The sequence below is a fragment of the Gordonia sp. NPDC003424 genome (genome assembly GCF_053588655.1).
This window is the reverse complement of the sequence record NZ_JBSFQJ010000005.1, coordinates 114949-172455: the sequence shown is the minus strand read 5'-3', so window position 1 is coordinate 172455 and position 57507 is coordinate 114949. Positions and strand designations below refer to the sequence as shown.

At 67.2% G+C, this 57507-nt stretch carries 53 protein-coding genes (1 of these 53 only partly in view); 37 read left to right on the top strand and 16 right to left on the bottom strand.

Translation table 11 applies throughout. From position 1 onward, the window contains the following. Nucleotides 1-131: 131 nt before the first annotated feature. On the bottom strand, nucleotides 132-980 hold the full coding sequence (locus ACWDTI_RS09870) for a PaaX family transcriptional regulator (protein WP_449737890.1): 849 nt from the start codon (nucleotides 978-980) through the stop codon (nucleotides 132-134). Between the two features lie 140 nt (nucleotides 981-1120). On the opposite strand from ACWDTI_RS09870, the gene ACWDTI_RS09865 reads away from it, so the two are divergent. The 3 genes from ACWDTI_RS09865 (at nucleotide 1121) to ACWDTI_RS09855 (ending at nucleotide 5116) form a co-directional block, all read left to right on the top strand. Then, on the top strand, nucleotides 1121-1912 hold the full coding sequence (locus tag ACWDTI_RS09865; protein WP_449737889.1) for an SDR family NAD(P)-dependent oxidoreductase: 792 nt from the start codon (nucleotides 1121-1123) through the stop codon (nucleotides 1910-1912). A gap of 157 nt (nucleotides 1913-2069) precedes the next feature. Then, complete coding sequence (locus tag ACWDTI_RS09860) at nucleotides 2070-3230, top strand: acyl-CoA dehydrogenase family protein (RefSeq protein ID WP_449737888.1); 1161 nt, start codon at nucleotides 2070-2072, stop codon at nucleotides 3228-3230. 245 nt (nucleotides 3231-3475) lie between these two features. Further along, a complete protein-coding gene (locus ACWDTI_RS09855) occupies nucleotides 3476-5116 on the top strand; it encodes an AMP-binding protein (RefSeq protein ID WP_449737887.1) in 1641 nt (546 codons plus the stop codon). Between the two features lie 612 nt (nucleotides 5117-5728). On the opposite strand, the gene ACWDTI_RS09850 is transcribed toward ACWDTI_RS09855, so the two are convergent. Further along, nucleotides 5729-6058 carry a hypothetical protein gene (locus ACWDTI_RS09850; RefSeq protein ID WP_449737886.1) on the bottom strand — a complete coding sequence of 110 codons (330 nt, stop codon included), beginning with the start codon at nucleotides 6056-6058 and terminating at the stop codon, nucleotides 5729-5731. A 138-nt stretch (nucleotides 6059-6196) separates the two neighbouring features. Between ACWDTI_RS09850 and ACWDTI_RS09845 the strand changes: the two genes are divergently transcribed. Next, nucleotides 6197-9010 (top strand): ATP-binding protein, encoded by a 2814-nt coding sequence (locus ACWDTI_RS09845; RefSeq protein ID WP_449737885.1) that lies wholly within the window; start codon nucleotides 6197-6199, stop codon nucleotides 9008-9010. Between the two features lie 136 nt (nucleotides 9011-9146). Here the strand turns inward: ACWDTI_RS09845 and ACWDTI_RS09840 are convergent, their stop codons facing one another. After that, nucleotides 9147-9641: a nuclear transport factor 2 family protein gene (locus tag ACWDTI_RS09840; protein ID WP_449737884.1), complete on the bottom strand. Its 495-nt coding sequence runs from the start codon at nucleotides 9639-9641 to the stop codon at nucleotides 9147-9149. Between the two features lie 130 nt (nucleotides 9642-9771). Between ACWDTI_RS09840 and ACWDTI_RS09835 the strand changes: the two genes are divergently transcribed. From ACWDTI_RS09835 to ACWDTI_RS09810, 6 genes are all read left to right on the top strand, one after another. Beyond that, the gene (locus ACWDTI_RS09835; RefSeq protein ID WP_449737883.1) at nucleotides 9772-10389 is read left to right on the top strand and encodes a TetR/AcrR family transcriptional regulator; all 618 of its coding nucleotides are present in this window, start codon (nucleotides 9772-9774) and stop codon (nucleotides 10387-10389) included. A gap of 95 nt (nucleotides 10390-10484) precedes the next feature. After that, nucleotides 10485-11681 (top strand): acyl-CoA dehydrogenase family protein, encoded by a 1197-nt coding sequence (locus ACWDTI_RS09830; RefSeq protein ID WP_449737882.1) that lies wholly within the window; start codon nucleotides 10485-10487, stop codon nucleotides 11679-11681. Continuing rightward, nucleotides 11678-12412, top strand: coding sequence for a hypothetical protein (locus tag ACWDTI_RS09825; protein ID WP_449737881.1), 735 nt, complete (start codon nucleotides 11678-11680; stop codon nucleotides 12410-12412). The genes ACWDTI_RS09830 and ACWDTI_RS09825 overlap by 4 nt, the downstream gene beginning before the upstream one ends. Beyond that, nucleotides 12409-13272: an alpha/beta fold hydrolase gene (locus ACWDTI_RS09820; RefSeq protein WP_449737880.1), complete on the top strand. Its 864-nt coding sequence runs from the start codon at nucleotides 12409-12411 to the stop codon at nucleotides 13270-13272. The genes ACWDTI_RS09825 and ACWDTI_RS09820 overlap by 4 nt, the downstream gene beginning before the upstream one ends. A 4-nt stretch (nucleotides 13273-13276) precedes the next feature. Beyond that, nucleotides 13277-14971 (top strand): AMP-binding protein, encoded by a 1695-nt coding sequence (locus tag ACWDTI_RS09815; RefSeq protein WP_449737879.1) that lies wholly within the window; start codon nucleotides 13277-13279, stop codon nucleotides 14969-14971. Then, on the top strand, nucleotides 14964-16196 hold the full coding sequence (locus tag ACWDTI_RS09810) for an acetyl-CoA C-acetyltransferase (RefSeq protein WP_449737878.1): 1233 nt from the start codon (nucleotides 14964-14966) through the stop codon (nucleotides 16194-16196). The genes ACWDTI_RS09815 and ACWDTI_RS09810 overlap by 8 nt, the downstream gene beginning before the upstream one ends. A gap of 90 nt (nucleotides 16197-16286) precedes the next feature. Here ACWDTI_RS09810 and ACWDTI_RS09805 read toward each other — a convergent pair whose 3' ends face one another. After that, on the bottom strand, nucleotides 16287-16535 hold the full coding sequence (locus ACWDTI_RS09805) for a DUF2530 domain-containing protein (RefSeq protein WP_449737877.1): 249 nt from the start codon (nucleotides 16533-16535) through the stop codon (nucleotides 16287-16289). 22 nt (nucleotides 16536-16557) lie between these two features. Between ACWDTI_RS09805 and ACWDTI_RS09800 the strand changes: the two genes are divergently transcribed. Both ACWDTI_RS09800 and ACWDTI_RS09795 read left to right on the top strand, forming a co-directional pair. Further along, the gene (locus ACWDTI_RS09800; protein WP_449737876.1) at nucleotides 16558-18165 is read left to right on the top strand and encodes a solute carrier family 23 protein; all 1608 of its coding nucleotides are present in this window, start codon (nucleotides 16558-16560) and stop codon (nucleotides 18163-18165) included. Between the two features lie 215 nt (nucleotides 18166-18380). Beyond that, nucleotides 18381-18767 (top strand): MarR family transcriptional regulator, encoded by a 387-nt coding sequence (locus ACWDTI_RS09795; protein WP_449738047.1) that lies wholly within the window; start codon nucleotides 18381-18383, stop codon nucleotides 18765-18767. A 129-nt stretch (nucleotides 18768-18896) separates the two neighbouring features. Here ACWDTI_RS09795 and ACWDTI_RS09790 read toward each other — a convergent pair whose 3' ends face one another. Further along, nucleotides 18897-20141, bottom strand: a complete 1245-nt coding sequence (locus ACWDTI_RS09790; protein WP_449737875.1) for a GNAT family N-acetyltransferase — start codon at nucleotides 20139-20141, stop codon at nucleotides 18897-18899. A 41-nt stretch (nucleotides 20142-20182) separates the two neighbouring features. Here ACWDTI_RS09790 and ACWDTI_RS09785 point away from each other — a divergent pair, with 41 nt between their 5' ends. After that, on the top strand, nucleotides 20183-21037 hold the full coding sequence (locus ACWDTI_RS09785; RefSeq protein WP_449737874.1) for a TrmH family RNA methyltransferase: 855 nt from the start codon (nucleotides 20183-20185) through the stop codon (nucleotides 21035-21037). A 32-nt stretch (nucleotides 21038-21069) separates the two neighbouring features. Further along, nucleotides 21070-21369 (top strand): DUF2537 domain-containing protein, encoded by a 300-nt coding sequence (locus ACWDTI_RS09780; RefSeq protein WP_449738046.1) that lies wholly within the window; start codon nucleotides 21070-21072, stop codon nucleotides 21367-21369. A 540-nt stretch (nucleotides 21370-21909) separates the two neighbouring features. Here ACWDTI_RS09780 and ACWDTI_RS09775 read toward each other — a convergent pair. From ACWDTI_RS09775 to serC, 3 genes are all read right to left on the bottom strand, one after another. Further along, a complete protein-coding gene (locus tag ACWDTI_RS09775) occupies nucleotides 21910-22659 on the bottom strand; it encodes a DUF6928 family protein (RefSeq protein ID WP_449737873.1) in 750 nt (249 codons plus the stop codon). Between the two features lie 2 nt (nucleotides 22660-22661). Then, complete coding sequence (gene sepH / locus ACWDTI_RS09770) at nucleotides 22662-23672, bottom strand: septation protein SepH (RefSeq protein ID WP_449737872.1); 1011 nt, start codon at nucleotides 23670-23672, stop codon at nucleotides 22662-22664. Nucleotides 23673-23828: 156 nt separating this feature from the next. Continuing rightward, nucleotides 23829-24974, bottom strand: a complete 1146-nt coding sequence (serC, locus tag ACWDTI_RS09765; RefSeq protein ID WP_449737871.1) for a phosphoserine transaminase — start codon at nucleotides 24972-24974, stop codon at nucleotides 23829-23831. A gap of 109 nt (nucleotides 24975-25083) precedes the next feature. Here serC and ACWDTI_RS09760 point away from each other — a divergent pair, with 109 nt between their 5' ends. The 3 genes from ACWDTI_RS09760 to ACWDTI_RS09750 are packed head-to-tail and all read left to right on the top strand — an operon-like array spanning nucleotide 25084 to nucleotide 28293. Beyond that, complete coding sequence (locus tag ACWDTI_RS09760) at nucleotides 25084-25746, top strand: TetR family transcriptional regulator (RefSeq protein ID WP_449737870.1); 663 nt, start codon at nucleotides 25084-25086, stop codon at nucleotides 25744-25746. Next, on the top strand, nucleotides 25730-26647 hold the full coding sequence (locus tag ACWDTI_RS09755) for an ABC transporter ATP-binding protein (protein ID WP_449737869.1): 918 nt from the start codon (nucleotides 25730-25732) through the stop codon (nucleotides 26645-26647). The genes ACWDTI_RS09760 and ACWDTI_RS09755 overlap by 17 nt, the downstream gene beginning before the upstream one ends. Beyond that, nucleotides 26644-28293, top strand: a complete 1650-nt coding sequence (locus ACWDTI_RS09750; RefSeq protein WP_449737868.1) for an ABC transporter permease — start codon at nucleotides 26644-26646, stop codon at nucleotides 28291-28293. The genes ACWDTI_RS09755 and ACWDTI_RS09750 overlap by 4 nt, the downstream gene beginning before the upstream one ends. 17 nt (nucleotides 28294-28310) lie before the next feature. Here the strand turns inward: ACWDTI_RS09750 and ACWDTI_RS09745 are convergent, their stop codons facing one another. Beyond that, nucleotides 28311-29441 carry a citrate synthase 2 gene (locus ACWDTI_RS09745; RefSeq protein ID WP_449737867.1) on the bottom strand — a complete coding sequence of 377 codons (1131 nt, stop codon included), beginning with the start codon at nucleotides 29439-29441 and terminating at the stop codon, nucleotides 28311-28313. A 165-nt stretch (nucleotides 29442-29606) separates the two neighbouring features. Here ACWDTI_RS09745 and pdxH point away from each other — a divergent pair, with 165 nt between their 5' ends. From pdxH to ACWDTI_RS09730, 3 genes are all read left to right on the top strand, one after another. Then, nucleotides 29607-30302 (top strand): pyridoxamine 5'-phosphate oxidase, encoded by a 696-nt coding sequence (pdxH, locus tag ACWDTI_RS09740; RefSeq protein ID WP_449738045.1) that lies wholly within the window; start codon nucleotides 29607-29609, stop codon nucleotides 30300-30302. A 67-nt stretch (nucleotides 30303-30369) separates the two neighbouring features. Beyond that, on the top strand, nucleotides 30370-31638 hold the full coding sequence (locus ACWDTI_RS09735; protein WP_449737866.1) for an MFS transporter: 1269 nt from the start codon (nucleotides 30370-30372) through the stop codon (nucleotides 31636-31638). 55 nt (nucleotides 31639-31693) lie between these two features. Next, nucleotides 31694-32779 (top strand): isopenicillin N synthase family dioxygenase, encoded by a 1086-nt coding sequence (locus tag ACWDTI_RS09730; protein ID WP_449738044.1) that lies wholly within the window; start codon nucleotides 31694-31696, stop codon nucleotides 32777-32779. A 356-nt stretch (nucleotides 32780-33135) separates the two neighbouring features. On the opposite strand, the gene ACWDTI_RS09725 is transcribed toward ACWDTI_RS09730, so the two are convergent. The 3 genes from ACWDTI_RS09725 to ACWDTI_RS09715 are packed head-to-tail and all read right to left on the bottom strand — an operon-like array spanning nucleotide 33136 to nucleotide 35790. Next, complete coding sequence (locus ACWDTI_RS09725) at nucleotides 33136-34209, bottom strand: oxygenase MpaB family protein (RefSeq protein ID WP_449737865.1); 1074 nt, start codon at nucleotides 34207-34209, stop codon at nucleotides 33136-33138. 43 nt (nucleotides 34210-34252) lie between these two features. Next, complete coding sequence (locus tag ACWDTI_RS09720) at nucleotides 34253-35125, bottom strand: 5-oxoprolinase subunit C family protein (protein ID WP_449737864.1); 873 nt, start codon at nucleotides 35123-35125, stop codon at nucleotides 34253-34255. Next, the gene (locus ACWDTI_RS09715; protein WP_449737863.1) at nucleotides 35122-35790 is read right to left on the bottom strand and encodes a 5-oxoprolinase subunit B family protein; all 669 of its coding nucleotides are present in this window, start codon (nucleotides 35788-35790) and stop codon (nucleotides 35122-35124) included. Before ACWDTI_RS09715 ends, ACWDTI_RS09720 begins: the two co-directional genes overlap by 4 nt. 55 nt (nucleotides 35791-35845) lie before the next feature. On the opposite strand from ACWDTI_RS09715, the gene ACWDTI_RS09710 reads away from it, so the two are divergent. From ACWDTI_RS09710 to ACWDTI_RS09695, 4 genes are all read left to right on the top strand, one after another. Next, nucleotides 35846-36790: a carbohydrate kinase family protein gene (locus ACWDTI_RS09710; RefSeq protein WP_449737862.1), complete on the top strand. Its 945-nt coding sequence runs from the start codon at nucleotides 35846-35848 to the stop codon at nucleotides 36788-36790. A gap of 69 nt (nucleotides 36791-36859) precedes the next feature. Continuing rightward, nucleotides 36860-38182, top strand: coding sequence for a citrate synthase (locus ACWDTI_RS09705; RefSeq protein WP_449737861.1), 1323 nt, complete (start codon nucleotides 36860-36862; stop codon nucleotides 38180-38182). Between the two features lie 45 nt (nucleotides 38183-38227). Continuing rightward, the gene (locus ACWDTI_RS09700; protein WP_449737860.1) at nucleotides 38228-38596 is read left to right on the top strand and encodes an FKBP-type peptidyl-prolyl cis-trans isomerase; all 369 of its coding nucleotides are present in this window, start codon (nucleotides 38228-38230) and stop codon (nucleotides 38594-38596) included. Nucleotides 38597-38657: 61 nt separating this feature from the next. Then, nucleotides 38658-39932, top strand: a complete 1275-nt coding sequence (locus tag ACWDTI_RS09695) for a cryptochrome/photolyase family protein (RefSeq protein WP_449738043.1) — start codon at nucleotides 38658-38660, stop codon at nucleotides 39930-39932. A 183-nt stretch (nucleotides 39933-40115) separates the two neighbouring features. Here ACWDTI_RS09695 and ACWDTI_RS09690 read toward each other — a convergent pair whose 3' ends face one another. Then, a complete protein-coding gene (locus tag ACWDTI_RS09690; RefSeq protein WP_449737859.1) occupies nucleotides 40116-41252 on the bottom strand; it encodes an NAD(P)-binding domain-containing protein in 1137 nt (378 codons plus the stop codon). Here ACWDTI_RS09690 and ACWDTI_RS09685 point away from each other — a divergent pair. Further along, nucleotides 41251-41982 (top strand): enoyl-CoA hydratase, encoded by a 732-nt coding sequence (locus ACWDTI_RS09685; RefSeq protein WP_449737858.1) that lies wholly within the window; start codon nucleotides 41251-41253, stop codon nucleotides 41980-41982. The two genes, ACWDTI_RS09690 and ACWDTI_RS09685, sit on opposite strands and share 2 nt — an antisense overlap. A 193-nt stretch (nucleotides 41983-42175) precedes the next feature. Further along, the gene (locus ACWDTI_RS09680; protein WP_449737857.1) at nucleotides 42176-43897 is read left to right on the top strand and encodes a purine-cytosine permease family protein; all 1722 of its coding nucleotides are present in this window, start codon (nucleotides 42176-42178) and stop codon (nucleotides 43895-43897) included. A gap of 315 nt (nucleotides 43898-44212) precedes the next feature. Here ACWDTI_RS09680 and ACWDTI_RS09675 read toward each other — a convergent pair whose 3' ends face one another. After that, nucleotides 44213-44824 carry a TetR/AcrR family transcriptional regulator gene (locus tag ACWDTI_RS09675; protein WP_449737856.1) on the bottom strand — a complete coding sequence of 204 codons (612 nt, stop codon included), beginning with the start codon at nucleotides 44822-44824 and terminating at the stop codon, nucleotides 44213-44215. A gap of 168 nt (nucleotides 44825-44992) precedes the next feature. On the opposite strand from ACWDTI_RS09675, the gene ACWDTI_RS09670 reads away from it, so the two are divergent. The 3 genes from ACWDTI_RS09670 to ACWDTI_RS09660 all read left to right on the top strand — a co-directional run bounded on the left by ACWDTI_RS09670 (nucleotide 44993) and on the right by ACWDTI_RS09660 (nucleotide 49035). Next, a complete protein-coding gene (locus ACWDTI_RS09670; protein ID WP_449737855.1) occupies nucleotides 44993-46177 on the top strand; it encodes an MBL fold metallo-hydrolase in 1185 nt (394 codons plus the stop codon). Continuing rightward, the gene (locus tag ACWDTI_RS09665; protein WP_449737854.1) at nucleotides 46174-48636 is read left to right on the top strand and encodes an HAD-IC family P-type ATPase; all 2463 of its coding nucleotides are present in this window, start codon (nucleotides 46174-46176) and stop codon (nucleotides 48634-48636) included. Before ACWDTI_RS09670 ends, ACWDTI_RS09665 begins: the two co-directional genes overlap by 4 nt. Nucleotides 48637-48807: 171 nt before the next feature. Further along, nucleotides 48808-49035 carry an antitoxin gene (locus tag ACWDTI_RS09660; RefSeq protein ID WP_449737853.1) on the top strand — a complete coding sequence of 76 codons (228 nt, stop codon included), beginning with the start codon at nucleotides 48808-48810 and terminating at the stop codon, nucleotides 49033-49035. 15 nt (nucleotides 49036-49050) lie between these two features. On the opposite strand, the gene ACWDTI_RS09655 is transcribed toward ACWDTI_RS09660, so the two are convergent. Beyond that, complete coding sequence (locus ACWDTI_RS09655) at nucleotides 49051-49659, bottom strand: DNA-3-methyladenine glycosylase (RefSeq protein WP_449737852.1); 609 nt, start codon at nucleotides 49657-49659, stop codon at nucleotides 49051-49053. Here ACWDTI_RS09655 and ACWDTI_RS09650 point away from each other — a divergent pair. The 6 genes from ACWDTI_RS09650 to ACWDTI_RS09625 all read left to right on the top strand — a co-directional run bounded on the left by ACWDTI_RS09650 (nucleotide 49637) and on the right by ACWDTI_RS09625 (nucleotide 54861). Then, nucleotides 49637-50074 (top strand): type II toxin-antitoxin system Rv0910 family toxin, encoded by a 438-nt coding sequence (locus ACWDTI_RS09650; RefSeq protein WP_449737851.1) that lies wholly within the window; start codon nucleotides 49637-49639, stop codon nucleotides 50072-50074. The genes ACWDTI_RS09655 and ACWDTI_RS09650 overlap by 23 nt on opposite strands. A 36-nt stretch (nucleotides 50075-50110) precedes the next feature. Continuing rightward, nucleotides 50111-51778, top strand: coding sequence for a substrate-binding domain-containing protein (locus ACWDTI_RS09645; RefSeq protein ID WP_449737850.1), 1668 nt, complete (start codon nucleotides 50111-50113; stop codon nucleotides 51776-51778). Between the two features lie 81 nt (nucleotides 51779-51859). Then, nucleotides 51860-52312: an FMN-binding protein gene (locus ACWDTI_RS09640; protein ID WP_449737849.1), complete on the top strand. Its 453-nt coding sequence runs from the start codon at nucleotides 51860-51862 to the stop codon at nucleotides 52310-52312. Between the two features lie 8 nt (nucleotides 52313-52320). Beyond that, complete coding sequence (locus ACWDTI_RS09635) at nucleotides 52321-53199, top strand: FAD:protein FMN transferase (protein WP_449737848.1); 879 nt, start codon at nucleotides 52321-52323, stop codon at nucleotides 53197-53199. After that, nucleotides 53196-54437 carry a hypothetical protein gene (locus ACWDTI_RS09630; RefSeq protein WP_449737847.1) on the top strand — a complete coding sequence of 414 codons (1242 nt, stop codon included), beginning with the start codon at nucleotides 53196-53198 and terminating at the stop codon, nucleotides 54435-54437. Before ACWDTI_RS09635 ends, ACWDTI_RS09630 begins: the two co-directional genes overlap by 4 nt. 7 nt (nucleotides 54438-54444) lie before the next feature. Beyond that, the gene (locus tag ACWDTI_RS09625; protein ID WP_449737846.1) at nucleotides 54445-54861 is read left to right on the top strand and encodes a hypothetical protein; all 417 of its coding nucleotides are present in this window, start codon (nucleotides 54445-54447) and stop codon (nucleotides 54859-54861) included. A gap of 25 nt (nucleotides 54862-54886) precedes the next feature. On the opposite strand, the gene ACWDTI_RS09620 is transcribed toward ACWDTI_RS09625, so the two are convergent. Then, complete coding sequence (locus tag ACWDTI_RS09620) at nucleotides 54887-55777, bottom strand: LysR substrate-binding domain-containing protein (protein ID WP_449737845.1); 891 nt, start codon at nucleotides 55775-55777, stop codon at nucleotides 54887-54889. A gap of 76 nt (nucleotides 55778-55853) precedes the next feature. Between ACWDTI_RS09620 and ACWDTI_RS09615 the strand changes: the two genes are divergently transcribed. Then, nucleotides 55854-57077, top strand: coding sequence for an acetyl-CoA C-acetyltransferase (locus ACWDTI_RS09615; protein WP_449737844.1), 1224 nt, complete (start codon nucleotides 55854-55856; stop codon nucleotides 57075-57077). Next, nucleotides 57074-57507, top strand: the 5' portion of a protein-coding gene (gene pcaD / locus ACWDTI_RS09610) for a 3-oxoadipate enol-lactonase (protein ID WP_449737843.1). The gene runs 337 nt beyond the window's last position; the window shows 434 of its 771 coding nt (coding positions 1-434); it begins with the start codon at nucleotides 57074-57076; its stop codon lies off the right edge, out of view. The genes ACWDTI_RS09615 and pcaD overlap by 4 nt, the downstream gene beginning before the upstream one ends.

Here is a 57507-nt window from a genome sequence, read left to right as displayed (position 1 = left end):
CAGTGGCTGTGGATGAGGCAACGTCATCGCGCGTCAGAGGAAAATAATACATTTGAAGAGTTGTTATGTCTATATATGTAGAACGTTGTGGGGACACGGCAGGGCCACCTGGCCACGACGGGTGGCGATGGTCAGTCCAGGCCGGCGATCGCCAACCAGTGCGCGTGGGCTTCGGGTGCCCGCTCAGCGCGTAGGGCCTGGAGCCGGCTGATGACGGCCAATCCGGGCCAGTCGGGCAACAGCTCGTGCGGTAGCTGGGGATCCATATACGGGGTGTGGCGGAGGGCATCGATGAGCTCGATGTGCGCGATGAACGCGGCCTTGCCGGTGAGGTGCTCGTCGTCGGCGAATCGCTCACGCAATTCTTCGTACGCGGCCGACACCTTGTCGAGGTCCCACGACCGCTGGACGAGTTCGGCCTCGGGTATCCCGACGGCGGCGGGCGACCCGATGAAGGAGATGGTGTTCGCGCTCAAGCCGAGTTCGTCGATCGCGGTCTGGGCCTCGGGGAGTCGATCGACGTGCGGGGTTACCCAGATACCGGCGCTGGGATTGCCGAACCCCGCCCATTGCAGTGCCGCATACAGCTTCTTCCTGGTCGCGCGATGGGACTCGGGGATGGGTGCGATGAGCACCAGCCACCTGCCATCCCACCGGCCGGCGGTCGAGTCCCGGAACACGCGGTGGGCACCCTCCCGGAAGACCTCATAGGTCCGGTCGGTCAACGCCCACTTCGTCTCTCGGCCTTCGCGCTCGGCGGTGAGGAGTCCGGATGCGCCGGCCCGCGCGATCGCCTGCCGGCTTGCTGATTCGCCGAATCCAAGCCCGGTGAGCGCGTACAAGAGCGCGGCGGTGCGAATCGGCTGTCGATACGGCTCGACGAACTCCCCGAGAATCGAGATCAAGGCCGATCGAGCGCTGCCGACCGAGGTCGCGGAGTCTCCCGGAAGGTCGTCGGCGCGATCGGTCATGAGCGACATCGTAGCCAGTGGCGGCGTCCTCGTAGCTGTCGACATGACACCAAAACTACTACAACTATGGATAGATAGTCATCAATAGTGTAGAACTTTAAGCAGTCGGGTCCCGACCATTCGGCACTCGTTCACGAGAGGTGAAACTGATGTCACAGCCCCCACTGGTGCGCACCTACGACGACTCCGGCGCCATCATCGTCGGCGGCACCTCGGGTGTCGGACTCGCGTCGGCGCTCGGCTTCGTCGACGCCGGCGTCCGCCGACTGGTGCTCGTGGGTCGCGACAAGGAGCGTGGTGACGCGGCACGCGAGTCGGTACGCGATCGGTGCCCCGACGCCGACGTGGTGTTCATCTCCGCGGATGCGACGGACAACGCCGACGTCGAACGGGTCGTGTCCGCCGCGCACGATGCCCTGGGTTCGGTGGACATCCTCGTCAACTCGACGACGACCGCCTACAAGCCGGAGCTGCTGCATCGCACGCCCGCCACGGTGTTCTCCGACATCCTCACCGGACAGGCACTACCGCCGATGTTCTTCACCCGTGCCGTCCTGCCGCTGATGGGCGAGCAGGGCGGCGGCAGCATCATCAACATCGCCTCCGACGCAGCGAAGGTGCCCACCCCGGGTGAAAGCGTCCTCGGCGCCGCGATGGCGGCGATCTGCATGTTCTCCCGGGTGGCGGCCGTCGAGGCGAAGCGAAATGGTGTGCGTGTCAACGCCGTCACCCCGTCGCTCATCGCCGGCACCCGTACCGCCGACAATGTGCTCAGTGACGGGTTCAGCCGATCACTGTTCGAAAAAGCCTCCACCCAAGCACATCTGGGGGTCGCGGAACCCGACGACCTCGCGTCCTTGATCGTCTTCCTCGGCGGACCGGCCGCGGCACGCCTGACCGGTCAGACCATCAGTGTCAACGGCGGCATCTCCGCTTTCTGATCTGATCTCACCACGGGTGGGCGGTGGCACGGCCGATGCGGCGGGATCATGTTGGTGCGCTGAAAACTCTCGCCGCATCAAGCGATAACCGCCGCGTCGACCGGGGCACGGGCGACGGTGAGCACGCCAGCTCTTCTGGCCTCGAAAGGAATTCGCAATGGCGCCACTACTCACGCCCGAACAAGAGAGCATCCGTGACACGGTCCGCGACTTCGCGCATCGGCGCCTTGCCCCTGGCTACCTCGAGCGGGCGAAGAACACCGACTTTCCGTGGGGCCTGCACAGGGAGGTCGCCGGGTTGGGCGCGTTGGGTCTCCTGGCCGGCGAACGATACAACCCGCTCGACACCGAGGATTACGTCGCCGCCGGGTTGGTGATCGAAGAGATTGCCGCCGCCGATTTCAACATGGCCAACGCGGTGATCCCGGTGATGCTGATGAGTTCGCTGCTTGCCCGCCACGGGGCGCCGGAGTTGCAGGACGCATGGTTGCCGAGACTCGTTGCGGGGGAGACCTATCTGGCATTCGGGCTGACCGAACCCGAGGTCGGATCCGACGCCGCGCATATCCGCACGACCGCGACCCGGGTCGACGGCGGATACCGTATCAGCGGTGAAAAGACCTCCGTGACAATGCTTCCGAATGCCGAAGCAATCCTGTTGGCCGCTCGTACGGTGATCGACGAGATCGAGGTGGGGGTGTCGACTATTCTCGTCCCGCTCGACGCCGATGGGATCGCCACCTCGGTCGTGGGTGATACGGGATGGCAGCCGCTGGGTCGAGGAGTGCTACACCTCGACGATGTGTTCGTCCCCGACGTGAACCTTGTCGGGCCGGAAGGGCGAGCCTTCTCCAAGGTGCTCAACGGATTCGACTTCACCCGACCGCTGCTGGCGCTCGCCGGTATCGGAGTGGCGCAGCGCTCCATCGACGAGACCGCCGAGTATGTGCGGCAGCGGGAAGCTTTCGGCAGCCCGCTGGCCAAGTTCGAGGGCGTGTCATTCCCGTTGGCCGAACACCTCACCAAGCTCGAAGCCGCTCGACTGGTGTGCTATTCGGCGCTGGAGAGACGAACCCGCGGCCTACCACACACCGCCGAGGCGGCGATGGCCAAGTGGTTCGGACCCGTCGTCGCCAGCGCGGCGATCAAGGATTGTCTTCTGCTGCACGGTAACTACGGCTACTCGAGCGAACTACCGTTCGAGCAGCGGCTGCGCGATGCGATGTCGGTGGAAATCGCCGACGGCACAGCGCAGATCCAGAAGATCATCATCATGCGGGAGAAGTACGGCACGGATTTCATTCCGTACACGAAATAGATGCGGCAGGTGACATCCCACCGCTGGTCGAGTAAGCGACCGAGCGTGAGGTAGGGAGCACATCGAGATCACTCGCCCAAACGGCGATACTCACATGTTCGAAAAATACTGTGGTGCATGCCAACTCTGACCACCCAACCCTTGCGGACCAATGGTCCGACCGTTTAAGATGTGAGGTAAGCCACTACCGTGCGGTAGCCACGCTCAGACCATGACAGCCCATATTGCGATTGGAACCGAATCCCATGGCACTCACCACCTCCCACTGGCCCGCCGTCGCCAGCTCCGGTGTCCGAGACATCACCCTGCCGCAGCTTATTCGCGAGGGTGCGCAGACCAATCCCGACCGTGTTGCGCTGGTCGACGCCGTGCCCGATATCGAGGCGCGCCGTGAATGGACCTATACCGAGTTGGTCGACGACGTCGAGCGGTACGCGCGGGCGTTGCTGGCGGAGTTTGCGCCAGGGGATCGGATCGCGATCTTCGCGCCCAACAGCGCCGATTGGGTGATCCTGCAGCAGGCCATCGCGATGGCGGGAATGATCGTCGTCGCCGCCAATCCGGCCTACCGATCCGACGAGCTGGAATACGTGCTGCGCCAATCCCAGGCGTCTGGAATTCTCTATCAGGCCGAGTACCGCGGTGCCGATCTCGGCGCGATCGTCGCGACGGCGGCCGGCGCGGTGCCCTCGGTGCGGGTCTCGATCCCCAATGACCAGTGGTCGGAGTTCGCCGGACGGGCCAACCCGGACACCGAACTCCCTGAGATCGCGCCAACCGACCCGGTGCAGATCCAATACACCTCGGGCACCACCGGATTCCCGAAAGGTGCACTGCTGCATCATAAGGGCATCGTGAACGAGGCGACCTTCGTCTTCGAACGCGCCGGCATGCAGGACGGTGGTGTGTGCATCAACGCGATGCCGATGTATCACATCGGCGGCGGGGCGGTTACCGAGCTGGGTACGTTCGCGGCGCACGGAACCTATGTGGTGCTACCGGGATTCGATCCGGCGGCGGTCCTGGAGGCCTACGAGACCTACCGTGGCACCCATGGATTGCTGGTGCCCACCATGCTGCTGGCACTGCTCGATCACCCCGATGCGGTGACCCGCGACCTCTCGAGTATCCAGACCGTCATGTCCGGCGCGGCCGCGGTGCCGGAAGCATTGGTCGCGCGAGTCACCAGCGAATGGAACTGCGACTTCTCGATCTTGTTCGGGCAGACGGAAATGCACGGTGTCATCAGCCAGACCAAGGTCACCGACACTCACGAGGACCAGGCCACCACCGTCGGTCAGCCGCTGCCCGAACTCGAGGTGCGCCTGGTCGATCCCGTCACCGGTGATGTGGTGGCGATCGGGGAGCAGGGCGAGATCTGTTGCCGCGGTTATCAGAACATGCTCGCCTATTACGACATGCCGGAGGCGACCGCGGCCACCATCGACGCCGACGGGTGGCTACACATGGGCGACCTGGCCACCATGGACGAGCGTGGCTTCCTCAAGATCACCGGCCGCCTCAAGGAGATGATCATCCGCGGTGGTGTGAACCTGTATCCCCGGGAGATCGAGGAACTGCTTTTCGGTCATCCGGCCATCGCCGACGTCATCGTCCTCGGCATTCCCGACGAGTACTGGGGTGAACAGGTCGCGGCGGTCATCCGGCCCGCGGACCCGGCCGTGCGTCCCGATCCGCAGCAGCTCAAAGAGTGGTGCCGCGAACGGATTTCGGCACACAAAGTGCCCGCGTTGTGGTTCTTCGCCGAGCAGTTCCCGATGACGCCATCCGGCAAGATCCAGAAGTTCAAGGTGCGCGACGAGATCGTCGCCGGTGAGCTGGTGCCCGACGCGGTGACCGGTGGAAAGCCTGCGGCGGTGCGCTGATTGCGGTCGTCAGCTGTGCTCGAGATACAGCGAGATCGCTTCGGACCGATTGACCGCCCCGATCTTGCGCAGCACCTTCTTCATCTGTCTTCATGCCGACCCGTTGTCAAAGGTGCCCGCTCTTCGGCGCAGGCCATCGGTCGCAGTCGGTGAGATCCGCACATCAGTCCATGTCGCATCGCGGAAGTAGCCGTACTGCACCACGGGCCAAGACGTGGCGCGGCTCGGCCAACGTGTTGGCTCAGCCGCCGGTGGCAAGTGCGGTAACCGGGGACGCGAAATTGCGACATCTATCGCCGTACTCGGGACGACAAGTAGCGGCGAAGCCGCCCCCGTAACGCCGGGTTGTCACCGCAAACCTCGTCGCCGGGCCGAAATCGGGTTCCATCGTGCGGCAATCGAGACCGCGGTCACCGAACTCCGAGAACAACCGCAGGTGGAGCGAATCGACGAGCCGTTTGAGGCCGGTGGGGAGGGCTGACCGGGGGCAATGGTCGCCCACTCGACACAAAGATTGGTCAACCGTAGGTAGCCGATGCCGGCGCAGCTATGAATCACCCTGCCCCCAGCGAGATCCGCGGGGGCAGGGTGATTCGTGTGGTGTCCACGCGGCTACGCGGACGCCGTGGCACTCGTCGGCTCGTACACGGCTGCGACCGGGAAGATCTCGACACGGTCGGGTCCTTCGGCCAGCAGTGCCGGGTCCTCGCCGGGCAGCAGCTCGGTCGCCATGATGGCCTTCGACGCCGCGAGCAGCGCCTCCTCGGTGTCCGCGAGTGAGACGACGACCTCGGAGCCGTCCTCTCCCCGGCACACGTACGCCGTGCGCACGCCCGGTACGGACATCGCCGCCGGTGCGATCCGATGCTTCTCGGCGAACTCGGACGCAGCGACCTGCTCACGGGTGCGCGGGCCGGTGAAGGTGGTGAGTTGGATGTACATGATGTCGCTCCTCGGGGTGGCCGGGCACCGTTCCGGCGGGATGAGTGATGGTGCGTGTCAAGTCTGTGTCGGCAGACGCCTCGGGCGAATCAGTGGCGGCACGTAGTCGAGTACCTAAATCGACGTCATACTTTCTACGTGGAGGCACCGTTCGTCGGTCGTGCGCAGGAGGTTGCGCAACTTCGCGGCGCCCTTCTCGCGGCCGGACAGGGCCGCGGGCGCATTGCGGTGATCTCCGGACCTGCCGGTATCGGGAAGACGCGGCTGGCCGAGGCGGTGGTGGGCATCGCGGACGATCTCGCCATTCCGGTCGTCCGCGGGCGTGCCGTCGACGATGACGGGATGCCGGCGTTGTGGCCCTGGCGGCGGGCGGCCCGCGACCTTCCCGGTCTGCGGTCGGTGCTCGATGGGCACACCGGACGCGCGTCGGCGGCCGCATCCCGGTTCGAATTCTTCGAGGCTGCCGCGGACGCGTTGCGCGACGACGCCGCGCCCCAGGGGCTCGTCGTCGTCCTCGAAGACCTGCACTGGGCCGACCGGACCTCCCTGCTGATGCTGCAACACGTCGTCGCCGATCTCGCCGGTGCTCGGGTGCTGGTGCTCGCGAGCATCCGTGACCCGGCCGGCACAAGCGCTACCGAGAAGGCGGCACAACTCCTGTCGGAACTGCCGCGTGCCCCGGGAGCGTTGTCTCTGCCCCTGGCCGGGTTGAGTCGCGCCGAGGTGCGCCGCTGGCTCGACGAGGTGATCGGTCCCGACGCGGTGCCCGACGAACTCGTCTCCCGGGTCCACGACGGGACCGACGGTAACCCGCTGCTGGTGCGGCTGGTGCTCGAGTCGATCCGGGCCGGCGACATTTCGACGATCCCCGATCTTTCCTCGGGCGCCCACGTGCGGCAGATGACACGCGGGCTGCTGGACTCCCTCGACCCCGGCACCCACGAGGTGCTCACCGCTGCAGCGGTACTCGGCGAACATCTCGACCCGACGCTGGTCGCCCGAATGCTGGATCGCGCTCCCGACGATATCGCGAGCGTGTTCGAGGAAGCCGCCCTCGGGGGCATACTCCGTTCGGCACCTGGGACTCTCGCATTCACCCACGCGCTCGTCCGCGACGCGGTCTACGGTGAGATCGGCGAGGTGGAACGTCGGTCGATGCACGCCGCGGCTGCGCGCGCGCTCTGCGACCGTGATGACACCGACGAGGTCGCGGGCATGATCGCAACACATTGGCGCAGTGCGGGTGACGCCGCGCATGGCGAGCAGTGTGCCGAGTGGGCGCGCCGCGCCGCGGACATCGCATGGTCGGCGCACGCCTACGACGAGGCCGCGGATTTCCGGGCCATCGCACTGTCGGTCACGCCGGACGACCGCGACGGTTGTCGACGACGACTTCTGGTCGACACGGCGCGTGCCGAGTTCGCCGCCGGGCGCATCGCGCTCAGCCTCGACCATTGTTGCAGCGCAGCAGATTTGGGGGAGTTGGCCGCCGACCCCGCCGCGACGGCCGACGCGGCGCTGGTCGTCAACGGTATCGGCTCACCGGAGGTCGTCGGCGTCGTCGACGACCTGTGTCGCCGAGCGCTCGCCATGGTGCCCGAGTCGGATCACGCCACGCGTGCCCGGCTGCTGGCACAGCGGGCGATGGCCGCGGCAGAACGGGAGGACGGCCCGACGTCGACCTCGTTGTCGGCGTCCGCGCTCGAGTACGCCGAACGGGGCACAGACCCAGATGCGTTGCTCGACGCCATCGCGGCCCGGCATCTCTGTTTGGCGGGTGGGGGGCATGAAACCGAACGAGAAATGCTTGCGCGCAGGGCAATCGACATCGCTGACCGATCGACGCGACCGCTGGCGACGATGTGGGGGCATATCTGGATGGCCGATGCGGGTTTCGGGACGGGCAACCTCGTGCTCGTCGAGCGTGAGCTGACCGAACTCGACCGGGTGGCGACGCGCCGTCACCTGCCGCTTGCGCAGTGGCACGCGCAGCGGGTGCGGGCCGCGCTGGCATTGGTGCGTGGGGACATCGCGGCAGCGCGCGGTCACAATGCGGCGGCGGCGGCGCTCGCGGAAGCGATCGATGACGTTTCGCTGCGCGGGATCTCGGATGCGTTCACCGCCCAGGTGTGCATTCTGCGGGGACAGGTGGACGATCTCGAGGCGACACGGCGGATGATCCGCGTGGCGCCGCAGATCCGGCTCGTCCGCGTCTTCCTGCCGTTGATGCTCGCGATCGCCGGCGAGCGCGACGAGGCCCGTGAGGCATTCGAGGAGTTTCGCCACCTCCCGCAGACCGGTGGCGGCGGGCCCCGATGGACTCCATTGCTCGTTCAGATCGGTTATGTCGCAGTGATATTGGACGATGCGGAAACGGCCGAGGCGGTCCTGTCGCAGGTCGTGCAGCTTCGCGACGACTATGGTCCGGCCGGTGGAGTTGCGAGTCTCGGCGCCTTCGCCCGGGTGCTGGGCGACCTGGCCCGAACCGCGGGGCGCCCCGACGAGGCCGTCGAGTTGTACGAGCAGGCGATCACCATGAACAGCCACCTCGGATCGAGACCCTATGTGGCGCTGAGCCGTCTGGGGCTGGCCACTGTGCTGGCCGACCGCCGCGCGGCCGGTGACCTCGAGCGCGCCGTCGACCTCGTGCAGAGCGCCGCCGACGAATGCCGCCGCCTCGATCTCCCCGGGCACCTGCACAGCGCGACCGTTCTGTTGTCGACGATCCACGCCGATCGAGTCGTCACGAACAACTTGTCGAAGCGGGAGAACGAGGTTGCCACGCTGGTTGCGGACGGGTTGTCGAACCGGGAGATCGCCGGCCGCCTGTTCCTGTCCGAGCGGACCGTCGAAGCCCATGTCCGCAGCATCCTCACCAAACTCGGTTTCACCAACCGCACCGAGGTTGCGGCGTGGGTGGTGCGTGCCAATACTTCTGGGCCGCACGGCTGAGGAGACCTCGTCTCCGGCCGATGCGGCGGCCAGTCCGTCGGCCAGTTCGTTCGCCGCTGCGGCCGTCGCGTCTCGGCGACCTCCGGCAGGGTTGAGCTCGGCCGAGCAGGGAGTGATTGCGGTGGGCCACCCTCGGTTACGGCCGCACCGCCGCCGCACGTGCGGACTCGACCGCGAAAAGGTTCTCGTCCCAACCCTTCTCGAGGGGTCCGAAGAAGTGGAAGCGGACCTGCTTGACCCGGTAGCGCCACCGGCCGTCGACCTTGACCACTTCGTCGGTGTAGCGGCCGGCAGCGATCGAGGCCACGCCGTCGGTGACACAGGGCTGCCAGAGAAACGACCGCACGACGGCTCGGTCGTCGCCCAGTTCGATATCGAGGTTCGTGATGAAGTGCCAGAACGAGGTGAGGCCGGTATCGGCGAGGCCGGCGAAGAACTCGCGCATCTCGGCCTTGCCGCGCGGATGCGCCAGGCCGTCGAACTCACCGTCGTCGGTGAACAGATCCATCAGGGCATCCCAGTTCCCGTCGTCGAGGTGGCGGCAGTACCGGGCATCGAGCGAGCGGATCGCCTCGAGATCTTCGAGGCGGGTCAGCCGATCCAAGAGAGGGATATCGGGCGGGGTGGACATGAATCATCCTCCGTACATATTAACGATCGTTCATATGAAGGTGACCATAGCGACTCGTCGACCTCGCGGTCAACGTCAATTTCGCGGGCAACACCGCTGGTCGCGCTCAGGGACGCTACCGTCTGAACCTATGAACACCCGGTCGCCTGCCGACGCACCCGGCATTCGGGAACGCATCATCGACGCCGCACTCGACGAGTTCTACGTGTCCGGATTTCACGGCGCGACGGTTCGGACCATCGGTAATCGTGCCGGTTGCAGCGCCGCCAACGTCTACAACCACTTCGACTCCAAGTCGGAGTTGCTCGTGGAGATCCTGCGTGCGGCCAGTGACGCGCAGTTCACCGCAACCCGGACCGCATTGCGCAAGGTCGGGGTCGATCCGGCACGACGATGGGAGGCCGCGGTGACGGCCCACGCACTGTTCGCCGCGCGCAATCCGAGGGAATGTCTGGTCGCCAACACCGAACTGCGCTACCTGGGTGACGTCGACCGCAAGCGCGTCGTCGGGTCCCGCGACGCCCAGGAGCAGCTCTTCGTCGACATCGCCGAGGAGGGTGTCGAACAGGGGTTATTCGTCATACCGCGGGTACATCAGGCGGTCACCGCGGTCCTGACCATGTGCTCGGGTATCCCGCTCTGGTTTCGCCCCGACGGCCCGCTGACCGCGCAGGAGGTCGCCGAGGACTACGGGAGATACGCACTCAACCTGGTCGGATACCGCGACGACCCACGCCGCGGCCGTTGACGTCGCGACACGGAAGTGTTGTACTGGGTGAACGCTTGTTAATGAAGATCGGGGCGTGACTTCCCCGATTCGCCGGTTCTGCCAGGAGCTCACCGATGACCCACCGCCCGTCGCAACCGCGTGACGACAGCCCCCGCTACCTCACCTCCGAACGCCTCGCGATCCGCGACCTCGCCCGCGAGTTCGCGATGACCCAGGTGCTGCCGGTGGCCAACGAACTCGATCCGGTGCAGGGCACGATCCCGGACACGCTCAAGAAGGCCATGGCCGAGGTGGGCTTCTTCGGCATCATGATCCCCGAGGTGCACGGCGGGCTCGGTCTCGGTGTCTTCGAGTATTGCCTGGTCGCCGAGGAACTCTCCCGCGCGTGGATGAGCGTCTCGGGGCTGCTGGCCCGCGGCAACGGCATGGGCGGCGGCTTCACTCCGGAACAGGAAGCCGACCTGCTGCCGCGCGTGGCGCGTGGCGAATACCTCGGCGCCTACGCCCTCTCAGAAGCCGAGGCCGGCTCCGACGTGGCCAACATCTCCTGTCGTGCCACCCGCGACGGCGACGACTGGGTCGTCAACGGCACCAAGATGTGGTGCACCTACGCCGACGAAGCCGACTACCTCGTGCTGTTCGCACGGACCGACCCCAACAAGGACCCGGACAAGCCGCACCGTGGTATCAGCGCCTTCCTCGTCGAGAAGGAACGCGGATCGTTCCCCGCGGGCATCTCGGGTACGAAGGTCCGCAAGATCGGCTACTTCGGTTGGCACACCTGGGAACTGGCGTTCGACAACTTTCGGATCCCGGCCGACCGGATGCTCGGCGAACAGGACAGGGGCTTCTACCTCGCGGTCAGCGGCCTCGAGGTCGGCCGTGCGCACACCGCGGCCCGCGCCATCGGACTGGCCCGTGCCGCGCTCGAGGACTCCATCGCCTACGTGCACACACGCCGGCAGTTCGGCCATGAGATCGCCGACTTCCAGCACCTGAGGTTCAAGATCGCCACCATGGCCGCCGACATCGAGGCCGCCCGCCAGCTGATGTACTCGGTCGCCACCGACATCGACACCGGCCGCCGCTGCTCACTGGAGGCGTCGATGTGCAAACTCGTGGCCACCGAGATGGCCGAACGGGTCACCAGCGAGGCCATCCAGATTCACGGCGGCGCCGGCTACACGACCGACTTCCAGGTCGAACGGCATTGGCGCGACGCGCGACTCACCAAGATCTTCGAGGGGACCAGCGAGATCCAGATGCGCATCATCTCCGACGAACTGCTCGGTAAGGCCGGAGCCGCGTGAGTACCGACACGATTCACGTCCGCGTCGGCGACCGCACCGACGTGCCCGCGCAACTCGCCGCGCAGCGCCTCGAGGTCTCGGGGCTATGTCTGCCGTCGGAGTCGGCACTGATCGGGCGGGCCTTCGCCGAGCTCGCCCTACCGCCCGTGCCCGCCGCCACGCGCACCACCGTGCATTGGACGGCAACGCATCCGGTTCGGTTGCTCGACTCGGTCCGCGTCGAGTCGGTGATCACCCGGATCGCCGACGGCGCCGTCTCCCGCTCCGTCCGATTGCTCGACGAGACCGACACCGTACGCGAAGATGGCACGGAGACATGGCATCTGGATGTGTCGAGAGACACCGAGGCCGCCCTCGACTTCTGCACACCCGCGTGGGGGGAGCTGTTGCGCACCAGCCTGGAGGGCGATCCGGCCTTCGGGTCGTCGTTGAGCACCTGGGACGGCACCATCGGACTGCGTTGCGGCGACAGGGAAGTGCACCTGCGCATCTACCGCGGACGCATCATCGACGTCACCCGACGTGTGCCACACGGCGCGACCTTCACCTTTGTCGCCCCCGAGAATCTGTGGATCGAACTGGTATTCAGCGACCACGACGAATTCATGCGTCGCGCCATCGGCGGCGAATTCTCCTCCACCGGAGACGGTTACGAGTATGTACGGCTCACCAAACCGCTGAACATCATCATCGGGCATGCCCGCCGGATCGCCCGGGAGGCCCGAGCATGATCGAGGCACGCTACCTCACCATCGGCGGGATCCTCGGATTCGTCGAGATCGTCACGCCCGACACGTATTCCGCGGCGGACACGTTGCCGACCGTGCTGTGCATCCATACCGCGGGACAGAGTGGGGTGCAATGGCGGCACGTCGCTGCCGACCTCGCCGGCCATGGCTATCGCGTTGTGGTGCCGGACCTCCCGGGTCACGGCCGCTCCGAGCCCGCCCCGGACGGACCGGTGACCGATCTCGGCGTATACGGCGACTGGCTGGTGGAGCTGCTCCGCGAGCTCGACGTCCACCGCCCGATGGTGATCGGTTGCTCCATCGGCGGCAAACTGACCCTCGAACTGGCGACCCGCCCCGACTTCCCACTGGCCGGGGCCATCGCCATGGAAGCCGAGGCCGCACCCGGGCGCGTGAATGTGTCCGGGCTGCAACGGGAACTCGAAGACGTCGCCGGCCCGTCGCGGGCGGAACGCACTTACCTGGGCACGCTCGCCTCGGTCGGGCGATCGCTGTCCCGGGCCGCCGCCCATCGGATCGCGCTGATGCACCGGCGCGAAGACCCCGAGATCTCCTCGTCGGATCTCATCGGCTGGGGCCGCCACGACGTTCGAGACCGTCTCGATGCCCTGACCTGTCCGCTGCACCTCGTCTGCGGCACGGATGACCCGTGGATCGCAAGCAGTTCTGTGGAACACCTTGCCGCACAGGTTAATTCGATGGCCCCGAATCGCGCGAGATTCACCGCGCTGCCCGGGATCGGGCACTACCCGATGGAAGAGATCGAGGGCTTCGCCGAACTCGCCGCAACGTGGCTGGCCGACCTGGGATCCGCCGTCGCGACCCCGGCCGCACCCAGGTGACCGCGTGAGCACCACCACCACCTCGGCACTGACCGGACTGCTCGACGACCTCGCTGCCGCCAACCCGACCGCACCGGCCGTCTACGACGTCACCGACGGACGCGTGCACACCGTCTCCCGCCGCGACCTCCGCGGCCGCGTCGATGCGTTGCGGACCGAACTCGACGCCATCGGGATCCGCGAGGGCCAATGCCTCGCCGTGTTGCTGCCCAACTGGTCCGACGCGATCGCCTGGCAATTCGCTGCGGCAGCGGTGGGCGCCCACGTCATCGGGGTCAACACCCGCTACAACATCGGCGAAGTTGCACACATCCTCACCGCCGCGCGGCCCGCAGTGGTGGCCGTGGCCCCGGACTTCCACGGCCTCAAGCTCTTTGACATGCTGAGCGACGCCCACGAGCAGTCCGGTGTTCCCGCACCGGCGATCGCCGTTGTCGGCGGCCCGACCGGGCCGCACGCGGACCCTGCGCTCTTCGATCTCGGCGCCGGCGCCTGGGCCGCCGGGAGCGGCGACACGCGCTCGGCGCAGGTGCCGACGACACCGCTGACCGCCGTCCTCACTCCGGCCGGCCACACCGGCGACCCGGCCGATCCGATCGCTGTCGCGTTCACCACCTCCGGCTCGACCGGCATTCCGAAGCTTGCCGCACATCGTGATTCGGCTGTGGTGAATCATGCGCGCGCGGATGCCGCCGTCATGGGCGTCGCCGACGGCGATGTCGCGTTGTGCGTTCTCCCGGTCTCGGGCGTCTTCGGTTTCAGCGCCGCGTACGCCGTGCTCGCCGGGGGCGGGGCGCTCCTGATGGAACCGGTGTTCGATCCCGCCGGGACGTTGGCACGCATGGCCGAACTCGGCGTCACCCATGCCGTCGGCGGCGACGATCTGTTCGGCCGGCTGCACGACACCTGGCACGAGGGCGACCGTATCCCGTTGAACTCGTGGCGCTGGTTGGGTATTGCCGACTTCCTCGGCCGCTCCCAGGACATCGCCCGCTGGGTGCGCGACGAATTCGGTACGCATACCACCGGTGTGTTCGGCTCGTCGGAGATCTTCGCGCTCGCCCTGGTGTGGGCCGCCGACGACCCCGAAGAAGTGCGCCGGCGCGGGGGCGGCCGCCCCGTCAGCCGGGCCATCGAGGTCCGGATCCGCGACCCCTTCGATGATCGGGAGGTCCCCGACGGCGAGCAGGGAGAGTTGCAGTTCCGTGGACCCACCGTCGTCGACGCCTATCTCGGTGACCCCGATGCAGCCGCGCGGTCGTTCACCGACGACGGCTGGTTCCGCAGCGGCGACCTCGGCATCGCCACCGGCGACGGCGGCTACATCTACGTGTGCCGTATGGGTGATGTGTTGCGGCTGCGGGGATTTCTCGTCGACCCTGCCGAGATCGAACACCGGCTGGCCGAACACCGTGGCGTACAGACCGCCAAGGTCGTCGGGCAAACCGGCGCCGGCGGGCACACCGAGGCGATCGGCTTCGTCGTGCTTGCCGCCGACGCACCCGACGGCCTCGACGCGGCGTCACTCAAGAGCTGGTGCCGCGACCGGCTGGCCGCGTTCAAGGTGCCCGCCGCGATCCATATCATCGAGAAGATGCCCACCACGGTGGGCGGAAACGGCAACAAGATCCGTGCCGCCGTCCTGCGCGACTGGGCCGACGCGTGGACCGATCAGGAAAGAGACCATCGCCATGGCTGAACCGACCACCGCGACCGATGTCGTGATCTGCGAACCGCTCCGCACCCCCGTGGGCCGGTACGGTGGCATGTTCATCGACATCCCGGCCGCCGACCTGGCGGCCCGGGTGATCTCAGAGTTGCTGTCGCGCACCGGAATCGACCCGGAGACGGTCGACGACGTCATCTTCGGCCAGTGCTATCCCAACGGTGAGGCCCCGGCCATCGGACGCGTGGCGGCCCTCGACGCCGGTTTGCCGGTGACCGTGCCCGGGCTGCAACTCGATCGTCGCTGCGGGTCCGGGTTGCAGGCGGTCCTCGATGCCGCCATGCGCATCCAGACCGGGGTGGCCGACATCGTGATCGCCGGCGGCGCCGAATCCATGAGCCGCGCCGAGTATTACACCGAATCCATGCGCTGGGGCGCCAAGGGTGCGCCCGCGGCGCTACACGATCGGCTGGCCCGCGGTCGGGTCACCGCCGGCGGCCGCAACCATCCGATCCCGGGCGGGATGCTGGAAACCGCCGAGAACCTGCGCCGAATCTACGGCATCTCGCGTCGCGAGCAGGACGAGCTGGCCGTCGAGTCGCATCGTCGTGCGGTCTCCGCGATCGATGAGAAGCGGTTTCTCGACGAGATCGTTCCGGTCTCCGTCCCGCAACGCAAGGGCGATCCGGTCGTCCTTGATCGCGACGAACATCCCCGCGCCGACACCACCCTGGAATCCCTCGCCCGGCTGCGCCCGATCATGGGCCGCGACGACCCGGACGCCACGGTGACCGCCGGCAACGCGAGCGGCCAGAACGACGGCGCGGCAGCCTGCCTGGTGACCACCCGAGCCCAGGCCGACACGCTGGGCCTGCGTCCACTGGCACGTCTGGTCACCTGGGCGGTCGCCGGCGTCCCGCCCGAGCAGATGGGCATCGGGCCCGTGCCGTCCACAGCCAAGGCCCTGGCCCGGGCCGGGCTCGACCTCGCCGACATCGACCTCATCGAACTCAACGAGGCGTTCGCCGCGCAGGCGCTGGCCGTGACCCGCGAATGGGATTTCGGCGCAACAGATTTCGACCGCACCAACGTCAACGGATCGGGCATCTCCCTCGGCCATCCCGTGGGCGCCACCGGTGTGCGCATCCTGGCGACTCTGCTCCGCGAACTCGACCGTCGCCAGGCGCGCTACGGCTTGGAGACCATGTGTATCGGTGGGGGACAGGGGCTCACGGCGATCTTCGAACGGATTGCCTGACGGTCCACACACGGTTTGCCCCGTCAACACACGAGATCCCGTGTGTTGACGGGATAAACCGTGTGTGAAGAACGAGAACGGGGTCCGAGCTCAGTCCAACCCGCGCTGCGCGGTGCGATCGCCGCGCCTCACCGCGGCACGCTGGATCAGGAAAACAGTGGTGCCCAGCACTCCGACCGCCAGTCCGACGAGGCAGACGGCCAGCGTGCGGTCCCCACCCCAGCCGGTCACCCACACGACGATGGCCGCCAGCAGCCACGCGGCCATCCCGACGACGATCACCGGTTCGGGGGCGCGCAACACGCGCGGCAGTTCGGGGATGTCGGGTGCGTCGGACATGGGTACAGAGTAACTTTCGACTGTGCCCACCGATTCGTCGAGCGAGCCCACAGAGTCATCGGCAACGCCCTCAGCCTCAACGAACTCGGCGTCCCCACCGCCGACCGCAACCGGCAGTACTCCGACGGCAACCGAAAACGCGGCAACGGCAAGCGGAAGCACTCCGACGGACGTCGGACGGCTGCCTACAACACCCTCCGGGCCGCTTGATCGCTTCTTCAAGGTCAGCGCCCGCGGTTCGACGCTGAACCGCGAGTTCCGCGGGGGACTGGTCACGTTCTTCACGATGGCCTACATCGTCGTGCTGAACCCGATCATCATCGGCGGCATCCCCGGCGGCGACAAGAACACCGACGTGCTCGGCAACGTGCTGCCGATCGCCCAGGTGGCCGCGGTGACCGCGCTCGTCGCGGGCGTCATGTCGATCATCTTCGGCCTGGTGGCCAACTATCCGTTCGCGATTGCCACCGGTCTGGGCATCAACAGCCTGCTGGCCGTGACGATCGCGCCGGAGGTCACCTGGCCGGAGGCGATGGGGCTGGTGGTCATCGACGGCATCATCATCGTGCTGCTCGCGGTGACCGGGTTCCGGACGGCGGTGTTCAATGCCGTGCCCGCGGAACTGAAGGCGGCCATCGCCGCCGGTATCGGCTGCTTCATCGCGTTCATCGGATTCGTCGACTCCGGCTTCGTCAGGCGCGTCCCCGATGCCGCCGGCACGACCGTCCCGGTGCAACTCGGCATCGACAACTCCATCGCCACCGTGCCCACCCTCATCTTCGTGCTCGGCATCCTCCTGATGGGAGTCCTGGTGGTGCGCAAGGTGCCGGGCGGCCTGTTGATCGGCATCGTGATCACCACGGTCGTGTCGATCATTCTCGAGTCGATCCTCGAGCTCGGTTCGAGCGTCAAGAACCCGCACGGCTGGAGCCTGTCGGTCCCGGCCATCCCGGACAGCTTCGGGAGTGTCCCCAACCTGAGCCTGGTCGGCGACGTCGATCTGTTCGGCGCCTTCACCCGCATCGGGGTGCTGGCGGCATCGGTGTTCGTGTTCACCCTCGTGCTGTCCAACTTCTTCGACGCGATGGGCACGATGACCGGCCTCGGCAAGGAGGCCGGATTGGCCGATGAGAACGGCAATTTGCCGGGAATCGGCAAGGCGCTCGTCGTGGAGGGCACCGGCGCCATCGCCGGTGGCGTCGCGTCGTCGTCGTCGAACACCGTTTTCGTCGAGTCGGCGTCGGGTATCGCCGAGGGTGCGCGCACCGGCCTGGCCAACGTCGTCACCGGTGTGCTGTTCCTGGTCGCGATGTTCCTGACCCCGCTCTACAGCGTGGTGCCGCAAGAGGCCGTCGCGCCGGCGCTCGTGGTGGTCGGTGCCTTGATGATCGCCCAGGTCCGCTCGATCGACTTCACGCAGTTCGCCATCGCCCTGCCGACCTTCCTGACCATCGTGACCATGCCGTTCACATATTCGATCGCCAACGGCATCGGGGTCGGATTCATCAGTTGGGTGGTGATGGCCACCGCCGCCGGCAAGGCCAAGACCGTGCATCCACTGCTGTGGATCGTGGCCGCCGTCTTCATCGCCTACTTCGCGCGCGGCCCGATCTCCGACCTCATCGGCTGATCGGTGCAACTGGGTGTGTTTGTGGCGCCGATTCCGTCACTGGAGTGACGGACGCGACAGCAGTCGACTCGAAGTCGCAAATCTGCGATTTATACATTGCAAATACCCACAAGTGAATTACCCTTAGCAAGGTGAACTCCGCAGTCTCAGATCTCGCTCTCCCGGAAGTATCGGAGGTCACCCTCTCGGGTGACCTCTCCCTGGCCATCGTCCGGATGGCCAGGCGTTTACGCGGACGACGCCTGAGTAAGGTCGTCTCGCTCACACAACTGTCCGCGATGTCCACCCTGCATCACGAAGGCCCGATGACCCCCGGCGCCCTGGCCAACGCCGAACGGGTGCAGCCGCCATCGATGACGCGCGTCATCGCATCGTTGTCGGATCTCGGCATGGTGTCGCGGGAACCGCATCCCACCGATGGGCGACAGGCAATCGTGACGCTCGCGCCCCGCGGCAGCGATGTCATCACTGCGGAGCTCGACGCCCGCGAGGAGTGGCTCAGCGACCGGCTCGCCGAGCTCACCCCGCAGGAACGTGAGACCTTGGCGGCCTGCGTGCCGATCATGCAGAAGATCATCAACGGTGGTGACGACCGGAGGTAGGTTTCGACTCGATGCTCCGCTGGAGCGCTCCGCATCGGCTCAACCAGCGGTGGGTAGCTTGGCGCGCAGGAGCGGCTCAACCAGCGGGTCTTGCTTGGCGCTGGGTATCGGCTCAACCGCCGCAGGTAGCTAGAAGAACGTGCCCGCGAACGGTGCGGCGTCGGTGGTGAACGCCATGTCGAGCGCGCGCAACGTCTCGGCCGAGTCGGTCCACAGACGGCCGGCGGACGCGAACATCCGCGCGGGCACGCCGCCCAGGTAGATCGATCCGAGCACCGAGACGTCCATCCGGACCGTCGCCGTGCCGGTGCTCGGTGCGACGATCGCGCCGCCGTTGCGGATCGACACATCGAAGACCCCGCCACGACCCCGGTAGTCGTCGGTCACCTCGACGACCCCGTCGAAATCCGCGGCGTAGTGCCGCATCCCGAGTGCGCGAGGAATGTCGATCACCCGGAGCCACATCTTGTCGCTGATGCCGGTCACGGAGACGGCGCGATGATCGGACAGCTTGTAGCGCAGCGGATCGTCGAACGGGATCGCGGCGGTCATGGTCGGCAGCAGGTCCACGCCGACGAGAACCCGCCACAGGTCGGTGTGCGCCTCGTCGGTGATCGCGACGACCTCCTCGACAATCCCGCGTGTCGGGTCCGTCGATTGGTCGATCCGGTACGCCGCGTATCCGTCGCGATGCAGAAGATAGTGCCGACCGCTGCTGTGCGGAGGACGCTGTGACGGGCGGTCGGCCAGGATCGGGTCCCACCAGGCTGCCGTCCGGCTCAGCGCGCCCGGCCGTGTCGCGACCCATCGTTGGTGCAAGTCCGGCACGCGGCGGGCGATCTCGTCCGCGGTCGCGAAATTGACCGGCGAAAACCCAGGCTCGGGGCGCGCCCGCATCTTGGCGGCGGCCAGATCCACCGACACATCCCGCGCGAAGCAGGCCGGTCCGAATCCATAGCGCTCGTAAATGGTCGCCTCGCTCGCGGTGAGGATCGCGAACGTCTGCCCTTCGGCCTCCCAGCGGTCGAACAGTTCGGTGATCATCGTCCGCAGGATGCCCCGACGACGATGGGTCGCGGCCACCGACACCCACGACAAACCCGCCGCGTCGGCGGCTGCGCCGCCCGGCAGCGTCATTCGCATCCGGTAGAACATCGAGACGCCGACCAGCGTGCGGGGGATCAGGCCGGCCTCGTCGCGCACGAGAACGACATCGGCGTCGTCGACCTTGCCACGCAGATCCGCCCGTTCCTCGGGGGACAGCGGATTCGTCATCAGGAACGCCCGGGCGTCGGTGGCGAAGATGTCGTCCCAGTCGGCGTCCGTGGCGGTCGAGACGGTGAGCGACGAATGCGTGCTCTGCGAGGTGGTCACCCGTCAACCGTTGCACAGTCGGTGGTTGGCAGACTGTTCGGGTGGCCAACCTGCGAGTCGAGGTCGTCGACATCGACGATCCCGACGACCCGCGCGTCGACGACTTCCGCGACCTCAATTCCGTCGACCGGCGTCCCGACCTGCCCGCGCTGACTGGCGGCCGGGTGGGCAAGGCGCTGGTGATCGCCGAGGGCGTACTCGTCGCCCAGCGGATGATCGCCTCCCGATTCGCGCCGCACGCGTTCCTCGGCGTCGACAAACGCCTCGGTGAACTCGCCGACGACCTCGCCGACCCGTCGGTCGACGGGGTGCCGTTCTATCGGGCCACCGCCGAGGTGATGGCCGAGGTCGTCGGATTCCACCTCAACCGTGGTGTTCTGGGCGCGGCTCGACGGCCGTCGCCTCTGGAGGTCGCCGACGTCGTCGTCGGTGCACGCACCATCGCCGTCCTCGAGGGCGTCAACGATCACGAGAACATCGGTAGCATCTTCCGCAATGCGGCCGGACTGGGCGTCGACGCCGTGTTCTTCGGGGCCGGCTGCGCCGACCCGCTCTACCGACGATGCGTCCGCGTCTCGATGGGCCACGCGCTGCTGGTGCCGTTCGCCCACTTCACCGACTGGCCGCGAGACCTCACCATTCTGGGCGACAACGATTTTCGGCTCATCTCGATGACGCCGGGTGAGGAGTCGGTGCCGCTGGCCGACGCGGTCGACGCGGAGAAGGTGGCGTTCCTGGTGGGAGCCGAGGGGCCGGGACTGACCGAGACCGCGATGCGGGCGAGTCATGTCCGAGCACGCATCCCGATGAGCCGCGGGACCGACTCGCTCAACGTCGCGACCGCTGCGGCGATCGCCTTCTACGAACGCTCCCGATCAGGCACGATAGGGGAGTGACCCCGCCCGATCGTGTGGATTCGAGGCAGCTCGTGCCCTTCGCCGACGACGATGCACATGCGCGCGAACCCACTCCGTGGGCGCTGGGGTTGTTCGTCACCGCGGTGTTCGCGCTGTTCTGGACCTTCGTTCTGGTAGGCGTCTACGAGTTGATCGGCGGCGTCGAGCACTGGCTGGGCGTCATCGCGGCCGCCGTGGTGTGTATCGGGTTGGGCTGGACACTGTGGGACCTGCGTGACCGTCCGGTGTGGCGCTGGATCGTCTGGGGATCGGTCATCGGGCTGCTCGCCGGGCTCGGGTCGTCGATCGCGCTGTTGGCGCTCGGGCGGTAGGGGGCTTTCCCGCGCGGGCGGCGACGAGTCGCTGTTCCTTTGCTGGTCGAGCGAGCGTCGGAGCCTTCGGAGGGGTGCGTCGGAAATGACTGTGCGGCGGGTGATCTCGATGAAGCGCCTCGCTGCGCTCGGAGCCTTACTCGATCAGCGAAGAGGGGGCGCCTCGCTGCGCTCGGAGCCTTACTCGATCAGCGAAGGGGCGGCGAGCCCGACGCTGGTCGAAACCGCCCGTTCGACGATGGGGGTGATCTCGATGCGGCGCCTCGCTGCGCTCGGAGCCTTACTCGATCAGCGAAGGGGCGGCGAGCCCGAGGCTGGTCGAAACCGCCCGTTCGACGGTGGGGGTGATCTCGATGGGGCGCCTCGCTGCGCTCGGAGCCTTACTCGATCAGCGAAGAGGCGGCGCCTCGCTGCGCTCGGAGTCTTACTCGATCAGCGGAGGGGGGCGGCGCCTCGCTGCGCTCGGAGCCTTACTCGATCAGCGAAAAGGGTTGCGACTCATCCCAGCCCACGCTGGTCGCCTGCGGCGGCCCGGTGAGTTCAGAATCCGAAGTAGCGCGCCAGCGGGTTGCGGCGCTTACCCTGCGGCGCGTCGTCGGGCGGTTCGCTGTCGTCGCCCTCGTAGCGAGCCCGATCCTCTTCCCCCGGCACATAATCGGCCGCGCGAAGGGCGAAGCCCGTGACCGGGATCCGCGCCGGGTCGAGGTCGGTCTCGGCCAGCGGGTGGGTGAACCGGAATCCAACCCACTCACGGTTGGATTGTTCGGCGATGTGCTGTGGATGGAACGGCAGCGCCATGGGATCGGGTGCTACCCCCGGCGCGTACCGGAGCGGGTGCTCACCCGCCCAGAACGGCCGCTCGAATGGATACGGCAAGCCCACGTCTTCGAAGATCTGCACCGGATCGGCCGCGAACGACCGCCGCAGCACGCCGTTCTCCCACCTCGCGAACGCGCCCACGGAGTCTTCCGGGTCGGTGAAAAGCAATGTCGCAGCAGCGCTTTGCCGCATCGAACCGATCGTCCGGGTCAGGCTCGACGGCGTCGTGGTGGCAAACAGTGAACATGACACCACGGCCAGGGGGCCATACGACCCCGCGTACACATGCGAGTCCTGTGCCGCGGCGGCGGTGGCGAGGTCGGTGTCGAGCGCGGGCACCAGCACCCGATCCCCGTACAGCGTGCTCACCATGTGTTGTGCGGCGTCGACATCGTTGGTGAGTTCACCGCCGAGGAAGCCGATCGGATCGTCGTCGTCGATGAACCAGACGGTGACCGCGCGTGCCGACACTGTCAGCTGTGCCCGTTGCTACGGACGCCGAGAAGGACGTCCTCCCAGGCCGGAAGTGCCGGCTTACCGTTGCGGCGTCGCGGTTTTGCCGCTTCGTCACTGTGCTCGTCGGCGTGTTGATCCGCGCTGTCGTCGGCCGCGGGTGCGGGCGGCTCGGGACTCTCGGGGAGTTCCGTCACATTGCCCGGCGTGCGTGGAGTATCCGAATGTGGTGCGGTCCAGGTTGTTTCGTCGGCGCCGAAGTCGAGTGCGACCGTGCCGTATTCGTCATGGGTCGGGGGCGACGGATCGTGCCGGGTGCGTTGCGCGTCGATGAGACGGTTGGCGTCGATGGTGACTTCGTCGTGCGCCTCGGGCCCGGACGCCGGGGCTGCCTCGGTTGGTGCGGTCAGGTCGGGGGTGGCGACCGGCGTCAGTCGACGACGCGGCGTGATGGTCTCGGGATGGGTCAACTCGTCGGCGAGGTCGTCGAGCGGATCGGCCGTGCCGCCATGTGAACCCGGCGCGTACCGCCAGTGCGCGTGGTTGTCGGTATGGCCCACATGCCAACTGACCTGCACCACCCAGTGCCCGTCATCGCCCTTCCAGGCGTCCCATTCGATCTCGTTCTGGGACTGTCCGAGGGCGGTCATCGCATCGGCGACGACTTCGCCGAGTGTGGCGACCGCCGGGCCGTCCTCGCGGATCGGGTGCGACGTCGCGGCCAGTTCGGCGGCACGCGCACGCTCGAGGAGCACGGGGTGGGCGAAGCGTTCGATGCGATCGACGGTCACCCCGGCGTGCGTGGCGACCTCCGCGACGGTGGCACCCGCGCGGATGCGGGCCTGGATCTCTCGTGGGCGTAGCGAGCTTTCCATCTCGATCTCGATCTGCCCCATCCGTGAGATGTCACCGCGGGCCGCGGCGCGCAGGCGCTCGTCGGCGGCGATGCGGTACTTCTCACCTGACTCGGTATCACGGCAGATGACATGGGAGCCGTCGGCCTCAACGCCGACGACGCGTAGTTCACGCATCTGCTCCTCCTCCAGTGACCGTGGGTGCGGGCATTGGGGTCAGGCTAGACCACAGGTACGACCACAGCCCGCGAGACACGCGGTAAAACCGCAGATCAGCACGGGTGTGGCGGATGGTGCCCGTGGGACTCAGGCTACACGTGGTGTTCGCGTGGTTCAGAGCTTCTCGACAACGAAGTCGATGCACTGCGTCAGGCGGCTGATGTCCTCGGGATCGATCGCCGGGAACATGCCGATCCGCAGCTGGTTGCGGCCGAGCTTGCGGTAGGGCTCGGTGTCGACGACACCGTTGGCGCGCAGGGTCTTGGCGACGGCCGCGGCGTCGACGTCCTCGTCGAAGTCGATCGTGCCGACGACCTGGCTGCGCAAGGTCGGGTCGTCGACGAACGGCGTCGCGAACTCGCTGGCCTCGGCCCACTCGTAGAGGCGCGAGCTGGAGTCCGCGGTGCGGGAGACGCACCAATCGAGGCCTCCGTTGCCGAGCATCCACTGGATCTGGTTGTCGAGCAGCAGCAGCGACGCGACGGCGGGCGTGTTGTAGGTCTGGTTCTTGCTGCTGTTGTCGACGGCGGTCGGCAGCGACAGGAACTCGGGGCACCAGCGGTCGGTGTGCGCGATCTGGTCGATGCGCTCGAGCGCCTTCGGGCTCATCAGGGCGATCCAGATCCCACCGTCGGAGGCGAAGCACTTCTGCGGTGCGAAGTAGTAGACGTCGGTGTCGGCGACGTTGACCGGCAGGCCGCCGGCGCCCGAGGTGGCGTCGATGGCGACCAGGGCGTCGTCGGAGCCGGCCGGCCGCGTGACGGGGACGGCCACACCCGTCGAGGTCTCGTTGTGGGCCCAGCCGATGAGGTCGATCCCGCCGAAATCGTCGGCGGTCAGCGCGGCGGGATCGGGCGCGGTACCCGGATCGGTGGAGATCACCGCAGGCGAATCGAGGAACGGCGCCTTCTTGGCGACGGTGGCGAACTTGGAGCTGAACTCGCCGTAGGTCAGGTGCAGCGAGCGGCGCTGGATGAGGCCGAAGGCGGCGGCGTCCCAAAAGGCGGTGGTGCCGCCGTTGGACAGGACGACCTCGTAACCGTCGGGCAGGGCGAACAGATCGGACAGGCCGGCGCGGATCGAGCCGACGACGTTCTTGACCGGCGCCTGCCGATGGCTGGTGCCGAACACGGAGGCGCCGGTGTCGACGAGCGACTGCAGTTGTTCGGGGCGCACCTTGGACGGACCGCAGCCGAAGCGGCCGTCCGACGGCAGGAGGTCGGCGGGGATGGTGATCGGAGCGGTGGCGGTGTCACTCATGCAGGCAATTCTAGGGTTGTGGCCTCGGCCACCCCGGCCTGGGTTCTGGTCCGCGGCGATTGCAGCATGGTCCTTGACCTCGGTTAAACGTGCGTTTAGTGTCTTAAACGTGCGTTCAGCCGAGGTGGACGATCGGACGACGCGAGCCCGGGTGCGGGATGTCGCGATCGAGGTCTTCGCGCGCGACGGGTTCGGCGCGACGGTGCGGACCATCGCCGAGGCCGCCGGCGTCAGCCCCGGCCTGGTCATCCATCACTTCGGGTCCAAGGCGAATCTGCGCGCCGATTGCGATGCCCACGTGCTCCGCGCCACCCGCGAGGCCAACGAGCAAGCACTCGAGAGCGACTACGGCGCAACCTCATTCGGAGGGTTCGCCGCGCTGCTCGACACCGTCGAAGACACCGGAACGCGCACCGTCTACCTGATCCGGAGTCTGCAGGACGGTGGAGAGATGGTGCGCGAGCTGCTCGAACACCTCGCCGCCGACGGTGAGGCCACGCTGCGGGCCGGCGTGGCCGCGGGAACGATCCGGCCGTCACTCGATGAAACGGCCCGTGCCCGATACATGCTCGCGCAATCACTCGGTGCACTGCTCGTCGACGTCGTCATGCACCCGCCGGCCGACTGGTCGGATGGCAGTGCCATCGTGCGCGGCTACGTGGAGCGAGCGCTCGTGCCCGGAACCGAGCTTGCGGTACACGGCGTGATGGCCGACGAATCGTTGTTACACACAGTGCTGGACTATCGGAGGGAACATGATGGCACCATCTGACACACCGGTGATCGATGTCGCCGGACTGCACAAGCGATTCGGTACCTTCCGCGCTCTCGACGGCCTGGATCTTGCTGTGCGCCAAGGCGAGGTTGCCGGGTTCCTCGGCCCGAACGGGGCGGGCAAATCCACCACCATCCGGATTCTGTTGGGGCTCTACCAGTTCGACGACGGCCGCGTGCGGGTCTTCGATCTGAATCCGCTGACCGATGCGGTCGCCATTCACCGGCGCCTCGCCTATGTGCCCGGCGACGTGAACCTGTGGCCACAGCTCACCGGTGGCGAATGCATCGACCTCCTGTTGTCGCTGCGCGGCGTGCGAACCGAATCCGCCTCGCGTAAAGCCGAATTGATCGACCGCTTCGAGCTCGACCCGACGAAGAAGGCCGCCACCTACTCCAAGGGCAACCGGCAGAAGGTGGCACTCGTCGCCGCACTCGCGGCCGACGCCGAACTGCTCATCCTCGATGAACCCACCTCTGGGTTGGATCCGTTGATGACACACGAGTTCGTCACCTGTGTGCGCGAACGGGCCGCGGCCGGGTCCGCAGTGCTGATGTCGAGCCATCTGCTCGCCGAAGTCGAAGAACTGTGCCAGACGGTGACGATCATCCGGGCCGGCAAGACCGTCCTGTCGGGCACACTCGCGGAACTACGCCATCTGCGGCGGTCGCGGGTCACCGCCACCGTCGTGTCGGATGCGGCGGAACTCGGCACTGTCGAAGGTGTGCACGACTTCTCGGTGGACGGCGATTCGGCGACGTTCACCGTCGACGACACCGGTCTGGCCGCGGTGACCCGGGTCCTCGCGCAGCACGGGGTCCGGACACTGGCGGTGGAACCACCGAGTCTCGAAGAACTGTTCCTGCACGCCTACGACGATGCGACGGTGCAGTCGTGACCACCGCGAGTACTCTCAGCGCTCCGCCGGCCGGCCCATCCGAGGGTGCGGTGGCCCGCACGTTTGCTCGCCTGCCGGTGCTGCTGCGGCTGGCCTTCCGGCGCGAGCGGGTCATCGCGCCCGTCACGGTCGCCTTGTTCGTGCTCATCCAATTGTCCACGGCAGCAGCCGTGTCGACGATGTACACCGATCCGGCCCAACGCGCCCAGCTGCAGGTCGGTGTCGGCTCCAACGCCGCCTTCCAGTTCCTGCTCGGTGACCTCACCCGTCTCGAACCGATCGCCGCCGTGGTCTCCTGGCGTGCCGGTTTGTTCATGATCGCCGCGCTGGGCGTGTGCGCCGCGGTGATGACGGTGCGCCAGACACGCAAGGAAGAGGAACTCGGCCGGACCGAACTCATCCGGGCGGGCGCGGTCGGACCGCTGGCACCGCTCGCCGCGGGCGCCATCGTCGCAGTGGTGTTCACCATCGTTGTGGCACTGGGGATGTCGTTGATGCTCATCCCGTATGGTGCCGACGCCGCCGGACTGGTGGCCGTGTTCGCCCAGTACGCCGCCACCGGCGTCGCCGGGGTGGGGATCGCGCTGGTAGCTGCGCAGATCGCAACGACGTCGCACATTGCCAACCTCGCGGCCAGTTCGGTGATACTGGTCGGTTACCTCCTGCGCGGCGTGGCCGACGCCACCGACGGCTGGGGGTGGCTGCGGTGGTGCAGTCCCATCGGGTGGGCCGAGCAGATCGATCCGTTCGGGGCGAACAATCTGTGGCCCGCCGTGATGTCCGTCGCGGTCTTCGTCGCGGCGGTGATCGTCGCGGGATGGGTTGCGGTGCATCGTGATTACGGCGCCGGGTTGATCGCGCCGCGGCCCGGGCCACCCGGCACCAACCGGTTGGGCACCATCGAAGCGCTCGCCGTGCGGTTGATGAATCCGCTGCTGCGGTCCTGGGTCGGTGGGCTCTTCTTCTACGCGGCGGTCGTCGGATTCATGCGACCGTCGGTGGACCAATTGGCCGCGGGCAACCAGATGTTCTCCCAGGTCATCCGGGGCGCGCTCGGAAACGCCACGCTCAGCACCCTGTTCACGATCACCATGATCACCTTTCTCGCCGTCGCCGCGAGCGCCTGGGCGGTGAACGTGGGAGAGCGGCTGCGTGCCGAGGAGGACGGTGCGCGCACCGAGGTGCTGCTGGCGGTGCCGACCTCACGCAGTCGCTACTTCTTCGCCTACCTGGGAATTTCGGTGGCGGGAACCGTGATCGCGCTGGTGACCGTGGGGATCGCGATGGTGCTCGGCTGCGGGATCGCCGGCGGCGGATGGGCAACTCCCGCGGGGGAGACCGCGAAAGCGGTTGCCGTGCAGGTGCCGGCGACGCTGGTGATCGTCACGCTCGCGATGGCGCTCTATGCGATCCGTCCGGTGCTGGTTCATCTGGGCTGGATCGTGGTGACCGCGGCGCTGTTCCTCGGTCCCTTCTCCGGGCTCTTCAATCTGCCGCAGTGGGTGGACGATCTGTCCCCGTTCACCCACGTCCCGCTGGTTCCGGTGGAGCCGATGCGGTGGCTGCCGATGATCGTGATGCTCTGTGTCTCAGCAGTGTTCGTCGTCGTCGGATGGCTGGCGTTCCGTCGGCGCGACGTGGGCTGACGCCTCGGACGCACTCCTCAGACGCCGGGCGCGAACTTGACCTCGTCCCAACCCTCGACGTCCTCGGGACGTCGCGGACCGGGCCCGGTGTAGAGCGCGGCCGGCCGCACGAGCTTGCCGAGCTTCTTCTGCTCGAGGATGTGGGCACACCAGCCGGCGGTGCGCCCACACGTGAACATCGCCGGCATCATGTGCGTCGGGACCTCGGCATAGTCGAGGATCACCGCCGCCCAGAACTCGACGTTGGTCTCGATGGCCCGGTCCGGTCGGCGTTCGCGCAGTTCGGTCAGCGCGGCCTGCTCGAGGGCCGCCGCCACCTCGAAACGCGGCACGCCGAGATCCTGCGCGGTGCGTCGGAGCACGCGGGCCCGCGGGTCCTCGGCGCGGTAGACGCGGTGCCCGAAGCCCATCAGCTTGTCCTTGCGGTCCAGGATCCCGCGGACCAGTCCCCGGGCGTCGCCGGTGTTCTCCACCTCTTCGATCATCGGCAACACCCGCGCGGGTGCACCGCCGTGCAGCGGCCCGGACATCGCGCCGATCGCCCCGGACAACGCGGCGGCGACGTCGGCGCCGGTCGACGCGATGACGCGGGCAGTGAACGTCGACGCGTTCAAGCCGTGTTCGGCGGCGCTCACCCAGTACGCGTCGATAGCCTCGATGTGCTTGGGGTCCGGGTCGCCCTTCCAGCGGGTCATGAATCGCGCGGTGACGGTCTCGCACCGGTCGATGACGTCCTGCGGCACCGCCGGCTGATGGATACCGCGCGCCGACTGCGCCACATAGGACAACGCCATCACCGACGCGCGTGCGAGGTTGGCGCGGGCGGTGGCGTCGTCGATGTCGAGCAGTGGTTTGTATCCCCAGATCGGCGCGAGCATCGCGAGGCCCGCCTGAACGTCCACGCGCACGTCGCCGGTGTGGATCGGCAACGGGAACGGCTCGGCGGGCGGCAGCCCGTCGCCGAATCGCCCGTCGACGAGCAACGCCCAGACATCGGAGAAGGTGACCTTGTTCTCGACGAGATCCTCGATGTCGACGCCGCGATAGCGCAGGTTGCCGCCGTCCTTGTCGGGCTCGGCGATATCGGTGGTGAACGCGACGACGCCCTCCAGGCCCGGGACGAAATCGTCGGGAACGCGCTGCGTCATGGTGACCACCTCTCTCGACACGGCTCTGTGAAGTGTCGGGCTGGACTCACATGGACTGTAGGACAGCCGGCCGGCCATGGCATACCGGGGAGTAACCGCCTGTCCGCCGGGTCGGCGCGGGGTAGCCTCACGATCGTGCCCGAAGAACCGATTGACCTGCCCAACATGCGTGTCGGTTACGGCGGCGGCATCCCGCCGAATGTCGGGGAGGGAGACCGCTCTGCGGGTGCGGACGGTGTTCGCGAGAACCTGGACCCGAGCTGGTTGCGAGGTGAACCGCCCTGGCTGGATCTGTTCACCGTGTGGCTGCGCGAGGCGATTGCCGCCCGGATCCCGGAACCCAACGCGATGGTCCTCGGCACCGCCGACGCGGATGGTCGGCCGTCGACCCGAACCGTGCTCTGCAAGGGTGTCGATGCCGCGGGTGTCGTGTTCTACACCGGTTACGACTCCGCGAAAGGACACGACCTGGCTGCTAATCCCTTTGCGTCGGTGACGTTTCCGTGGATCGCGCTGGAGCGGCAGGTGCACTTCCGGGGGCCGGTCACCCACGTCACCATGGAGGAGACGCAGGAGTACTGGAACATGCGGCCGCGCGGGTCGCAGCTGTCCGCCCTCGCGTCATCACAATCCGAACCCATCAGCAGCCGCATCGAGCTCGAGGCCAAGGCGGCGGAGGTGGCCGAATCGCTGGGTGGACTCGACGACGGTGACGAGGTGCCGGTGCCGTCGTCGTGGGGTGGTTATCGGCTCGAGCCGGAGGTCGTCGAGTTCTGGCAGGGCCGCGCGAACCGGTTGCACAACCGGGTGCGGGTGAGCTTGGTCGACGGTGCGTGGGAGGCGGAGAGGTTGCAGCCGTAGGAGTTCGGGCGGCGTCGTGGTCACCCATCCGCACCGCCCACATCCTTACCTCCCCTAAACTCTTCTGGTGCCTCGCCTCCTCGCCGATACCGCGCCGCTGCGCAACGTCTACTTCCGTCGGCTCTGGCTCGCGAACATCGTCACCGTCATCGGTGCTCAGCTCACCGTCGTCGCGGTGCCCGCGCAGATCTACCAGATCACCGGCAGTTCGGCCTACGTCGGACTGACCGGCATCTTCGGGCTGGTCCCGCTGATCGTCTTCGGCCTATGGGGTGGCGCGCTCGCCGACGTGATCGACCGCCGAATCCTGCTGATCATCACCACGGTCGGCATGATCGTGTGCAGCGGACTGTTCTGGGCGCAAGCGGCGTCGGGTGTGCAGAATGTCTGGATCATCCTGGTGCTGTTCTCGATTCAGCAGGGGTTCTTCGCGGTGAATCAGCCGACGCGCAGCGCGATCCTGCCCCGCCTGCTGCCCGATCGGGAACTGCCGGCGGCGTTGTCGTTGAGCTACACGGTGCTGCAGGCGGGCGCCATCGCGGGGCCGCTCGTCGGCGGCGCACTGATCCCTGTCCTCGGGTACTCGCTGCTCTATCTCGTCGACACCATCTTTCTGTTCCCGACCCTCTTCGCGGTCGTGATGCTGCCTGCGCTCAAACCGGAGGGCGACGACGCACCCAAGGTGGCGGGCCTGCGGTCGGTGATCGATGGTCTCAAGTACTTGATGGGCCACAAGGTCTTGCTGGCGTCGTTTCTCGTCGACCTCATCGCGATGATCTTCGGCATGCCCCGCGCACTGTTCCCGCAGATGGCCCACGAGAACTTCGGTGGCCCGTCCAGCGGCGGCATCGCCTTCGCGATGCTGTTCGTCGCGTTGTCGGCGGGCGCGGTCGTCGGCGGCATCTTCTCCGGCTGGGTCAGTCACGTGCAGCGGCAGGGCCTCGCGGTGATCGTCTGCGTCATCATCTGGGGTCTGGCCATCGCCGGCCTGGGTGTCGCGGTGGGTCTCGCGGGCGGCACGACGTTCCCGATGCTGCCGGTGGCCTTGGCGTTGCTGATGGTCGCCGGGGCCGCCGACATGGCATCGGCGTCCTTCCGGCAGTCGATCCTGTTGGCCGCGTCCACGGACGATCTGCGCGGCCGATTGCAGGGCGTGTTCACCGTCGTGGTCGCCGGCGGTCCGCGCATCGCCGACGTCGTCCACGGCGCGGCCGCCGCATCGATCGGGGTCGCGGTCACGACAACGGCCGGAGGCATCCTGTCGGTGGTCTTCACCATCGTTGCGGCTCTGGCGATTCCGTCGTTCGTCGCCTATCGGGTCGGACAAAAGGCCTGAGCTCAACGCCGCCGGCACACCCGCTGATCAGCGAGTTCACCGATTCGGTGCGACGATAGGTCGCATGACCGCCACAGTCGACAACCAGGCGGGCACCTTCAGCGTGCCCATCATCGACATCACGCCGTACACCGCGCACGGTGATGCGGCGGACCGGGCCGTGGTGGCCACCAAGATCGACGACGCGGCCAGCACGATCGGGTTCATGCAGATCGTCGGCCACGAGATCCCGTCGGCGGTGATCGACGAGTTCACCACGGTGATGGACGAGTTCTTCGCCCTCCCGATCGAGGCGAAGAAGGCCTACCGGACACCGCCGGAGATCAACCGGGGCTATGCGCCACCGAAGTCGGAGTCGCTGTCGCTGAGCCTGGGCGTGGAGTCCGCGAACCGGATGAACGACTTCTTCGAGGCCTTCAACGTCGGCGTCGAGGCACAGGCGTACCCGGACCTCGATCTGCCCGCCGACCACTACGCGTCCAACACCTGGCCGACCGTCGACCATTTCCAGGCGGCGGTGTCCGCGTACTTCGCCGAGGCCGCCCGCGTGGCACGCACGCTGACGCGCATCTTCGCCGACGCGCTCGACCTGCCACCGGACTTCTTCGACGGCTACACCGACCACTCGCTCGACGTCCTGCGGATGAACAACTATGCGTTGCCGCCGGGGGAGATCGAACTCGACGGCGAACTCACCGGCATGGGGGAGCACACCGACTACGGCATCGTCACCGTGCTCTGGGCCGACCAGGTCCGAGGTCTGCAGGTGCTCGACCACCACGGCACCTGGCACGACGTCGCACCCGAGGACGGCGCGCTGCTGATCAACCTGGGTGACCTGATGGCGCGGTGGACCAACGAACGGTGGATGTCGACGCTGCACCGGGTGAAACCACCCGTCGTCGACGGCACCATCGAACGCCGACGCTCGGCCGCCTACTTCCACGACGGCAACATCGACGCGACGATCTCCACCCTGCCGTCGTGCGTCGGCGCCGGTAGCCGCTACTCGCCGATCACCGTCGGCGAGCACATCGGCGCCAAACTCGCGGGTTCGCGTGCGGGACTGTCGAATCCGTATGCGCGACGAGAGGCGCAGCGGGTGCGGCAGGCGATGGCGCGGGGGTTGGGGCAGCAGTAGCTGGTCGTGGCTCGGTTCAAGTCTCTGAGCGTTTCTCGCAGATTTCTTTGACATGGAGCACAGCTGCGGCGGCTTGTCGCGTGCACTGTGCACGCATACACCCGCGATAGCTGTGGCTGGTGTCAGCGAACGCCCCGGAGAGCGACGCGAAACGGGGTTGTGTCGGGGGACGGCTGGGACGGCTGGGACGGCAGACGGATGACGGGGGTCTCGATGCGGCGCCTCGCTGCGCTCGGTGCCTTACTCGACCAGCGAAGGGATGACTCTTCCTCGCCCACGCCGGCCGCCTGCGGCGGCCCAGGTTACCTACTCGACCCACGAATGGAAACCGGCCGACCCGGCCGACGGGGAACCCCTCAGTCCCCGCTGACCCGTCCCGGATAGGTGGCGCGGCGCGCGGCGTGCACCGGGCAGTAGTGCATCGGATTGTCGCGCTCGGCCGTCGGCGGCAGATTGCGCTTGGGAGTCTCCACCAGTGGCGCGTCCATCGGCACCTTCCCCGTGACCCGGTCCCAGGCGTCGCGCGGGCGCGGGTGGCGCAGGAACCGCTTGGGCAGGGCGCGATGCATCACCAGGTTCACGCCGCGGCCCAGGAGTCGGAACCTGCGCTCGTCCTTCTCGGTCCAGGTGAGCCCGAGGATTTCGCGCACCGGCTCGTCGTAGAAGCCGGTCGTCAGCCACATGAAGAACCGCTCGTTGGGCTTGGCCATGCGGCGGAACCAGAACTTCTCCGGGATGAACGACAGGAACGGCGGTGGCGGCAGCTTGCTGATGTCGAGTACCGCGCGCACCGCCGGATGGTCGCGAAGGACGTTGCGGCACATGTAGTCCCAGTACTCGAGGAAGTCCTCGTAGGTGTCGGGGACCGGACGCATCGACACCCCGTAGGACGCATACCAGGCCTTGGACTCCTCGAACAGCTGACGCTTCTGTTCCTCGCTCAGCCAGGGCCCGAACCGTTCACACAGCCGCACGTTGCCGTACCAGAAAGTCGCGTGCGCCCAATAGAAGACGTCGGGATCGAGCGCGTGGTAGCGCGACCCGTCCTCCATCCGACCCTTGATGTCGCGGTGGTAGTCACGGACCTCGTGACCGGTGGCGGTGCCGGTCGAGATGGTGTCGAAGACGACACCGCTGATCGGGTACAGCGACCGCATCAGTCGCTGCCAGCGCTCGCCGAAGAAATCCGAATGCTCCCACACCGCGGCGCCAAGCTTGGGATGCATGTTCTGCATCGACCCGGCCCACAATCCCTGGAACATGCCGGTCCAGGTGCCCCAGATCTGCCAGGTCAGCGAATCGGGCCCGAGTGGGGGGTAGTCGTCCGGGCGCTGACTCTGCGGCGTGCCGTCGATGTCGACGGACGCACTGTCGGTGTCGGGGGTGGGGGCGTCGGTGACGGCAGATGGGTCGCTCAGCACCTCAGTCATGAGACGGAAGTCTAGATTCGTCTCAAACGGCTGTCAAAAGGGCTTACCGCGCGCGAAATCGCAATCGGGTGCCTGCGACGAGCTGGCCGGCGCGATCCAGCGACTCGGGCGTCAGCACCGCCACCACCGGATAACCGCCGGTCACGGGATGATCGGCGAGGAACAGCACCGGCCGTCCGCTGGGCGGTATCTGCACCGCCCCGTGCGGTACGCCCTCCGACGCCAGTTCGTCGACGCCCTCGCGATGAACCACGAACGGGTCGCCGGCATTGGCGGGCCGATCGAGGCGCACCCCGACCCGGTTGCTCTCCGGGCTGACCTCCCACACGCCACGCAGCAGGTCGCCGGCATCTCGGACGTGTGCCCGTCGGGGACCCTCGGTGGTGTCCAGGACGACGACGGTCTCGACCGTCGAATCCACTGGTGCTGAGGCCACGACGGGCCACGGTCCGGACAAAGGCCCGACCGGCAACTCGCCCCCGGCCGCCAGAGCGGGTGGCCCCACACCCGACAGTGTGTCGGTGGATCGAGACCCGAGGACCGGTTCGACGTCGACGCCGCCGCGCACCGCCACATAGTTGCGGAGCCCCCACGTCGGGGTGTCCAGGGTCAGCTCTGCGCCGTCGGGCAATCGGATCACCGCACCCAGTCCGACGGCCAGGCCGTCGATCCGCACCGCGGTGTGCGCCCCGGTGACCGCGATCAACAGCTCACCTCGGGCGCGAATCCGCAAGCGTCCCAGGGTGGTTTCGATGACCGCGGCCGACTCCGGATTGCCGACGAGCCGGTTGGCCAGGGTGAGCGATCCGCGGTCGGCGCCACCCGAGCGGGGTACGCCCAGATGGCCGTATCCCGGACGCCCGAGATCCTGCAGCGTGGCCAGCGGTCCGGGTTCCACGACGATGATCGTCTTCACCGATCCACCTCCTCGGCGGTCACGAATCGGACGAGTTTGCCCGGCGCCAGAAGTGCCGGGGGAGTGGACCGTTCGTCCCAGAGGGTGACGCCGGTGTGTCCGATCAGGTGCCAGCCGCCGGGACTCTCGCGCGGGTAGACGGCGCTGTAGCCGGCGGCGATGGCGACGGCCCCGGGCGGCACTCGAGTCCGGGCATCCTTCCGGCGCCCGACGTCGGCGAATGGATGTTTCGAATCGCTCTGTGGCACAAGGTAACCGAACCCCGGCGCGAAACCCATGAACTGTACCCGCCACACCGTCGTGCGGTGGATCTCCGCGACCTCGGCGGGGTCGATGTCGAGCAGCGCGCCGACCGCGTCGAGGTCGGGGCCGTCGTAGGTGACCGGGATGAGAATCTGCGGGGTCTCCGAGTCACCTGTCGCCGCACGCTGGGCGCGGCCGGCGCGCAGGGCGCGATGGACGCCCAACACGTCGACTCCACGGCCGCGTTCGGCCTGGATCAGCAGGGTGTGCGCACTCGGGATGACATCGACGATGCCGGGCAGTGCACCGCGCTCCAGAGCCGCCCGCAGCGCGGCGGCCGCCGCGCCCGCGGCCGGTGCGGGCTGGTCGTCGTCGGTGAAGTCGAGCAGCACCGCGTCGGGTCCGGCGGGCAACTCTCTCATGTCCCCAAACTACAAGCTCACACCTGGCAGGATGGCGTCGTCGAACGGAGGTGAGATGCGGGAGATCGTGGTGTGTGGTGAGGCCCTGGTCGACGTGGTGTCGTCGACGCCGATCACGGCAACGGCGGGGCCGCTGCCGCCGCTGCAACCCGCACTCGGAGGCGGCCCGTTCAACGTGGCGGTGACGCTGGGCCGACTCGGCAGCGCGGTGGCGTTCTGCTCGGCGGTCTCGACCGACACCTACGGCGAGGCGATCATGACCGCTCTTCAGGCGAGTGGGGTGCGGACGTCGCTGGTGCAGCGCCGCGCCGACCCCACGTCGCTGGCCCTGGCCACGATCGGCTCCGACGGTGCGGCCCACTATTCCTTCTATGTCCGCGGCACCGCCGATCGGACGGTCGCCGATCCGGGTCCGTTCCCGTCGACGGTGGCCGCGGTGTGCTTCGGCACGCTGTCGCTGGTGCTGGAACCCGGTGCGAGCGTGTATGAATCGCTGATGCAGCGCTGTCGTGCACAGGGCCGCCTGGTGGCGCTGGACCCGAACATCCGGGCCGCGGTGATCGAGGATCACAACGCCTACCGGCGTCGCTTCGCGTCCTGGACGACCTGTGTCGATGTGATCAAACTCTCCGACGAGGACGCCGAGTGGCTCGCCTCGGGTCCGGCCGGCACCACCGTCGACGAGTGGCTGGCCGCGGGTGTGGCGGCGGTGGTCATCACGGCCGGTTCAGATGGCATAACAGTGCGCTCACCTGCGGTTTCGGTGAGTTCGCCGGCGCGGCCGGTGACCGTCGTCGACACCATCGGTGCCGGCGACAGCGTCATGGGCGGGGTCCTGCGGGCACTCGACCGATTCGGGGCGCTCTCCCGGCCGGCAGTGTCCGCGCTGACCGCCGAGCAGTGGCTGTCGATCCTTGAATACGCAGGTCAGGTGGCTGCAATCACCGTCTCACGCCCCGGCGCGGACCCTCCTTGGGCGAGTGAGCTCGCAAGCGACTAGGTTGTTACCAGACACAATCCTGAGCCGGATCGTGTGCAAGACAACTCTCACCTGAGTAAAGGGGTTCGTGTGTCCGCTGAAACAGTCCCAGCTGACCAGGCGTCCGATCAGGCATCCGCGACATTCACCTACCCCGGTGGTCAGCTGGAGCTTCCGATTCTGAAGGCGACCGACGGCAGCGATTCGGTAGCGCTGGGCAAGTTTCTTGCCGAGACCGGTCTGACCACCTTCGACGGCGGTTTCGTCAACACCGCGTCCACCAAGTCCGCGATCACCTATATCGACGGCGACGCCGGCATCCTGCGGTATCGGGGCATCCCGATCGAGCAGCTCGCCGAGCACTCGACCTTCATCGAGGTCAGCTACCTGCTCATCTACGGTGAGCTGCCGACCCCGGCGCAGCTCGACGAGTTCACCGACAAGGTCCGGCGCCACACCCTGCTGCACGAGGATCTCAAGCGCTTCTTCGACGGGTTCCCGCGCAACGCCCACCCGATGCCGGTGCTGTCCAGCGCGGTCAATGCGCTCTCCGCCTACTACCAGGACTCGCTGGACCCCAAGGATCCGGAGCAGGTCGAGCTCTCCACCATCCGGCTGCTCGCCAAGTTGCCGACCATCGCGGCGTACGCCTACAAGAAGTCGGCCGGCCAGCCGTTCCTGTACCCGGACAACTCGCTGACCCTGGTCGAGAACTTCCTGCGGATGACCTTCGGGTTCCCGGCCGAGCCCTACGAGGTGAACCCCGAGGTCGCCAAGGCCCTCGACATGCTGTTCATCCTGCACGCCGACCACGAGCAGAACTGTTCGACCTCGACCGTCCGCCTCGTCGGGTCGTCGCAGGCCAACCTGTTCACCTCGATCTCCGGCGGCATCAACGCCCTGTGGGGTCCGCTGCACGGCGGCGCCAACCAGGCCGTCCTCGAGATGCTCGAGGACATCAAGAACTCCGGCGGTGACACGCAGAAGTTCATGAACAAGGTCAAGAACAAGGAAGACGGCGTGAAGCTCATGGGCTTCGGGCACCGCGTCTACAAGAACTACGATCCACGCGCCGCGATCGTCAAGAAGACCGCCGACACGATCCTGGAATCGCTTGGTGTGCAAGACGATCTGCTCGACATCGCGAAGGGGCTCGAAGAGGTCGCGCTGTCCGACGACTACTTCGTCGAGCGCAAGCTCTACCCGAACGTCGACTTCTACACCGGTGTCATCTACCGCGCGATGGGTTTCCCGACCCGCATGTTCACCGTGCTGTTCGCGCTCGGACGGCTTCCCGGCTGGATAGCGCACTGGCGCGAGATGCACGAGGATCCGACCGGCAAGATCGGCCGCCCGCGTCAGCTCTACACCGGCTACACCGAACGGGATTACATCACCATCGGCGACCGCTGATCCGTTCTCGTCCACTCCCACCCGACGACTCAAAGGAGAGTCCCGATGGCCAACGCCGAGAAGCCCGAAGTCGAGTTCCCGGAAGGGCCCGCACCCACCGAGCTGCAGGTCACGGACCTCGTCGTGGGTGAGGGAGCCGAAGCCCTGCGCGGTGGCGTCGTGGACGTGCACTACGTGGGTGTCGAGTACGACACCGGCGAGGAGTTCGACTCGTCGTGGGATCGTGGGCAGTCGGCGAACTTCCCGCTCAACCGGCTGATCCCCGGCTGGCAGGAAGGCATTCCGGGGATGAAAGTCGGCGGCCGCCGTCAGCTGACCGTGCCGCCGCAACTCGCGTACGGCCCGGCCGGCGCCGGACATCGACTCTCCGGCAAGACTCTGGTCTTCGTCATCGACCTGCTGGGTGTGAGCTAAACGCCGGGAGCGAAACCGAGCGGGCCGAATGTCACCGGTGGGCGGTGCAGCCGTTCTCTGGCTGAGACGCGACCTGCGGCTGGGTGACCTGCCCCCGCTCACCGAGGCACGCGAGGCCGGTGATGTGCTGGTGTGTTTCGTCGTCGACCCACGCCTGGAAAAGTCCTCGGGCGAACGGCGATTGAGCTTCCTGTTCGACTCGCTGCGGGAACTCGACGAGAAGCTGTCTGGTCGGCTGCTGGTGGTACGCGGCCGGCCCGACGAGGAGATCCCGCGCATCGTCGACGCGGTGGATGCCGCCTCCGTCCATGTGAGCAAAGACTTTTCGCCCTTCGGCCGACGACGGGACGCGGCCGTGGCCGACGCTCTGGGCGACGTGCCGATCCGCGCGGTCGGATCCCCTTACCTGGTGTCGCCGGGGCGGGTGACCAAGTCCGACGGGACTCCCTACAAGGTGTTCACCCCGTACTTCCGGCAGTGGCGTGACCACGGTTGGCGTACGTCGGCGTCGTCGGCGATCGACAAGCGGAAGCTGTTGGACCCCAGCGATATCCGGAGATCCGGCCGCATCCGCGTACCGGCTGCCCCGACGAAGCTGGCGTTTCCGGCGGGTGAGGACGCGGCACACGCACGCTGGGCCGAATTCCTCGACGACGGTCTCGCGCGCTACGACACCGACCGCGATCGGCCGGATCGCGACGGGACGTCGATGATGTCGGCGTACCTCAAATACGGCAACATCCACCCACGGACGCTCGCCGCCGACCTCGGAAATTCGAAAGGCGCGCAGGCTTACCTGCGGGAGTTGGCATTTCGCGACTTCTACGCAGACGTGCTGTACCACTGGCCGAAGAGCTTGTGGCACAACTGGAATGACCAGTTCGACGACATCGCCCTCGATACCGGGAAGCGGGCGCAGGAACGGTTCGAGGCGTGGAAGGACGGACGCACCGGATTCGGCATCGTCGACGCCGGTATGCGGCAACTCCGCGAAACCGGGTACATGCACAACCGGGTCCGGATGGTCGTCGCGTCGTTCCTGGTCAAGGATCTGCATCTGCCGTGGTGGTGGGGCGCCGAATGGTTCCTCGATCAGCTCGTCGACGGCGACATGGCGTCGAACCAGCACGGCTGGCAGTGGGCGGCCGGCACGGGAACCGATGCGGCGCCGTACTTTCGGGTGTTCAATCCCGAGTCCCAGGCCACCAAGTTCGATCCCGACGGCGAGTATGTCCGACGCTGGGTTCCCGAGATCGATTCCGACGACTACCCGGAGCCGATCGTCGACCACAAGACCGAGCGGCAAGAGGCGCTGCGACGGTACGGCGAGATCTGACGCCGACCGCGACAACGGCAGCGCCATCGACCATGTCAACCGCGGCGCTCGTCCACTGCGGGGACCTGGCACTTGACATGGGGCAAAGCCCTGTCGACTCATTGCGTGCACTGCGCACGCGTATACCCGCGACAGCTGCGGTTGGTGTCAGCGGGGCGAAGGTGTCGAAGGGCGCTCGTCGGCTCACCGGGCGGGGAGCAACTCGGCAACGTTCCGGGCCGCCTCCCGGCCCGCGCGATTCGCACCGATCGTCGACGCCGACGGCCCGTAGCCGAGTAGCTGGATGCGCGGGTCCGCAGCGACGGTGGTGGCCAGTCGCCCGGTCATGACGATGCCACCACCGGGCCCACGCAGGTGCAGCGGAGCGAGATGGTCCAGCGCGCTTCGGAATCCGGTGTTCCAGAAGATGACGTCCACGTCGAGCGCATCGACACCGTCGGTGCCGCAGTCCCAACACACGCCGGTCTCGGTGATACGGGTGAACATCGGGCGCCACGCCAGAATGCCGTCGTCGCGGGCGGCCGCGATCGTCGGGGTGAGGGCCAGTCCGGTCACCGACACCACCGAGGTCGGCGGCAGTCCGGCGCGGACGCGTTCCTCCACCCGGGCGACCGCGCGGCGTCCCTTGTCCGGATCGAACGGCGTGTCGTCGAAGAATGGTTCGGTTCGGGAGCACCAAAACGTCTGCACGCCAGGAGCATTACGGGCGATCTCGATGAGGAGCTGGACCGCCGAGATCCCGGCGCCGACCACCAGGACGCGCTGTCCGGAGAACTCGTCGGGACCGGTGTAGTCGTGGGTGTGCAGTTGCCGGCCGCGGAACTCCCCGATGCCGGGCACATGCGGGATGAACGGGCGCTCCCAGGTTCCGGAGGCATTGATGATCGTCCGCGAGGTCACCACGCCTCCGGTGCTCAGTGTCGACGCGAATCCACTTCCTTCGTGGTCCACGGAGCGAACGTGGAAGGGGCGATGTGCGCGTAGCCCGAAACGCTGCTCGTATTTGCCGAAATACTCCGGGACGGCGGTGGCGGCCGGGAAACTGTCGCAGTCCTTGCCGAGCGCCTCGACGAGTCCGTATCCAGGGAGGTCGTGGACCCGGTTGGCCGTGGCCAGGGTCAGTGTCGGCCAGCGGAATTGCCACGCGCCGCCGGGGCCGGGGTAGCCGTCGAGCAGCTGATAGCGGTCGGCGAGTCCGAAGCGCTGCAGAAAGTAGGCGGCCGACAGCCCGGCCTGCCCGCCGCCGATGATCAGCACATCGCAGTCGGAATCCGGGACATCCACGACTGCCAGTCTGGCATCTGAGTAGGCTTCGGCCATGATTCACACGTCTTCCGACGGCCCTGTGGTCACCATCGAGCTCGATCGGGCCGACAAACGCAACGCCCTCGACGAGGAGATGGTCGCCGGTCTGTCGACGGCGTTCACCGATGCGGAACAGGCGGGAGCTCGTGTCATCGTCGTGACCGGCCGCGGATCGGTGTTCTGTGCCGGCGCGGACCTGTCGGGTCCCGTCTACGATCCCCGATTCCTCGCCGAACTCGTGTCCACCCTCCAGCAGATCGAGGCGACGCCGATCCCGGTGATCGCCGCGCTCAACGGTTCGGCGCTCGGTGCGGGACTTCAGCTGGCGATGGCCGCAGATCTGAGGGTCATGACTCCCGGTGCGCTGGCGGGCATACCAGCTGCGAAAATCGGTGTGGCCGTTGATGAATGGACGATCCGGCGGCTGGTGTCGCTCGTCGGTTCGGGGCAGGCCCGCGGCATGCTGATCGGGTGCGACCCTCTGACCGCGGACCGCGCTCACGACCTCGGATTCGCCAACCGCATCGGCGATCTCGCCGACGCACAGCACTGGGCGGCGACCATCGCCGACCTCGCACCCCTCACTCTGCAGCACTACAAGATGGTGCTCAACGGTGACGGTGCTCGCGACGAACCTGCGGCGGAGCGGGTGGCAGCGATGATGCGTGCATGGGAGAGCGACGATCTCGCCGAGGGCCGGGAAGCGCGCGCACAGAAACGCGCGCCGAATTTCGTGGGGCACTAGCGACTATCTTGCGTCCCGCAAGCCTGAGGTTCGGGCACTTTCAGGTTCGGGCACTTTCGGTCGTTTGATGACGGATTTTTCGTTACGGAAACAAATCGATCAAACGATTGAAACAGCCGATCCCTAGCTTTTTCCGAAGGCCGACTACCGGGGGAGTCGACCATCCGCGCATTCGCACACGACAGGGAGAAGTATGTCCAGAGAGTCGTTCCACGACGAGGTCGAAGGCGTCGGTGAGATCGAGAACGCCGAGCACAGCATCATCGCGACCGGCGCACAGGCCGCCGCGGCGCGCGAGACCCTCGAGGATTACACACTTCGGTTCGCGCCCCGCAGCTACCGCAAGTGGGGGCCGGGCGTCGTCGCGATCTCCGCTCTCGGAGGCATCGCCTACCTGGCCGACTTCGCGATCGGCGCCAACATCGGTATCGCCAACGGCACCGGAAATGCGTTGTGGGGCATCCTCTTCTTCGCGGTCGTCATCGTGCTCACCGGCTACCCCCTGGCCTACTACGCCGCGCGGTACAACATCGACCTCGACTTGATCACGCGCGGAAGCGGATTCGGCTACTACGGGTCGGTGCTCACGAACGTCATCTTCGCGTCGTTCACCTTCATCTTCTTCGCGCTCGAGGGCTCGATCATGGCGCAGGGCCTCAACCTCGGCCTGCACATGCCGCTGTGGCTGGGGTACCTGTTGTCGTCGGTGCTGATCATCCCGCTGGTCATCTACGGCATGAACACCCTGGCGAAGTTGCAGGTGTGGACCACACCGCTGTGGTTGGTCATGATGGTCCTGCCGTTCCTGTACCTGGTCATCAAGCATCCTTCCGCGATCGGCGACTTCTTCGCCTTCAGCGGTATGGACACCGCAACCGGCGAACCGCTGGGCAAGGGTGTCAGCTTCGCGGGCACCATGCTCGCCGCCGGTGTGTGTCTCTCGCTCATCGCGCAGATCGCCGAGCAGATCGACTATCTGCGGTTCATGCCGCCGCGCACCCCGGAGAACAACCGCAAGTGGTGGATCGCCACGCTGACCGCCGGCCCGGGCTGGGTGTTCTTCGGCGCCATCAAACAGATCGTGGGTCTGTTCCTCGCGGTCTACCTGATCGGCATCAGCGTCGACAACGCCGGCATCGCGAATCAGCCGGTGCACCAGTTCGTCGAGATCTACCAGGACTTCCTGCCGCACTGGCTGGCGCTGACCCTCGCGGTGATCCTCGTGGTCATCAGCCAGATCAAGATCAACGTCACCAACGCCTACTCCGGGTCGTTGGCGTGGACCAACGCGTTCACCCGTGTCACCAAGACGTACCCGGGCCGTCTGGTGTTCCTGTTCTTCAACGTGGCCATCGCGATCGTGCTGATGGAAGCCAACATGTTCAGCTTCCTCAACAACCTGCTGAACTTCTACGCCAACTGCGGTATCGCATGGGTGGCGGTGGTCGCCTCCGACATCGCGATCAACAAGTACCTGTTGGGGATCTCGCCGAAGAAGCCGGAATTCCGTCGCGGCATGATCTATGCGGTCAACCCGGTCGGATTCGGCTCGCTGATCATCTCCGCCGGCCTGTCGATCCTGGTGTTCTTCCACGCGTTCGGCGACACCATCCAGCCGTACTCGCCGCTCGTGGCTCTGATCCTCGCGATAGTGCTGCCCCCGATCCTCGCGATCGCGACGAAGGGCAAGTACTACCTGCGCCGCACCGACGACGGCATCGACATCCCGATGTACGACGAGCACGGCAACCCCACCGACGAGCGCCTCACCTGCTGCGTCACCGGGATCGACTTCGAGCGCCCCGACATGATCGCCTCGGCGGTGCCCGGCCCGAACGGCGAGAAGCAGTACATCTCCTCGCTCGCGCTGTCGTGTGACAGGTCCGGAAAGCACGTGCTGCCCGCGCAGAAGTAGGGGCTGCCATGCACGTGGTCTCGATGCGGTGCCGGTTCCTGAGTAAGCGAGCTTGCGAGCGCATCGAAGGGCGCTGCGCTCGGAGCCTTACTCGACCGGCGGTGAGGAGCGCCGAATCGGCCTTTCCCGCTGATCGAGTAAGCGAGGAGCGCTAGCGACGAGGCGCATCGAGATCGCTTGCCGCTCAGGTGGTCTCGATGCGCTTCCGAGCTTCGCTCGGAGGCTTACTCGACCGGCGGAGAGGGATCTTTCTGGCGGCACAGCCCGGTTCCCTGAAATGCGAGGCGATGGCCGAGCCGCCACCCGGTGCAGAACTCAGGCACTCAGGACATACGTCATCAGCGCCGCCGTCGACGCATCGATGATGGCCGCCACCGCAACGTCGTCGGCGGTGCTCAAGTAGGTGAGGGTGATGGCGTTGGTTGCCGCAATGATCACCGGACCCAGCTCGGCCGGCGGGATGCGGTAGCTGACCTCGGCTCGCTTGGCCGCGGTGCTCAGTCCCATCGCCGCGAGTTCGTAGAGTCGCTCGTACATCTCTTTGCCGACCAGTTGCAGCTCGGCGTGGTTGTGCGCGTAGATGCCCAACGAGATCGTTGCCTGCATCCGGCCCGGGTCGGCCTTCAGCAACGCGTAGAACGCCTCGAGGTGGGCACGTGTGTTGGCGTGCAGAGCGGCGGGTCCCTGGCCCTCGTCCGCGATCGCGGGCAGGATCGAGTCGAGGATCTTGCTGATGTCGGAGGGCACGGCGCGTTCCATGACGGCGCAGAGCAGAGCGGTCCGGCTTTCGAACGCGTAATGGAAGCTCGCCAGCGGCATGCCCGCGTGAGCGCAGATGCGCCGGGTCGTAGCGCCCTCGACGCCGTGGTCGGCGATTACGCGGTAAGCGGATTCGATCAACACCGCACGGCGCTGATCGACGGACATTCGTGCCAACGAGGTCTACCCCCATGCCCACATGTGGCCTGCCACATGCGTGGTGAACGCTGATCGGATCCGCCGAAGCCTATCAGTGCGTGACCTGCGCCGGGAGCCCTCAGGCGCCATGCTCTCGGGTATGGAGATCGAGATCGGTATCTGCCCTACTCTGGTTCAGTGACCTCTACGATCGGCAGAACGGGTGCCGGCCTCGCGCAGCGCGCGGCGGCGACACTGACGACGGCCGGACTCACGGCGGCCGACACGGTGACTGCCCGTCTGGCCAACGGCGGATTCGGCGCCGCCCTCGCCCTCGGAGCCCGCGCCGAGGAGATCCGTCTGCACACCCACGGTTCGCCCTTTCTTCGCGACGGCGTCTTCCACAACCAGGAGGTGGCGCGCGATGTGGTCGACCCCGAGTTCAAGGTGCTCGTCGACATGGTTCGCCGTCCGGGGCGACCGCGTCGCCCGATCCGGGTGCTGACGCCCGACTTCGCGGATGAGGTGGGCGACTTGTCGGTCACCTGGCTCGGCCATGCGACGAACCTCGTCGAACTCGACGGCGTCCGCATCCTCACCGATCCGGTGTTCAGCCGGCGTTGCTCACCCTCGCAGCGCCTCGGCCCGGCGCGGATGCACCGGTCACCGGTGGGCGTCGCCGACCTGCCGCCGATCGATATCGTCCTGATCAGCCACGATCACTACGACCACCTCGACATGGAAACCATCATCGAACTCGGCTTGATACGGCAGCCGCAGGTTCGGTTTGTCGCCCCCGTGGGCGTGGGTGCGCATCTGGTGGCGTGGGGTATCCCGGCGGACCGGATCACCGAGGCCGACTGGTGGGAGCAGCGCACCGTCTCGGTGAACGGCACCGACATCGTGTTCAGCTGCTGTCCCGCCCGGCATTTCTCCGGCCGCGCGCTCACCCGCAACCTCACCCAATGGGCCAGCTGGGTCGCGGCCGGCCCCACGCATCGGATGTTCTTTTCGGGCGACACCGGATACACCGAGCAGTTCGAGGAGGTCGGTGCGCGCTTCGGCCCCGTCGACCTCACCGTTATCGCGGTCGGCGCCTACGACCCCGTATGGCCCGACGTCCACGTCAACCCCGAAGAAGCCGTGGCGGTGCACCGGATGCTCACCCGCGAGGCGGGCCGGGACGCGGTGATGATCCCGATCCACTGGGGCACCTTCAACCTGGCGCGGCATTCGTGGGGAGATCCGATCCAACGTGTCCTGCCCCGTGCCGAGGCAAACTCCGCGACGGTCTTGGTGCCGCCGCCGGGCGGGACCATCGACCTACACATGCGTACCGGTACCGGTGTGGACAACCCGACCTGGTGGGAGACATCGGCGTGACCCAGGTGTCGCAGGACACCACCGGGAATCCGGGACTGACCGCCGTCGAGGTCGCCGATCGTGTTGCCGACGGACGCGTCAACGCCATGCCGTCCCGATCGGGACGCAGCGTCGCCGACATCGTCCGCGCCAACGTGTTCACCCGCATCAACGCGATCCTCGGCGTGCTGTTCGCGATCGTCGCATCGACCGGTTCGCTGATCAACGGGGCTTTCGGCCTGCTCATCGTCGCCAACAGCGGCGTCGGCATCGTCCAGGAGATCCGTGCCAAGCTGACCCTCGACAAGCTGGCCATCGTCGGACAGACGACCCCGATCGTGCGACGTGACGGAACCACCGCGGCCCTGCCACCGGACGAGGTGGTGCTCGACGACATCATCGAGATCGGAGCCGGCGACCAGATCGTCGTCGACGGCGACATCGTGGAGGCGGTAGCCCTCGACGTCGACGAGTCGCTGCTGACCGGTGAAGCCGATGCGATTCACAAGGCCTCCGGGGACAAGGTGTTGTCCGGCAGCTTCGTGGTCGCCGGTTCGGGTGCCTACCGCGCCACGAAGGTCGGGGCCGACGCGTATGCCGCGAAGCTGGCCGCCGAGGCGTCGAAGTTCACCCTGGTCGCCTCCGAGCTGCGGTCGGGAATCGACCAGATCCTCAAGGTGATCACCTGGCTGCTCATCCCGGCCGGCATTCTGACGATCGTCAATCAGCTCTTCATCAGCGGGAACGGACTCAAGGCGTCCCTGCTGGGCATGGTGGCGGCACTCGTGCCGATGGTGCCCGAGGGGCTGGTGCTGCTGACCTCGATCGCGTTCGCCGTCGGTGTCGTGCGTCTCGGTCAACGCAAGTGCCTGGTCAACGAGCTCCCGGCCATCGAGGGTCTGGCACGGGTGAACGTCGTCTGCGCCGACAAGACCGGCACCCTCACCGAGAACGGGATGCGGGTGTCCGAGGTACGGCCCGCGCCTGGCGTCATCGTGCCCGACGACCTGGACGCCGTGCTCGCCGCGCTCGCCGCCAACGATCCTCGACCGAACGCGAGTATGCAGGCCCTCGCCGAGGCATACCCGGACCCACCGGCCTGGTCGGTGTCGGCGGTGCAGCCGTTCACGTCGGCCAAGAAGTGGAGCGGCATGTCGTTCCGCGATGCGTCCGGTGCCGACGTCGGCAACTGGATCCTGGGGGCGCCCGACGTCCTCCTCGACCCGACCAGCGAAACCGCTCGGCTGGCGAACGAGGTGGGCTCGAGCGGACTGCGCATCCTGCTGGTCGCGCACACCGACGTCGCCGTCGACACCGAGCCGACAACGGGCTCGAGCGCGCCGGGTTCGGTCTCCGCGCTCGCGTTGATCGTCCTCGAACAGCGGGTGCGTCCCGACGCACGTGACACCATCGAGTACTTCGCCCAACAGCAGGTGGACGTCAAGGTGATCTCCGGCGACAACGCCCGATCGGTCGGCGCGGTCGCCGCGTCCCTCGGCCTAGGATCGGCCGACACCTCGGTCGACGCACGGAACCTGCCCACCGCCCCCACGGAGTTGGCCGACGTCGTCGAGCGCGGCGTCACATTCGGTCGCGTGCGGCCCGACCAGAAACGCGCCATGGTGCAGGCGCTTCAATCCACCGGCCACACCGTCGCCATGACCGGTGACGGCGTCAACGACGTCCTCGCGCTCAAGGACGCCGACATCGGCGTCGCGATGGGCTCGGGCAGCTCCGCCGCTCGATCGGTCGCACAGATCGTGTTGTTGGACAACAAGTTCGCCACCCTGCCGTACGTCGTCGGGGAAGGCCGTCGCGTCATCGGCAACATCGAACGCGTCTCGAACCTCTTCCTGACCAAGACCGTCTACGCCGTGTTGCTGGCGCTGCTCGTCGGCATCACCGGCATCGCCGCCAAGATCTTCGGATTCACCTCGCTGAGCTACCCGTTCCAGCCGATCCACGTCACCATCTCGGCCTGGTTCACCATCGGCATCCCGTCGTTCATCCTCTCGCTGGCGCCCAACCACGAACGTGCCAAGACCGGATTCGTGCGTCGTGTCCTTACCCAGGCTGTGCCGAACGGGATCATCGTCGGGCTCAGCGCGTTCGTCACCTACCTCATCGTCAACCCGGGCGGTTCCGGGGTGGCGATCGGCACGAAGGACTCGGTGGATCTGTCACCGGCACAGACCCAGGCCGCCACCGCAACGCTGGTCACGCTCATCGCGGTGGCGCTCTACGTCCTCGCCGTCGTCGCGCGGCCGTACACCTGGTGGAAGGTCGTGTTGCTGGCCGGCTCGGTCGGCGCCTACGTCATCATCTTCAGCTGGCCGTGGACCCAGCACCTGTTCAAGCTGGATTCGTCGAACGCGCAGATGATGACCGTCGCGTTCATCTCGGCGGCGGTCGGCATCGCCGGGGTCGAGGTGGTGTCGCGCGTGCTTCCTCCTCGCGTGGCGAGCGCTCGAGAGGACTAGGGCATGTCTCCCAATTCCCTTTGCGGGTCTTGGCGGCTCGTTGTCCCTCTGGCGGCGTTGTCGTCGGTCACGATGGCTGCCGCTATCGCTCCCTCCTCCGCCTTGCCAGAGAAACCACGATTCCGCCAATCCCTCGCAGTGGAATTGAGAGACATGCCCTAGGGTGGGCGTATGGATCTCAAAGCACTTGTGGACAAGGCCAAGGCCACACTGAAGGGCGATCCGAGTCTGATCGACAAGGGTGGCGACGCGGTCAACAAGGCGACGGGCGGAAAATATTCAGGCCACGTCGACAAGGCGCAGGGCTCGATCAAGAAGGCCGTCGGCGCCGAGGATGCCGCGGCTCCCAAGGCCGACGAGCCGCCCGCTCCGCCAGCCGACCCGCCCGCCAATCCGTAACCGGCGCAATCACGTTCACGTTCCGGTGCGCGCGGCGCGGGGATGTCGGCGATAGGCCGACACCGTGGGGTCGTCGGTGATCCAGAATCGCCATGGCACGTCGGGTGCCCGTCGCACGCCGACTCGGGGACCGGCCGTGATCCCTGGTGCGGCGCCGGATCGCGCGGCCAGGTGCACCGGACGCTCGTCACATAGATCCACGCCGAGATCGTCCATCGTGATTCCAAGGGCACGGGTGAGGTTGCCGGGGCCCCGCGCGAGCGCGTCGTCGTTCTTGGCGGTCGGCCGTCGTCGTCGGGCCAGTTCGACGCCCTCGAGGACGTGTGCGGCCCGCAACAAGACGGCGGCGCCCTGCTCGCGCGGCCCGGTGACCACATTGGCGCAGAAGTGACCGTGAATCCGGTAGACGTAGAGTCGGCCGGCCGGGCCGTACATGATCTCCGACCGCGGCGTGCGCGTGTAGGCGTGCGATGCGGGATCGTCGCGGCCACCGTACGCCTCGACCTCGGTGATCCGTGCCGCGACGCCATGACCCACGAGCACGGCTCCCAGGAGTGACCGTGCTGCGTTACCGACATCGGGGCCGCTAGGCTGCATGACCATGGCGAAGACGAGTGACTCCATCGAGGTGGACCTGTCCGTCGAAGATACCTGGGCGGCCGCGTCGGACCTGTCGCGCTTCGACGAGTGGCTGGTGCTCCACGATGGCTGGCGGTGCGAGATCCCGGCCGGTCACGAGCTGGCCAAGGGGACCCGGATCGCATCGGTGGTGAAGGTCAAGGGCACCCGCATCCGGTTCGACTGGGTGGTCGAGACCTACCAGCCGTGCGAGCAGGTCCGGCTCAAGGGCAGCGGCAAGGGTGGGGTCAAGGCCAAACTCGATCTGGGCATCGTTCCGGTCGCCATCGGTTCCGCCGTGACCTTCACCATCGATCTCGGTGGCCTGCCGTTAATCGGGCCGGCCGGCAAGGCCGCGGCCATGTTGGTGTCCGAGGATCTGCGAGAGTCGTTGGCGAACTTCCGCGAGGTCTTCGGGTAGACATAGAGCTGTTCGTATCAGGGGGGTAGTGGGGGCGTGGGACGTCATACGTCTGCGGGCGCAGACGATTTCGGGTTCGAACATCGTCGCGCGACGAGCAACCGCCGGGCGGGATGGATCTGGGGTGTCGGTGCGGTCGTCGCCATCGGTGCGCTCGTCGCGGGAATCGTCGTGTGGCGCACCGGTGCCGTCGGCGGCTGTGCTGACCGCACCGCTGTCGCGATCGCGTCCGATCCGGCGATGACCGGCGCGCTGCGCACAGTGGCGCAGCAGGCGTCCGCGGCGTCGTGCTACGACTTCACCGTCGACGGCGTCGCCGGGGCGCAGGTTCCCGGACAACTGACCCGCGGTGACCAGGCGCCCGATCTGTGGGTGGCCGACTCGCAGATCCAGGCGCGTCGGGTCATCACGCAGGTCCGTCGAGAACTCTCGTTGGTGTCCGCGTCGATCGCGACCTCGCCCAGCGTGGTGGTCGGCAAGTCGGTACCGCATCTGCAGAGCTGGGTCGAGGTGATGAAGCTCCCCGACCTGCGGACGGGCAGTCCCATCGACACCAGCACCGGCGACGCCCCGATCGTCGGGGCGCTCGCCGAGGTCAACGACGGTAACCTCACCGGCCGCAAACTCACCGAGGCGATGACCGTCCTCGCCGTGCAGCAGAACAACGTGCGCCTGGCCAACGACAGCGAGGGCGCCCGCCTCAATCTCGCGAACACGTCGACGGTCCCGGTCATCACCACCGAACAGCAGTACCTGCTGTTCAGCCGAACCCATCCCGGATCGCGGCTCACGGCGACCACGCCCGCCGACGGGGCCGTCATGCTCGACTATCCGTTGGTCAACACCGCCGGTATCGCTCGGCGGGCCACCGCTGCCGCGGCCGGCAAGGTTCTCGTCGAGACATTGGCGTCGACCGCTGGTCGGCAGGCACTCGACGAGGCCGGCTATCGACGTCCCGATGCGGCGCCGCTGGCGACGGGTTCGGGAGTCGGGCTGGTGCGGGTCCTGCAACTCGACGATCCGACCCAGGTGGACAAGGCGATTCGCCAGTGGCAGGTGCTCGGCGTGCCGATCCGCACCCTCGTCGTCGAGGACACATCGGGCTCCATGGCCGCTGCCGCCGGCGGCACCACCCGCGCCGGTCTGCTCGCTGACGCGTCGATGACCGGACTGAAGTTGTTCCCGAACAACACCATGATCGGGGGCTGGGCGTTCGGCGTCCGCAAGGGCGACAACGGCACCGACTGGCGGTGGATGTCGCCGATCCGGCGACTGGATGCCCTGGCGTCCGGCGGCGGCACCCACCGCGACGAACTGGGACGCGCGGTCCGCCGGGGGTTGGCGCCGTCGCAGCTCGGTGGCGGCACCGGCCTCTACGACACCACCCTCGCGGCGTTCAAGGAAGTGCAGCGGAGCTACGACCCGAACTACTCCAACTCGGTCATCATCATGACCGACGGGCAGAACGACGATCCGAGCAGTATCACGCTGACCCAGCTCCTGTCCCAGCTGAAACGCCTGGAAGACCCCGCCCGCCCCGTGCTGGTGCTGACCATCGGCATCTCCGACGACGCCGACACCGAGGCGCTCAAGGCGATTGCCGACGCGACCGGTGGCACCACCTACGTGGCCAAGACGTCCGACGACATCAAGACCGTGTTCGTCGACGCGATCCAGGCGCGCATCGCGGCCGCCGGGCGCTGAACGAAGTAGTTAGCTGAGGTTTACCTAACAATTTCCGGTTCTGGGGCGACTGTGGTGCGTGGGATCGGCACAATCGACCGCATGACGCGAAACGAGACGCTGCCCCGGACCGCTGGATTGGCCGTCGCACTGGCCACCGTCGGTCTCGTCGCCGGTGCCTGTGGCGCCGAGGACTCGACCGGCACGACGACGCAGACCCCCGCAGAAGCCGCCGACACGAGCGCCGCGGCCGGCAACACCTACCGGGACGGCACCTACTCGGCGACCGGGAAGTACGTCTCGCCGGGCGGACCGCAGCAGGTCGGCGTGACGGTGACCCTGTCCAGCGGGGTCATCAAGAACCTGCAGCTCGACACCGGTGACGCCAAGGGCACGTCGAAGGATTTCCAGGGCAAGTTCGCGGGCGGCATCGACGCGATCGTCGTCGGGAAGAACATCGACGACCTCGAGGTGGACAAGGTCGCCGGGTCGTCGTTGACCTCGGGCGGTTTCAACGACGCCCTCGCGCAGATCAAGTCGGAGGCACAGGTCTGACGTCGACGGTGCGATCGGCGCACTCCTGGACATTCGACGCGCTCGGAACGCATTGGGAGATCACCACGGCGGCACCGCTGCCGGGCGACGTCGCGGGCGACATCACGGCCGAACTCGATCGGATTGATCGCGCGTGGTCGCGGTTTCGTGGTGACTCCACGGTCGCAGAGATCGCCAGACGCGCCGGCGACTATCCGGTCGCCGCGACGGATCAGCCACTCGTCGACTGGTATCGGAGGCTCTACGAACTGACCGGCGGGTTCGTCACACCACTGGTCGGGCAACTCCTCTCCGACGCCGGATACGACGCGCACTACTCGCTGACCCCACGGGCGACGCGCGAGCCGGCGCCCCGCTGGGACGACGTGCTCGCCGGTCACACCGGATCGCTCGACGTCCGCGTGCCCGTTCTCCTCGACGTCGGTGCGGCCGGCAAAGGATTCGCGGTGGACCGCGTCGCCGCGATCGTGGCAACCGCCGTCGACGAGTTCATCGTCGACGGCGGTGGTGACATGCGGGTGTCCCGGCGCGACGTCCCGGCCCGAATCGCGTTGGAGCATCCGCTGGATCCGACGAAGGCGATCGGGGTCGTCGAACTGTTCGACGGCGCCATCTGCGCGTCGGCCGCAAACCGGCGGGTGTGGGCGGACTGGCACCACATCGTCGACCCGCGATCGGCATCGCCGGCCGCCGAAGTGCTCGCGACATGGGTGATCGCGCCGGACGCGATGACCGCAGACGGACTGGCGACCGCCCTGTTCTTCACGCCCGCAGCGCAATTGCGGACCGCGTTCGACTTTCATGCCGCCGGCTTCCACCACGTGACGATTCGGCGCAACGGCACGGTGGAACACACCGACATTCCCGGACTGGAGCTGTACCTATGACCAGACTGATCCCGCGCTGGCTGACCTCCCATCGTGCCGTGTTGGTGGCGTTGCTCGCGCTCGTGGCGGTGGCGGTCGTCGTGTCCGTCGTCGACACTGATTTTGCTTATCGCCCAGGACAACTCGCGTTGTCGCTGCTGATCTCGGTGGTGGTGTGCGGTGCGGTGACCTATGCGTGCGCGGCGGTGGTGCGGGTCCCGCCGGGTGCCGACTCGTGGCTCATCACCGGGCTGATTCTGTTCTTCGTCCTGCCGGGGGTGACCGACGCCGGGTCGGCGTGGACGGTGGCGGTCGGCGCGGCCGCAGCGGCACTGAGCAAGTACGTGCTGGTGTGGCGCCGTCGTCTGGTGATCAATCCGGCGGTCGCAGGCGCGGTCGTGGTGTACGCGCTGGCCTACGCCGGCGTCGGGTCGATCGGATTCCCGCAGTGGTGGGTGGCCGCCGAGCCACTGCTGATCCCGATGATCGTGATCGGTGCGCTGTTGGTCACGGTGCTGCGTCAATGGTGGCTGGTCGCGATGTTCCTGGTGGCGGCGGTGATCACCATCGGTGTGGTGGATGCGACGCAGGGCGGGCAGTCGCTGTCCCTGTGGCTGACGTCGAGCCCGATGCTGTTCGTCGCCGCGATCATGCTGCCCGAACCGCTGACGTCGCCGACCACTCGATGGCATCGCGCGATCTATGCGGTGCTCGTGGGCGTGCTCATGTATTGGCAGGTCTCGATTCCGATCACCGATGGGTTCACCCTGGAATTCGTGCCGGAGGTCGCGTTGCTGGTCGGGTCGCTCTACGCCTTCGTGGTCCGCCTCGCGACGCGTCACCAGGTGTCGGGTCGGGTGTCACTCGACTTGGTTGCACCTGTCCCGGACGTTTCCGTCGAGTGTGCGTCGGTTCCGGTCGAGTGCGCGTCCGTTCCCGTCGACCGTGCGTCGGTTTCCCGTCGACCGTGCGTCGGTTCCCGTCGAGCGTGCAGTCGAGGTCGCTGCGGGCACCTACGACGTGACGGTCGCCGGATCGACACCACTGACGTTCGTGCCCGGACAGTGGGCGGTCCTCAGCGCTCCCGAGTGGTCGTCGCCGGTCTGGCGGAGGTCGCGTCGGGTCTTTTCCTTCGCGGGCCTGCCGGGAACGAGGGTGGGCCGCTTTGGATTCACGGTGTCGGGGCAGCCGTCGTCCTTCAAGGGCGGGTTGATCTCCGGATCCACGCGGCGCGTCTATCTCGACTCGTCGGGCGGTGACTTCGTCTTGCCGCGCAACCACAACCGGACAGTCGTCCTGATCGCGTCGGGCATCGGCATCACCCCGTTTCGGTCGATGATCCTGGCGGCACTGGCCGAAGGTCGTGACATGCGCCGATTGACCGTCATCCACGTGATCCGGGCGTCGGACCGCGCCGTCTTCGCCGATGTGCTGCGGGCGGCCCGCGATGCGGGCGCCACCGTCGATGTCATCGAATCACCCTCTCCTGCAGGAGATTTTGGACAGAGTGGGCGGATGGGTGAGTTGATCGGCCCACTGCGGCGCGGGGACACGTCGCCGCACTACTACCTGTCGGGGTCACCCGAGTTCGTGACGTCGGCGAGTTCGGTGATTCGGCACGTCGACGCGGGAACTCGATGGGCGTTCTGGCGGCTGCACACCGACCCGTTCCGGGGCTATTGATCCCTCCCACCCGGCGAATCGGACGTCAGGCTTCGTCGGCCACCCGCCGCAGGATCGTCAGCACATGTTCGATCATCGGCGACGGGTCGGCGGCCACCCGGGCCACCGCGAGTTCGACATCGGGCGCCTCCGGCACGATCGGTAGGTAGCGCACCCCGGCCAGGCCGAGGGCGGCGGTCGCCTCGGGCACGATCGCCACACCGAGACCGGCGGCGACCAGGGTGACGAGCGTCGACGTCTCCTCGACCTCGTGATGGATCTGCGGAACGAAGCCCGCGCGGGCGCAGATCGACGCCAGCACGCCGTTCATGACCGATCGACCACGGCCGGCATGGGCGATGAACTCGGCATCCCGCAGATCCGCGACCGCAACATGATCGCCTGCCGCACGCGGATCCCCTTCCGGCATGGCCACGATCAGCCGATCCCGGCGGATCGTCTCGACCACGAGCTCCGACCCGCTGACCGGCGGCCGCAGCAGCGCGAGGTCGATCTCGCCCGCGGTGAGCGCCGAGATCTGCGCGGGCGCGAGCATCTCGCCGCGCACGCTGACGTCGAGGCCGGGGAGTTCTTCCCGAAGCGCACGGACCAGCCGGGGAAGCAGCGAATACGTCGCCGACCCGACACATCCGATCGACAAGGTGCCCTGCTGTCCGTCGGCGATCCGCTGGGCCTGGGTGCCGGCGGCCTCGACGGCGTCGAGGATCTCGACGGCACGTCGCAGATATGCCTGTCCGGCCGGTGTCAGCTCGACGCGCCTCGTGGACCGGACGAGCAGCGCGACGCCGAGTTCGTCCTCGAGTTGCCGAATCTGCTGCGACAGCGGCGGCTGCGCGATGTGCAGACGCTCGGCGGCGCGCCCGAAGTGCAGTTCCTCGGCCACCGCACGGAAGTAACGGAGATGGCGCAGTTCCATGATTAAGACTCTACAAGTCTTATTGATGCCGAAATGAATACTTCTCAATATCGGCGCTGGTTCCTATCGTGGATGTATGACCAACGGAGCCGACGTCGTCATCTGTTCACCGCTACGCACCCCGGTGGGGCGCATGGGAGGCGCCCTCGCGGCGCTCACCGTCAACGATCTGGCCACGGGCCTGCTGCGCGAACTCGCGACACGCACCGGGCTCGGTGAGGGGGACGTCGACGACGTGATCCTCGGGCAGGGGTACTCCAACGGTGAGTCCCCGGCGCTCGGGCGCATCGCGGCACTCGACGCCGGTCTGGGGATCGGAGTGCCGGGCATGCAACTCGATCGACGCTGCGGCTCTGGTCTGCAGGCCGTCCTGACCGGCGCCGCGCATGTCGCGTCCGGCGGCGCCCGGCTCGTCATCGCCGGTGGCGCCGAGTCGATGTCGAATGTCGAGCACTACGCGCTCGGTCTGCGCACCGGAGTCCGTCAGGGTGGCGTGCAGCTCATGGATCGCCTCGATCGTGGACGTCTCACCGCGGGCGGCGAATCACATCCCGTGCCGGGCGGCATGATCGAGACCGCTGAAAACCTCCGCGCCCGTTACGGAATCAGCCGCACCGAGCAGGACGAGCTGTCCGTCCGCTCGCATGAGCGCGCGATCGCCGCGCACGAGGCCGGCCGCTTCGCCGATGAACTCGTGTCGGTCACCGTGCCCGGCAAGCGCGGCAAGCCCGACGTCGTCGTCGACCGCGACGAGCACCCGCGTGCCGACGCCTCGGTCGAAGGTCTCGGAAAGCTGCGGCCGATCCGTCTGAAGCTCGATCCGGAATCCACCGTCACCGCCGGCAACGCGTCCGGCCAGAACGACGGTGCGGCCATGTGCGTCGTCACCACCCGCGCCGACGCCGACAAGCGGGGGCTGAATCCGCTTCTGACCCTTCGGTCGTGGGCGGTCACCGGCTGCGAACCGGAGACGATGGGGATCGGCCCGGTTGGTGCCACCGCCGCCGCCCTCGACCGTGCGGGACTCACCCTCGACGAGATCGACCTCATCGAACTCAACGAGGCGTTCGCCGCCCAGGTGCTCGCGGTGCTGGCCGAGTGGAAGATCGACGCCACCGATGAACGCCTGAACCCCAACGGTTCCGGCATCTCGCTCGGCCATCCGATCGGCGCCACCGGCGCCCGGATCCTGGCCACCGCAGCCTACGAGGCGCGGCGGCGTGACGCCCGCTATGTGCTCGAGACCATGTGCATCGGTGGGGGACAAGGACTTGCGGCCGTGTTCGAGGTGGTCAAGTGAGCGCCGTCGACGTCCACGCGATCGTCAGCGGCCGCGAGGACGCGCCCGCGGTGGTGTTCTCCAACTCGCTCGGCTCCACCCACCGCATGTGGGATGAACAGCTCGCCGCGTTCGAGGAACGGTTCCGGGTGGTGCGCTACGACACCCGGGGACACGGCGAATCCCCGGTTCCGCAGGGCCCCTACACGATCGACGATCTCGCCGACGACGTGATCGCACTGCTCGACCGGCTCGACATCGCCCGCGCCCACCTCGTCGGACTGTCGCTGGGTGGTGCCACGGCGCAACGTCTCGCGATCCGCAACCCCGATCGTGTCGGCAACGTCGCGCTGCTGTGCACCGCTGCGCAGTTCCCGCCCCCGTCGGCGTGGACCGACCGTGCGGCCACGGTGCGCGCCGGGGGTTCCGGTGCGGTCGCCGAGGCCGTCGT

Coding starts and splice junctions, on each gene's coding strand:
- ACWDTI_RS09630 (WP_449737847.1), top strand. CDS start 53,196: ATGACCAGACTGATCCCGCGCTGGCTGACCTCCCATCGTGCCGTGTTG.
- ACWDTI_RS09725 (WP_449737865.1), bottom strand. CDS start 34,209: ATGACTGAGGTGCTGAGCGACCCATCTGCCGTCACCGACGCCCCCACC.
- ACWDTI_RS09850 (WP_449737886.1), bottom strand. CDS start 6,058: ATGTACATCCAACTCACCACCTTCACCGGCCCGCGCACCCGTGAGCAG.
- ACWDTI_RS09855 (WP_449737887.1), top strand. CDS start 3,476: ATGGCACTCACCACCTCCCACTGGCCCGCCGTCGCCAGCTCCGGTGTC.
- ACWDTI_RS09745 (WP_449737867.1), bottom strand. CDS start 29,441: ATGACGCAGCGCGTTCCCGACGATTTCGTCCCGGGCCTGGAGGGCGTC.
- ACWDTI_RS09715 (WP_449737863.1), bottom strand. CDS start 35,790: ATGAGAGAGTTGCCCGCCGGACCCGACGCGGTGCTGCTCGACTTCACC.
- ACWDTI_RS09835 (WP_449737883.1), top strand. CDS start 9,772: ATGAACACCCGGTCGCCTGCCGACGCACCCGGCATTCGGGAACGCATC.
- ACWDTI_RS09675 (WP_449737856.1), bottom strand. CDS start 44,824: ATGTCCGTCGATCAGCGCCGTGCGGTGTTGATCGAATCCGCTTACCGC.
- ACWDTI_RS09860 (WP_449737888.1), top strand. CDS start 2,070: ATGGCGCCACTACTCACGCCCGAACAAGAGAGCATCCGTGACACGGTC.
- ACWDTI_RS09680 (WP_449737857.1), top strand. CDS start 42,176: ATGTCCAGAGAGTCGTTCCACGACGAGGTCGAAGGCGTCGGTGAGATC.
- ACWDTI_RS09700 (WP_449737860.1), top strand. CDS start 38,228: ATGGCCAACGCCGAGAAGCCCGAAGTCGAGTTCCCGGAAGGGCCCGCA.
- pdxH (WP_449738045.1), top strand. CDS start 29,607: ATGCGTGTCGGTTACGGCGGCGGCATCCCGCCGAATGTCGGGGAGGGA.
- ACWDTI_RS09810 (WP_449737878.1), top strand. CDS start 14,964: ATGGCTGAACCGACCACCGCGACCGATGTCGTGATCTGCGAACCGCTC.
- ACWDTI_RS09620 (WP_449737845.1), bottom strand. CDS start 55,777: ATGGAACTGCGCCATCTCCGTTACTTCCGTGCGGTGGCCGAGGAACTG.
- ACWDTI_RS09685 (WP_449737858.1), top strand. CDS start 41,251: ATGATTCACACGTCTTCCGACGGCCCTGTGGTCACCATCGAGCTCGAT.
- serC (WP_449737871.1), bottom strand. CDS start 24,974: ATGAGTGACACCGCCACCGCTCCGATCACCATCCCCGCCGACCTCCTG.
- ACWDTI_RS09710 (WP_449737862.1), top strand. CDS start 35,846: ATGCGGGAGATCGTGGTGTGTGGTGAGGCCCTGGTCGACGTGGTGTCG.
- sepH (WP_449737872.1), bottom strand. CDS start 23,672: ATGCGTGAACTACGCGTCGTCGGCGTTGAGGCCGACGGCTCCCATGTC.
- ACWDTI_RS09640 (WP_449737849.1), top strand. CDS start 51,860: ATGACGCGAAACGAGACGCTGCCCCGGACCGCTGGATTGGCCGTCGCA.
- ACWDTI_RS09820 (WP_449737880.1), top strand. CDS start 12,409: ATGATCGAGGCACGCTACCTCACCATCGGCGGGATCCTCGGATTCGTC.
- ACWDTI_RS09755 (WP_449737869.1), top strand. CDS start 25,730: ATGATGGCACCATCTGACACACCGGTGATCGATGTCGCCGGACTGCAC.
- ACWDTI_RS09805 (WP_449737877.1), bottom strand. CDS start 16,535: ATGTCCGACGCACCCGACATCCCCGAACTGCCGCGCGTGTTGCGCGCC.
- ACWDTI_RS09650 (WP_449737851.1), top strand. CDS start 49,637: ATGGCGAAGACGAGTGACTCCATCGAGGTGGACCTGTCCGTCGAAGAT.
- ACWDTI_RS09870 (WP_449737890.1), bottom strand. CDS start 980: ATGTCGCTCATGACCGATCGCGCCGACGACCTTCCGGGAGACTCCGCG.
- ACWDTI_RS09655 (WP_449737852.1), bottom strand. CDS start 49,659: ATGGAGTCACTCGTCTTCGCCATGGTCATGCAGCCTAGCGGCCCCGAT.
- ACWDTI_RS09660 (WP_449737853.1), top strand. CDS start 48,808: ATGGATCTCAAAGCACTTGTGGACAAGGCCAAGGCCACACTGAAGGGC.
- ACWDTI_RS09795 (WP_449738047.1), top strand. CDS start 18,381: ATGGCCAGGCGTTTACGCGGACGACGCCTGAGTAAGGTCGTCTCGCTC.
- ACWDTI_RS09830 (WP_449737882.1), top strand. CDS start 10,485: ATGACCCACCGCCCGTCGCAACCGCGTGACGACAGCCCCCGCTACCTC.
- ACWDTI_RS09615 (WP_449737844.1), top strand. CDS start 55,854: ATGACCAACGGAGCCGACGTCGTCATCTGTTCACCGCTACGCACCCCG.
- ACWDTI_RS09865 (WP_449737889.1), top strand. CDS start 1,121: ATGTCACAGCCCCCACTGGTGCGCACCTACGACGACTCCGGCGCCATC.
- ACWDTI_RS09840 (WP_449737884.1), bottom strand. CDS start 9,641: ATGTCCACCCCGCCCGATATCCCTCTCTTGGATCGGCTGACCCGCCTC.
- ACWDTI_RS09690 (WP_449737859.1), bottom strand. CDS start 41,252: ATGGCCGAAGCCTACTCAGATGCCAGACTGGCAGTCGTGGATGTCCCG.